At 67.5% G+C, this 54,845-nt stretch carries 53 protein-coding genes, 1 rRNA gene and 2 pseudogenes (1 of these 56 running past the window's edge); 29 read left to right on the top strand and 27 right to left on the bottom strand.

Features of this window, described 5'->3' with window-relative positions:
* Together rrf and AC1DP9_RS13610 are read left to right on the top strand one after the other, a co-directional pair.
* Positions 1-92: ribosomal RNA gene (rrf, locus tag AC1DP9_RS13605) — 5S ribosomal RNA — on the top strand; the annotation flags it as partial.
* A gap of 99 nt (positions 93-191) precedes the next feature.
* Entirely contained in the window at positions 192-494 is a 303-nt protein-coding gene (locus AC1DP9_RS13610; protein ID WP_477107786.1) for a GIY-YIG nuclease family protein, read from the top strand.
* Between the two features lie 72 nt (positions 495-566).
* Here AC1DP9_RS13610 and AC1DP9_RS13615 read toward each other — a convergent pair whose 3' ends face one another.
* Both AC1DP9_RS13615 and AC1DP9_RS13620 read right to left on the bottom strand, forming a co-directional pair.
* Positions 567-989, bottom strand: coding sequence for an organic hydroperoxide resistance protein (locus AC1DP9_RS13615; RefSeq protein WP_092296121.1), 423 nt, complete (start codon positions 987-989; stop codon positions 567-569).
* A 61-nt stretch (positions 990-1,050) separates the two neighbouring features.
* Complete coding sequence (locus AC1DP9_RS13620; RefSeq protein WP_441592678.1) at positions 1,051-1,521, bottom strand: MarR family winged helix-turn-helix transcriptional regulator; 471 nt, start codon at positions 1,519-1,521, stop codon at positions 1,051-1,053.
* A 184-nt stretch (positions 1,522-1,705) separates the two neighbouring features.
* Here AC1DP9_RS13620 and AC1DP9_RS13625 point away from each other — a divergent pair, with 184 nt between their 5' ends.
* Positions 1,706-3,175: a DegQ family serine endoprotease gene (locus AC1DP9_RS13625; RefSeq protein WP_092296115.1), complete on the top strand. Its 1,470-nt coding sequence runs from the start codon at positions 1,706-1,708 to the stop codon at positions 3,173-3,175.
* 224 nt (positions 3,176-3,399) lie between these two features.
* Entirely contained in the window at positions 3,400-3,726 is a 327-nt protein-coding gene (locus AC1DP9_RS13630) for a hypothetical protein (RefSeq protein ID WP_092296112.1), read from the top strand.
* 60 nt (positions 3,727-3,786) lie between these two features.
* On the opposite strand, the gene AC1DP9_RS13635 is transcribed toward AC1DP9_RS13630, so the two are convergent.
* From AC1DP9_RS13635 to AC1DP9_RS13655, 5 genes are all read right to left on the bottom strand, one after another.
* Complete coding sequence (locus tag AC1DP9_RS13635) at positions 3,787-5,277, bottom strand: MFS transporter (RefSeq protein WP_477107787.1); 1,491 nt, start codon at positions 5,275-5,277, stop codon at positions 3,787-3,789.
* A gap of 92 nt (positions 5,278-5,369) precedes the next feature.
* Positions 5,370-5,867: a MarR family winged helix-turn-helix transcriptional regulator gene (locus AC1DP9_RS13640; RefSeq protein ID WP_092296108.1), complete on the bottom strand. Its 498-nt coding sequence runs from the start codon at positions 5,865-5,867 to the stop codon at positions 5,370-5,372.
* An 81-nt stretch (positions 5,868-5,948) separates the two neighbouring features.
* Complete coding sequence (locus AC1DP9_RS13645) at positions 5,949-7,952, bottom strand: transglutaminase TgpA family protein (protein WP_477107665.1); 2,004 nt, start codon at positions 7,950-7,952, stop codon at positions 5,949-5,951.
* Positions 7,949-8,926 (bottom strand): DUF58 domain-containing protein, encoded by a 978-nt coding sequence (locus AC1DP9_RS13650; protein WP_477107666.1) that lies wholly within the window; start codon positions 8,924-8,926, stop codon positions 7,949-7,951. Before AC1DP9_RS13650 ends, AC1DP9_RS13645 begins: the two co-directional genes overlap by 4 nt.
* 13 nt (positions 8,927-8,939) lie before the next feature.
* The gene (locus AC1DP9_RS13655; protein ID WP_092296100.1) at positions 8,940-9,863 is read right to left on the bottom strand and encodes an AAA family ATPase; all 924 of its coding nucleotides are present in this window, start codon (positions 9,861-9,863) and stop codon (positions 8,940-8,942) included.
* Positions 9,864-10,088: 225 nt separating this feature from the next.
* On the opposite strand from AC1DP9_RS13655, the gene AC1DP9_RS13660 reads away from it, so the two are divergent.
* Positions 10,089-10,934 carry a phytanoyl-CoA dioxygenase family protein gene (locus tag AC1DP9_RS13660; RefSeq protein ID WP_477107667.1) on the top strand — a complete coding sequence of 282 codons (846 nt, stop codon included), beginning with the start codon at positions 10,089-10,091 and terminating at the stop codon, positions 10,932-10,934.
* 66 nt (positions 10,935-11,000) lie between these two features.
* Here AC1DP9_RS13660 and AC1DP9_RS13665 read toward each other — a convergent pair whose 3' ends face one another.
* The 7 genes from AC1DP9_RS13665 to AC1DP9_RS13695 form a co-directional block, all read right to left on the bottom strand.
* Entirely contained in the window at positions 11,001-11,177 is a 177-nt protein-coding gene (locus tag AC1DP9_RS13665; protein WP_177219928.1) for a hypothetical protein, read from the bottom strand.
* 162 nt (positions 11,178-11,339) lie between these two features.
* Positions 11,340-12,077 carry a GntR family transcriptional regulator gene (locus tag AC1DP9_RS13670; protein WP_477107668.1) on the bottom strand — a complete coding sequence of 246 codons (738 nt, stop codon included), beginning with the start codon at positions 12,075-12,077 and terminating at the stop codon, positions 11,340-11,342.
* A 132-nt stretch (positions 12,078-12,209) separates the two neighbouring features.
* Complete coding sequence (locus AC1DP9_RS13675) at positions 12,210-13,232, bottom strand: 2Fe-2S iron-sulfur cluster-binding protein (RefSeq protein ID WP_477107669.1); 1,023 nt, start codon at positions 13,230-13,232, stop codon at positions 12,210-12,212.
* A gap of 12 nt (positions 13,233-13,244) precedes the next feature.
* Positions 13,245-13,724: a GlcG/HbpS family heme-binding protein gene (locus AC1DP9_RS13680; protein ID WP_092296089.1), complete on the bottom strand. Its 480-nt coding sequence runs from the start codon at positions 13,722-13,724 to the stop codon at positions 13,245-13,247.
* Between the two features lie 32 nt (positions 13,725-13,756).
* Positions 13,757-15,205 (bottom strand): aldehyde dehydrogenase family protein, encoded by a 1,449-nt coding sequence (locus AC1DP9_RS13685; RefSeq protein ID WP_477107670.1) that lies wholly within the window; start codon positions 15,203-15,205, stop codon positions 13,757-13,759.
* Positions 15,206-15,270: 65 nt separating this feature from the next.
* On the bottom strand, positions 15,271-15,990 hold the full coding sequence (locus tag AC1DP9_RS13690) for an iron-containing redox enzyme family protein (RefSeq protein ID WP_092296083.1): 720 nt from the start codon (positions 15,988-15,990) through the stop codon (positions 15,271-15,273).
* A gap of 145 nt (positions 15,991-16,135) precedes the next feature.
* Positions 16,136-17,062, bottom strand: a complete 927-nt coding sequence (locus tag AC1DP9_RS13695; protein ID WP_477107671.1) for an ornithine cyclodeaminase family protein — start codon at positions 17,060-17,062, stop codon at positions 16,136-16,138.
* 331 nt (positions 17,063-17,393) lie between these two features.
* On the opposite strand from AC1DP9_RS13695, the gene AC1DP9_RS13700 reads away from it, so the two are divergent.
* The 4 genes from AC1DP9_RS13700 to AC1DP9_RS13715 all read left to right on the top strand — a co-directional run bounded on the left by AC1DP9_RS13700 (position 17,394) and on the right by AC1DP9_RS13715 (position 20,020).
* Positions 17,394-18,932 (top strand): hypothetical protein, encoded by a 1,539-nt coding sequence (locus tag AC1DP9_RS13700; protein ID WP_092296077.1) that lies wholly within the window; start codon positions 17,394-17,396, stop codon positions 18,930-18,932.
* Positions 18,933-18,975: 43 nt separating this feature from the next.
* Positions 18,976-19,329, top strand: coding sequence for a 2Fe-2S iron-sulfur cluster-binding protein (locus AC1DP9_RS13705; RefSeq protein ID WP_477107672.1), 354 nt, complete (start codon positions 18,976-18,978; stop codon positions 19,327-19,329).
* Positions 19,320-19,625: a ferredoxin gene (locus AC1DP9_RS13710; RefSeq protein WP_092296074.1), complete on the top strand. Its 306-nt coding sequence runs from the start codon at positions 19,320-19,322 to the stop codon at positions 19,623-19,625. Before AC1DP9_RS13705 ends, AC1DP9_RS13710 begins: the two co-directional genes overlap by 10 nt.
* Before the next feature lie 101 nt (positions 19,626-19,726).
* Entirely contained in the window at positions 19,727-20,020 is a 294-nt protein-coding gene (locus AC1DP9_RS13715; RefSeq protein WP_477107788.1) for a 2Fe-2S iron-sulfur cluster-binding protein, read from the top strand.
* A gap of 24 nt (positions 20,021-20,044) precedes the next feature.
* On the opposite strand, the gene AC1DP9_RS13720 is transcribed toward AC1DP9_RS13715, so the two are convergent.
* Positions 20,045-20,866 carry an IclR family transcriptional regulator gene (locus tag AC1DP9_RS13720; RefSeq protein ID WP_092296068.1) on the bottom strand — a complete coding sequence of 274 codons (822 nt, stop codon included), beginning with the start codon at positions 20,864-20,866 and terminating at the stop codon, positions 20,045-20,047.
* 172 nt (positions 20,867-21,038) lie between these two features.
* Between AC1DP9_RS13720 and AC1DP9_RS13725 the strand changes: the two genes are divergently transcribed.
* A complete protein-coding gene (locus tag AC1DP9_RS13725; protein ID WP_255370860.1) occupies positions 21,039-22,016 on the top strand; it encodes a LysR family transcriptional regulator in 978 nt (325 codons plus the stop codon).
* Positions 22,017-22,085: 69 nt separating this feature from the next.
* Here AC1DP9_RS13725 and AC1DP9_RS13730 read toward each other — a convergent pair whose 3' ends face one another.
* Complete coding sequence (locus AC1DP9_RS13730) at positions 22,086-22,364, bottom strand: hypothetical protein (RefSeq protein ID WP_477107673.1); 279 nt, start codon at positions 22,362-22,364, stop codon at positions 22,086-22,088.
* 164 nt (positions 22,365-22,528) lie between these two features.
* Complete coding sequence (locus AC1DP9_RS13735) at positions 22,529-23,080, bottom strand: YggT family protein (RefSeq protein ID WP_092296062.1); 552 nt, start codon at positions 23,078-23,080, stop codon at positions 22,529-22,531.
* Positions 23,081-23,254: 174 nt separating this feature from the next.
* On the opposite strand from AC1DP9_RS13735, the gene AC1DP9_RS13740 reads away from it, so the two are divergent.
* Together AC1DP9_RS13740 and AC1DP9_RS13745 are read left to right on the top strand one after the other, a co-directional pair.
* Positions 23,255-23,707, top strand: a complete 453-nt coding sequence (locus tag AC1DP9_RS13740) for a MarR family winged helix-turn-helix transcriptional regulator (protein ID WP_092296060.1) — start codon at positions 23,255-23,257, stop codon at positions 23,705-23,707.
* A gap of 123 nt (positions 23,708-23,830) precedes the next feature.
* Complete coding sequence (locus AC1DP9_RS13745; RefSeq protein WP_477107674.1) at positions 23,831-24,571, top strand: glycine zipper 2TM domain-containing protein; 741 nt, start codon at positions 23,831-23,833, stop codon at positions 24,569-24,571.
* Between the two features lie 7 nt (positions 24,572-24,578).
* Here the strand turns inward: AC1DP9_RS13745 and AC1DP9_RS13750 are convergent, their stop codons facing one another.
* The 3 genes from AC1DP9_RS13750 to AC1DP9_RS13760 all read right to left on the bottom strand — a co-directional run bounded on the left by AC1DP9_RS13750 (position 24,579) and on the right by AC1DP9_RS13760 (position 26,821).
* Positions 24,579-25,295, bottom strand: coding sequence for a dienelactone hydrolase family protein (locus AC1DP9_RS13750; RefSeq protein ID WP_477107675.1), 717 nt, complete (start codon positions 25,293-25,295; stop codon positions 24,579-24,581).
* A 237-nt stretch (positions 25,296-25,532) separates the two neighbouring features.
* Complete coding sequence (locus tag AC1DP9_RS13755; RefSeq protein ID WP_092296051.1) at positions 25,533-25,961, bottom strand: hypothetical protein; 429 nt, start codon at positions 25,959-25,961, stop codon at positions 25,533-25,535.
* Between the two features lie 251 nt (positions 25,962-26,212).
* Positions 26,213-26,821, bottom strand: a complete 609-nt coding sequence (locus AC1DP9_RS13760; protein WP_092296049.1) for a phospholipase D family nuclease — start codon at positions 26,819-26,821, stop codon at positions 26,213-26,215.
* A 164-nt stretch (positions 26,822-26,985) separates the two neighbouring features.
* Here AC1DP9_RS13760 and AC1DP9_RS13765 point away from each other — a divergent pair, with 164 nt between their 5' ends.
* A complete protein-coding gene (locus tag AC1DP9_RS13765) occupies positions 26,986-27,192 on the top strand; it encodes a dodecin (RefSeq protein WP_092296046.1) in 207 nt (68 codons plus the stop codon).
* Here AC1DP9_RS13765 and AC1DP9_RS13770 read toward each other — a convergent pair.
* The 3 genes and pseudogenes from AC1DP9_RS13770 to AC1DP9_RS13780 all read right to left on the bottom strand — a co-directional run.
* A complete protein-coding gene (locus tag AC1DP9_RS13770) occupies positions 27,167-27,982 on the bottom strand; it encodes a tetratricopeptide repeat protein (protein WP_477107676.1) in 816 nt (271 codons plus the stop codon). The two genes, AC1DP9_RS13765 and AC1DP9_RS13770, sit on opposite strands and share 26 nt — an antisense overlap.
* Before the next feature lie 16 nt (positions 27,983-27,998).
* Positions 27,999-30,302: a TonB-dependent receptor gene (locus AC1DP9_RS13775; protein ID WP_477107677.1), complete on the bottom strand. Its 2,304-nt coding sequence runs from the start codon at positions 30,300-30,302 to the stop codon at positions 27,999-28,001.
* A 114-nt stretch (positions 30,303-30,416) separates the two neighbouring features.
* Positions 30,417-31,898 (bottom strand): annotated as a pseudogene (locus AC1DP9_RS13780) (ShlB/FhaC/HecB family hemolysin secretion/activation protein); the annotation flags it as partial.
* On the opposite strand from AC1DP9_RS13780, the pseudogene AC1DP9_RS13785 reads away from it, so the two are divergent.
* The 8 genes and pseudogenes from AC1DP9_RS13785 to AC1DP9_RS13820 form a co-directional block, all read left to right on the top strand.
* Positions 31,898-32,137, top strand: a pseudogene (locus AC1DP9_RS13785) (helix-turn-helix domain-containing protein); the annotation flags it as partial. The pseudogenes AC1DP9_RS13780 and AC1DP9_RS13785 sit on opposite strands and share 1 nt — an antisense overlap.
* Before the next feature lie 119 nt (positions 32,138-32,256).
* Positions 32,257-33,402: an exonuclease SbcCD subunit D gene (locus AC1DP9_RS13790; protein WP_477107678.1), complete on the top strand. Its 1,146-nt coding sequence runs from the start codon at positions 32,257-32,259 to the stop codon at positions 33,400-33,402.
* Positions 33,399-36,452: an AAA family ATPase gene (locus AC1DP9_RS13795; protein WP_477107679.1), complete on the top strand. Its 3,054-nt coding sequence runs from the start codon at positions 33,399-33,401 to the stop codon at positions 36,450-36,452. Before AC1DP9_RS13790 ends, AC1DP9_RS13795 begins: the two co-directional genes overlap by 4 nt.
* Positions 36,453-36,805: 353 nt before the next feature.
* Positions 36,806-37,513, top strand: coding sequence for a 3-oxoacid CoA-transferase subunit A (locus AC1DP9_RS13800; protein WP_092296000.1), 708 nt, complete (start codon positions 36,806-36,808; stop codon positions 37,511-37,513).
* Between the two features lie 16 nt (positions 37,514-37,529).
* Entirely contained in the window at positions 37,530-38,177 is a 648-nt protein-coding gene (locus tag AC1DP9_RS13805; protein ID WP_092295997.1) for a 3-oxoacid CoA-transferase subunit B, read from the top strand.
* 28 nt (positions 38,178-38,205) lie between these two features.
* Entirely contained in the window at positions 38,206-39,408 is a 1,203-nt protein-coding gene (gene pcaF / locus AC1DP9_RS13810; protein ID WP_441592662.1) for a 3-oxoadipyl-CoA thiolase, read from the top strand.
* A 206-nt stretch (positions 39,409-39,614) separates the two neighbouring features.
* Entirely contained in the window at positions 39,615-40,346 is a 732-nt protein-coding gene (locus tag AC1DP9_RS13815; protein WP_092295991.1) for an SDR family NAD(P)-dependent oxidoreductase, read from the top strand.
* A 103-nt stretch (positions 40,347-40,449) separates the two neighbouring features.
* Positions 40,450-41,454, top strand: a complete 1,005-nt coding sequence (locus AC1DP9_RS13820) for a Bug family tripartite tricarboxylate transporter substrate binding protein (protein ID WP_092295988.1) — start codon at positions 40,450-40,452, stop codon at positions 41,452-41,454.
* Positions 41,455-42,099: 645 nt separating this feature from the next.
* Here the strand turns inward: AC1DP9_RS13820 and AC1DP9_RS13825 are convergent.
* Positions 42,100-42,315: a hypothetical protein gene (locus tag AC1DP9_RS13825; RefSeq protein ID WP_092295985.1), complete on the bottom strand. Its 216-nt coding sequence runs from the start codon at positions 42,313-42,315 to the stop codon at positions 42,100-42,102.
* 335 nt (positions 42,316-42,650) lie between these two features.
* Between AC1DP9_RS13825 and AC1DP9_RS13830 the strand changes: the two genes are divergently transcribed.
* Positions 42,651-43,253 (top strand): PadR family transcriptional regulator, encoded by a 603-nt coding sequence (locus AC1DP9_RS13830; RefSeq protein WP_477107680.1) that lies wholly within the window; start codon positions 42,651-42,653, stop codon positions 43,251-43,253.
* 9 nt (positions 43,254-43,262) lie between these two features.
* Here AC1DP9_RS13830 and AC1DP9_RS13835 read toward each other — a convergent pair whose 3' ends face one another.
* Positions 43,263-44,258: an NAD(P)H-dependent flavin oxidoreductase gene (locus AC1DP9_RS13835; RefSeq protein WP_477107681.1), complete on the bottom strand. Its 996-nt coding sequence runs from the start codon at positions 44,256-44,258 to the stop codon at positions 43,263-43,265.
* A gap of 50 nt (positions 44,259-44,308) precedes the next feature.
* Entirely contained in the window at positions 44,309-44,740 is a 432-nt protein-coding gene (locus AC1DP9_RS13840; RefSeq protein WP_092295976.1) for a nuclear transport factor 2 family protein, read from the bottom strand.
* Positions 44,741-44,875: 135 nt separating this feature from the next.
* On the opposite strand from AC1DP9_RS13840, the gene AC1DP9_RS13845 reads away from it, so the two are divergent.
* Both AC1DP9_RS13845 and galE read left to right on the top strand, forming a co-directional pair.
* Positions 44,876-45,970, top strand: a complete 1,095-nt coding sequence (locus AC1DP9_RS13845) for a tyrosine-type recombinase/integrase (protein WP_441592658.1) — start codon at positions 44,876-44,878, stop codon at positions 45,968-45,970.
* A gap of 133 nt (positions 45,971-46,103) precedes the next feature.
* The gene (gene galE / locus AC1DP9_RS13850; protein ID WP_477105316.1) at positions 46,104-47,123 is read left to right on the top strand and encodes a UDP-glucose 4-epimerase GalE; all 1,020 of its coding nucleotides are present in this window, start codon (positions 46,104-46,106) and stop codon (positions 47,121-47,123) included.
* A 103-nt stretch (positions 47,124-47,226) separates the two neighbouring features.
* On the opposite strand, the gene AC1DP9_RS13855 is transcribed toward galE, so the two are convergent.
* Positions 47,227-47,535: an H-NS histone family protein gene (locus AC1DP9_RS13855; RefSeq protein WP_092295967.1), complete on the bottom strand. Its 309-nt coding sequence runs from the start codon at positions 47,533-47,535 to the stop codon at positions 47,227-47,229.
* Between the two features lie 567 nt (positions 47,536-48,102).
* Between AC1DP9_RS13855 and AC1DP9_RS13860 the strand changes: the two genes are divergently transcribed.
* From AC1DP9_RS13860 to AC1DP9_RS13880, 5 genes are all read left to right on the top strand, one after another.
* A complete protein-coding gene (locus AC1DP9_RS13860) occupies positions 48,103-49,878 on the top strand; it encodes a methyl-accepting chemotaxis protein (protein ID WP_477107682.1) in 1,776 nt (591 codons plus the stop codon).
* A 132-nt stretch (positions 49,879-50,010) separates the two neighbouring features.
* Complete coding sequence (locus tag AC1DP9_RS13865) at positions 50,011-51,984, top strand: putative bifunctional diguanylate cyclase/phosphodiesterase (RefSeq protein ID WP_477107683.1); 1,974 nt, start codon at positions 50,011-50,013, stop codon at positions 51,982-51,984.
* A 207-nt stretch (positions 51,985-52,191) separates the two neighbouring features.
* Positions 52,192-52,584, top strand: coding sequence for a response regulator (locus AC1DP9_RS13870; protein ID WP_441592655.1), 393 nt, complete (start codon positions 52,192-52,194; stop codon positions 52,582-52,584).
* 183 nt (positions 52,585-52,767) lie between these two features.
* The gene (locus AC1DP9_RS13875) at positions 52,768-53,256 is read left to right on the top strand and encodes a chemotaxis protein CheW (RefSeq protein WP_092295955.1); all 489 of its coding nucleotides are present in this window, start codon (positions 52,768-52,770) and stop codon (positions 53,254-53,256) included.
* A 79-nt stretch (positions 53,257-53,335) separates the two neighbouring features.
* On the top strand, positions 53,336-54,845 hold the 5' portion of the coding sequence (locus tag AC1DP9_RS13880) for a methyl-accepting chemotaxis protein (protein ID WP_092295952.1). The gene runs 149 nt beyond the window's last position; 1,510 of the gene's 1,659 nt are visible here — the first part of the coding sequence; the start codon lies at positions 53,336-53,338; its stop codon lies beyond the right edge, outside the window.

Here is a 54,845-nt window from a genome sequence, read left to right on the forward strand (position 1 = left end):
AACCACCCCTTCCCATCCCGAACAGGACCGTGAAACGACTTTGCGCCGATGATAGTGCGGACTACCCGTGTGAAAGTAGGTCATCGCCAGGCTCTTATACCCAGAACCCCCAGCCCCATAAAGGCTGGGGGTTTTGCTTTGTGGGCTCCGATTGGCATTTTCGTGACGAAAACGCTTATGATCTGCGTGCCATGCCCTCTGACGAAGAAGACCTCGCTCGTGCCGAGGCAACGCCCTGGTATCTCTACCTGCTCGAATGCGAAGGCAATTCGATCTACACAGGGATTACCACTGACGTCCAGCGCCGTTATGCCCAGCACTTTGCGGGGATTGGTGCCAAATACACACGCTCCCGCAAACCTACGCGCCTGCTTGGATGGCTTCGCTACGATAACAAGTCAGAAGCGTTGAAAGCCGAGTTGGCCACCAAGCGCATGTCGGCCGTGCAAAAGCGCGCATTCTGCGCGATGCTCGAAACGGAAGACAGCGCATAAAAACAAGCATAAAAACAAAAACGCCGGCAAATTTGCCGGCGTTTTTGTTTGTGATCGCAACTACGGTCAAACTCAGACCACCGTCAGCGTCACCTCGATATTGCCGCGGGTGGCGTTCGAATACGGGCAGACCTGGTGAGCCGCTTCCACCAGCTTCTGGGCCGCTTCCTTGTCCATGCCCGGCAGCGAGATCTTCAGATCGGCCTGGATACCAAAGCCCTGCGGAATCTGGCCGATGCCGACGGCGCCTTCGATCTTGGCGTCCGGCGAGACCGTGATCTTCTGCTGGCTAGCCACGAAACGGATCGCGCCCAGGAAACAAGCCGAATAGCCAGCTGCGAACAGTTGCTCGGGATTCAGGCCATCGCCCTTGCCGCCCATTTCCTTGGGTACGGCCAGCTTCACGTCCAGTTGATTATCGGACGTCACGGCGCGGCCATCGCGGCCACCGGTTGCGGATGCGTGGGCGGTGTACAGGACTTTCTCGAGTTTCATTTGCATTCTCCTAGCGATGCCCGCTCGGGGGCGTTTTCAAAGTCATGCCGAAATCGGCAAATCAACCGTCGGACCGTGCATCCTCCAGCGTGGTCCGCATCTCATGCAGGCGCGCCGTCAATGTTTGGATCTCCTCGATCGAGCACTGCGTCGCGCACAACATCTTTTCCGGGATGCCTTCCGCCGATGCGCGCAGGCGCCGGCCGGCATCCGTCAGGCTGACCAGCACGCGTCGCTCATCCTCGTCATCGCGTGCCCGTGCCACGAACCCCGCCACCTCGAGCCGCTTGAGCAGCGGAGTCAGTGTTCCGGAGTCCAACGTCAACCGTTCTCCGAGCGCCGACACCGTCAGCTTGTCCGTCTCCCATAACACCAGCATGACCAGATACTGCGGATAAGTGAGCCCAAGCTCACCCAGGATCGGCTTGTAGATCTTGGTCATTGCCAGCGAGGTGGAATACAGCGCAAAGCAGAGCTGTTGATCCAGCCGGAGCCAGTCTTCGTTAGTGGAGGAGTTCGTTGCGTCAGCCATGGCTCTATCTTATACACAATTAAATTGTGTGCAAGATAAATTTTCTATCGTGACTATTGAGGATAGGTGACGCGGGCGAGATAGGTCGGAACTTTAAGTCTGGTTTAAGGATGGCTGCTTACGATGCTTCCATCGCGCCGCAACTCCTGCGTCCGCGCAAGAAGCCAACCAGAAAGGAAAGACCATGATTCGCCAGACTTTTGCCCGCTCCGCCGTCGGTGTCGCCGCGCTCGTTGCGCTGGCCGGCGGTTATGCCTATCTCCAGAAGGACGCCATCACCCCCGGCTACGCCGCGCCGACGCCCGTCACGGCATCTGCCTCCGGCGCGCCCGTCGCCGTCGCCACGCCAGCCGACTTCTCGGGCATCGTCGACCAGTACGGCCCCGCCGTGGTGAACATCAGCGTGACCGCGCGCGCCCAGCGAACCTCCGCGCAGGCGCCGCAGGGCATCGACCCCGACGATCCGCTGTTCCAGTTCTTCAAGCGTTTCGGCCCGCAGTTCCAGGGTCCGCAAACCAGCCAGCCGCAGCTTGTGCGCGGCCTGGGCTCCGGCTTCATCGTCAGCTCGGATGGGCTGATTCTCACCAATGCTCACGTGGTCGATAACGCCACGGAAGTCACCGTCAAGCTGACCGATCGTCGCGAATTCAAGGCCAAGGTGCTGGGCGCCGATCCGCAGACTGACATCGCCGTGATTCGCATCGATGCGAAGGACTTGCCCACCGTGCGCCTTGGCGATCCGTCGAAGATCCGCGTCGGCGAGCCCGTGCTGGCCATCGGCTCGCCCTACGGTTTCGAGAACACGGTCACCGCCGGCATCGTCAGCGCCAAGTCCCGCTCGCTGCCGGACGACACCTACGTGCCCTTCATCCAGACCGATGTGGCGGTGAACCCCGGCAATTCCGGTGGCCCGCTGTTCAACCAGCGGGGCGAAGTGATCGGCATCAACTCGCAGATCTATAGCCAGACCGGCGGCTACCAGGGCCTGTCGTTTGCGATTCCGATCAACGTGGCGACGAAGGTGCAGGAGCAACTGGTGGCGCATGGCAAGGTCACGCGCGGCCGTCTCGGCATCTCGGTGCAGGAGGTCAACCAGGCGCTGGCCCAGTCCTTCAACCTGCCCAAGCCGGCAGGCGCGCTGGTCAATGCGATCGAGCCGGACAGCCCCGCTGCCCGCTCCGGCCTGAAGGCAGGCGACGTGATCGTGCAGCTGGGCGACGACGTCATCGACCATTCGGGCGATCTGCCCGAGCACGTCGCGGACATGAAGCCCGGCACGCAGACCCAGCTCAAGGTCATCCGCAAGGGCGAGCCGCTGACGCTGACCGTCAAGGTGGGCACGGCCCAGGAAGGCGCCGTGGCGCAGAAGACGAATGGCGGCGATACCGGCGGCAAGCTTGGCCTCGCGGTGCGTCCGCTTACGCCGGCCGAGAAGCGTGACAGCGGCATCGACGGCGGGCTGGTCGTGGAGAACGTGGCCGGACCGGCCGCGCGCGTGGGCATTCAGCCGGGCGATGTCATCCTGTCGCTGAACGGCACGCCGATCAGTTCAGCAGAGCAACTTCGGGCCCTGGTGTCGAAGTCCGGCAAGCAGGTGGCGCTGCTCGTGCAACGCGACGACGCCCGGATTTTCATCCCCCTCGACCTCGGCTAACCGGGTCCGAAAAACCGGGTTTACGGTGCCCGGTTTACGTATACAGGCCGTATACCGTAAACCGGTATACGGCCCGCAAACCCTTGCCAGAGGCCGCATTCAGGGCGATAAAACATCCCAAAAACGCGTTTGAGCAGGTATGATCTCGACTGCGATGCATGAAGCGCGTGGTGGCCATGGCCGCCACGTCTGGTTCTTGCTGAATCGACAGAACAAGGAAGTCTATGCAGTTGGATTTCACCCGCGCCCCCATCTCGCCGGGTACCGACCGAACGCGGCGCTTGACGCCTGCCACCACCAAGCCGACGACCCCGCGTCGCCGCAAGAAGGAAGCCGCTCCACACTGGGAGCGCGGCTACCGTTCTCATTTCTACCGTAGCGAACGCGGCGACAAGCTCGGTGAGGTCCACCTTTCCGATCGCGGCGAACTCCCCGTGGTCTACCGCTGGGCGGCCGGCAACTACTCCGGCGCAGAGGGCTCCCTGGCCCATGCGCGTGCCCGCGTGGAAGAAACCATCGGCTTCGGCATGCGCCAGCTGTCGCTGTTCTGACGGGCGGACACGCCTCCCGCCCCTAGTCGTATCCTCAACGCGCCGTCCCCAGTCTGGGCGCTAGTCCAGCCGACGCTGCGCGAACATGCCGATAGCCGCCACCAGCGCGAGCACGGCAATCAATCGATAGAGATCCTCGCAGGCAATTAGCCGCGCCTGTTGATCGGCAATTGTCGCCAACTGCGCCAGCGCGCCCGCGTGCGCCTGCCCCGTATCGAAGCCGCGCGCCATCAGTGCCTTCTGTGCCGACTCCAACCACTGCGCCGCCTCAGCGGGACGTTGCCCGATGGCATTGGTCAAGCTGGTATGCACCGCGAACTGCCGGTTCTGCAGCAGCACGGCGCCGAGCGCCGACGCGAACGAGCTGGCAATCTGCCGCATCAGGTTCTTGCTGCGGTAGCCGTGAGCGAAGTCATCGTCGTCGGCCAGCGAGCGGAACGTCAGCCCGGCAATCGGGATGATGACCATCACGCCGAACAGCCCCTTGCCCACCAGCCCGGGCAGCAGCGCGACCGGTCCGACATCGGGTGGCATGATCGAAAACCACGCCATCGCGCCCGCCATCAGCAACAGGCCCGCCACCATGACCGGCTTCTTGTGCGTGAGGTGCCGCGCCACGCGCAGATAGCACCAGATGCCGGCGAGGCTGATGGTGGCGGCCAGCGTGTTGAGCCAGCCTGTGGTGGCCAGCGGGAAGCGCAGCGCCTGTTCGGCATAGATCGGGAACACGTAGCCGCTCAGGTTGCTGATCATGTAGTAGACGAAATACATGGCCAGCCCCGTGAGGTAGACGGGATGGCGCAGCGCACGCAGTCGCAGCACCGGCGTGGCGTGGTGCCACTGGTGCCACAGGAAGCCGGCGAGCAGCGCCAGGGCAAGCGCGGCGACCAAGGCTACGCGGGCGGGATGCGAGAAGAGGTCGAAGCGCGCCTCGGTCAGGGACGCCTGGAGCGCCACGATGGCCACGCCGAACAGCAGCAGCGGACCGAGCGCCGGGCCGCCCACATCTTCGCGGGGCTCGGCGTCGGGCAGCAGCAGCCAGGCGCCGAGCGTGGCCAGCGCCGCGAACGGCAGCACGCCATAGAACACATCCTGCCAGACCCCGCGCTCAACCAGCTCTGCCGCGAACGCCGGCCCGAGCGCCGAGGCGCCGAAGATCCCCAGCATGAAGATACGCGTGGCGCGCGGCCGGTCAGCCGGGCCGAACATCAGGTTCACGAGAATCCGGCAGCTGGTGAACAGCGCGCCGCCGCCCACGCCTTGCACGAAACGGGCGGCCACCATCTGCGCGAGGCCGGTGCTGGTGGCCGCGCCGAGCGTGCCGGCCATGAACAGCAGCAACGACCCTGTCAGGTAATAGCGATAGCCGAACCGCTGCGCCAGCCACTGCTGCTTGAGAATCATCAGCATGCTGCCCACGGCATAGGCGGCCTGCACCAGCGCAAAGCTGCGCGGGTCCGCATCGATGCCGCCGACGATATGGCTGGACGCGAACACGAACATGATGTTCTCGAGGAACTCCACGCCGGTGGCCAGCGCGAGCAACATCATCAGCAACGTCTGGCGCTGCGGTCGGCTCAACAGGCGACTCAGCGCGCCGGGCCAGCGGGCGCCGGCGCCCTTGCCCTGGGGGGCGGGCAGGTTCACGACCGCTGCGCGTCGAGTGCCGCGAGATTCTGGTGCAACTGCGCAAGGTCGCGCGTCACGTCGGCGAGCCGGTCCTTGCCCAGCGGCGCCCAGGCCTCGCCATAGGCGGCATGCACGGCAGGCGCGGCGCGCTCCAGCAACGCCCGGCCTTCCGCCGTCAGCGTCAGTTCCAGGCTGCGCCGATCCTGTGTCGAGGTCTTGCGCTGCACGAGGCCGCGTGCCTCCAGGCCGTCGATCAGGCGCGTCATCTGGGTGCGCGTGGCGTCGATGGCGACGCCAAGTTCCGACGGCATGGTCGGCTGTCCGCCATCGGCGACCAGCAGGCTCATGACCAGGTACTGGCCCATGTCGAGCGTGTGCGGCGCCAGTGCTCGCTCGATGTGATGTCGGAGCAATCTGGCGGAACGGAGCAGCAGGCGGGAGGCGAGCATGAGATCGCGCGGGGCTTCCGGATATTCCGCGCAAAACCGGGTGATACGCTGTTCGAACGGCATTTGTTACATCCGATATAGTTACGAACGTAACTATATGCGCGAGATGCGGGAATGGCAACCGGCCGATGGTGCGCGGGACGGCTAGCGCACCTGCCGCCGCACGAGCGTGAGCGCCCTGCGCATGCGCGCCATCGCTTGCAACCTGCCTGCGGCGTCCGGCGTACCGTAGCGCAGCGCGATGTAGTCGCGCGTGAATGCCTGCAAGGCGGTGGCGGCGCCCGGCAGCGCCTCGGCGGCGCGCATGGAGAAATCGGCCGGCCCTTCCGAAGCCCCGCGCGCGCAGCCATGACGCGCCAGCAAGGTGCAGAAGCGGGCATAGAGCGACTGGAGCGGATCGAGCCGCCGTTGCCGTAGCCAGAGCGGCAACAGCGCGACGAGGCTCAGCGTTGCCAGTCCGCCCGCCAGCAACGCTGGCAATTGGCCATCCATGCCAAGTTTCTGCAGCAGCCGGCCCTGTTGCGCGCGGTCGTACTGGAGCACCCAGCGCTGCCACGTATAAGTCAGTCCGTCCAACCCCAGGCGCAGGTCCCGCAACCATGCCGGCCCACGCAACGCACGCAGTGCCTCGGCCTCGTCGCCGCTCAGGGCGGCGTCCACGCCTTCTTCCACGCGGCTCGGCGCCACGGCGCTGGTCGGGTCCACGCGCACCCATCCGCGCCCGGCGATCCACACCTCGGCCCAGGCGTGGGCATCCGATTGCCGGATGATGTAGTGCCGGCCCATCGGGTTGTACTCGCCCCCCTGATAGCCCATCACGGCGCGCGCGGGCACGCCGGCGGCGCGCATCAGGAACACGAAGCTGCTGGCGTAGTGCTCGCAGAAGCCACGGCGGGTATCGAACAGGAAGCTGTCCACCTGCTGCTTGCCGAGCGGCGGCGGGGAGAGCGTGTAGGCGAAGGGCGCCGCGGCGAAGAGCCGCAACGCGGCCTGCACGCGCTGCCACGGGTCCGGATACTGCGCCATCCAGCTGGCGGCGAGTTCGCGGCTGCGCGGATTGCCGTCCGGCAGCGCGAGCGACAGCGCAAGTGTGCGCCGCGACAGGGGTTGGGGCGTTCCCGTCAGTGTCGAGTGGCCCCGGTAGCGCAGCGGCCGGTCCACCGGTGCGCGGGCGAAAAACTCATCGTCGGCGGAAACGCGGGCGTCGACGCTGCCGGACACCGCAACGCCCCGGTCGAGCAGGTACAGCCAGGCCTGCTGGCTTGGCTCCAGCGTAACGTTGTACGCGCGCACGCCCGAGGGCGGTGGCGTGGCGTCGTCGCCGTCATCGTCGCGCAGCCCGGTGGCCGGGCGCGTGGGCCGCATCGACCCATCGGCGGGCCGCCACGCCAGTCCGTCATAGTTCCAGAGCACCAGCGCGCGCCAGTACAGCGCACTGGCGGGCAAGGGATCGCCGATGATATCGGCGCGGAACGCCACCTCGGGCGAGCGGATCAGCTCGCCGACGCTGCCGGGTTTCATCGTGTCCGAAATACCGGTGCGGCCCACCGGCTCCGACTGCGGCAGCCGCCACAGCGGATGGTCGAGCCGAGGAAACAGCACGAACAGGAACAGCGCCCACGGCAGGCCGATCAGCGCCATGCGGCCAAGCAGCGGCCAGATCGCCAGCCGCCCGCGCGCTTCCGGATGGTGGAGCAGCAGCCAGTTGCGCAGGATCCATGCGCCGATCGCCATGCTGTAGATCGCCAGCCAGAACGGCTGGTCGGCGAGGTAGAGCGTCAGCAGCAGGTAGAAGGATAGTTGGGTGACCAGCGTGGCATCGGACAGCGCCCGGGTTTCCAGCAGCTTGAGGATGACGAAGGCGCCCAGCAGCGCCACGCAGAGTTCGCGCCCGAGGCTGCCGCCCGACTGCCATACGAGCGCGGCGGCGGTCACCAGCACCAGCACGGCCGACACGCCGAGCATCAGCTTCGACGGCAGCGGCGCGCGCTGGCGCCAGAGCAGCCAGCGCCAGGCCAGCAGCACCAGCAGCAGCAGGCTGACCGACACCGGCAGCGAGCGCGCCTGCGGCGCCAGTACCAACGCGAGCTGGCCCATCAGCATCCCGTGTTCCTGATGCCCGAGCGGGCGAACTTCGTGCCGGGTCATGACGCGCGCCGCTCCGGCCACACGGCCAGCGCTTCCAGGCAGGCGCGGCGATGGGCGGCACCCTGGGCGGGCGGCAACGCCACGCCGGGCAGGCGCAGGCCGATCTCGAACTCGTCGCCGGCGGCCAGCACCCACGCGCACAGCCGCGATAGCCGGGCCTCGGTGTCCATGCCCGGCGGCAGCGCATCCCAGTCGAGCCAGCAACCGGGCTGGCGCGGCGCGGTGCCGGTGCGGCTCAGCATGCGGCCCGTGCGGGCGCTGTGCTTCCAGGCGATGCGGTGCAGCGGGTCGCCGGTGCGATAGCGGCGCAACTGGTCGATGCCATCGTCCGACGCGACGGATAGCGTGCCGTCCTCGGCGTCGTCCGGGCGGGCCACCTGCGGCAGCGGCGGGGCGTTCGGCTCGGGCGCCGGATAGACGAAGGCCACCAGCGACAGGTCCGCATAGCTCCACACGCGAAACAGGCCGAACGGAAAGCGGCTGGAAAACGTGACGCGCGGCAGCTTCATGCGCCCGCGCGCGGTGGCCGGCACGCGGAGCGGCAAGGTGCCCCGGCTGTCGCCATCAATGGTCAGCGTGGCGGTTTCGGATTGCGGCGTGCGGGCCTCCAGGCCGATGCGGGCGGCTGGGTCGGCGTTGTCCACGTTCAGTGCGAAGACCGCCACATCGCCCACGAAGGCCGGCGAGGCGGCACCCGTGGACACCGCCAGTTCCAGCAGATTGCGATAGGCCATCCACATGCACGCCATGCCGATGCCGGCGAGCAGGAACGTGAGCGCGAAGCCGAGGCTGATGTTGTAATTCAGCGAGGTCAGCAGCATCGCCACGAGCAGCACGCCAAAGCCGGCCCCGCTGCGCGTGGGCAGGATATAGAGATGGCGCCGATCGAACGTCACCACGCCATTGACCGGCCCATGCTGGCGATGCAGCCAGGCGGTCAGCGGACGATGCGCGGTGGCGGAGGCTTGCCGCATGGCGGGACGGAAATCAGGGAATGGCGACGTTGGACAGCAGGCGGTCGAGCACCCCGGCGCCCTGGCCCACGCCATGGCCGGACGGCAGCAGCCGATGCCCCGCCACTGCCGCAAACACGGCCTGCACGTCCTCGGGAACCACCATCTCGCGCTGCTCCAGCAGCGCCCACGCCCGTGCGCAGGCCAGCAGCGCCAGCCCCGCACGCGGCGACAGGCCGGCGACGAAACCCGGTTCCGCGCGGGTGGCCTGCACCAGCGCCAGCACGTAGTCCACCAGCGCGGGGCTCGCGTAGACCTTGGCGGCGGCGGCCTGCAGCGCCATCACCTGCTCGGCGTCCATCACGGCAACGGGGCGCTGATCGGCGGCACCGCCGAGGTACAGCACCCGCTCGAAGGCCGGATCGGGGTAGCCGAGCGAAATCCGCATCGTGAAGCGGTCGAGTTGCGACTCGGGCAGCGCATGCGTGCCGATCTGCTCGAGCGGGTTTTGCGTGGCGATGACGAAGAACGGCGCCGGCAGCGCGTGCGTGGTGCCGTCGTGGGTCACCTGCCGCTCGGCCATGGCTTCCAGCAGTGCGCTCTGGGTTTTCGGGGGCGCGCGGTTGATCTCGTCGGCGAGCACCAGCTGGGCGAAGATCGGGCCGCGATGGAAACGGAACTCGCTGGCCTCGCGCAGGAAGACTGACACGCCGACCAGATCGGCCGGCAGCAGATCGCTCGTGAACTGCACCCGCTGGTATTGCAGGCCCAGCGTCTGGGCCAGCGCATGCGCGAGCGTGGTCTTGCCCACGCCCGGCACGTCCTCCAGCAGCAGGTGGCCGCCGGCCAGCATGCAGGCCAGGGCAAGGCGCACCTGGCGCGGCTTGCCCAGCACGATGCGGCCTAGCTGGGTTTGCGCCTCGGCGAGCGAGGCAACGATCCTGGGTCGGGCGGTCACGAGTTGCCTCCGGTGACGTGGCTGCGGGTGCAGAGTGCGGCCATTGTAGCGGCGTCGGGGTCGCATCGGACAGTGGGTTGCCGCACGCTTTCAGGGCGACAGATGTCCTGTTGTCTCATGCGAAATGGGCGGTATCGCCCGCCAGCCCGCGCCGGATCTCGCTGCTTCTGGCATCATCGATCTGTTGGCGCCTTGCCACTTTCAGAATGGTCTCATCCCTCCACGATGACTGCCTCGCAACACCGCGCCTCAGGCGCCTCGGCTTCCCTCGATTTCGACTCTTCCGCGCCCCTGGCCGACCAGGCCGGTCTGGCCAGCCTGGCGCGTGAATTCCACGCGGGCGGCTATATCGTGCTGCGCCGCTTTGCCAGCGAAGCCACGTGCGCCGCGCTGGAGGACATGACCCGCAAGCATCTGGCCGCCGCCGTGCCGCCGGTGGAGTTCGAGGCCGATCTCGGCTATCCCGGCGCGCCCACCTCGCGCAAGGCCGAAGGGGGCGGTACGGTACGCCGGCTGCGCCAGGCCTATGGCCGTGACGAGGTATTCCGCCGCTGGGCCAGCGATCCGCACGTGGTGGCCACAGTGGAGGCGCTGCTGGGCGAGCCCGCCCGCCTGACGCTGGCGCACCATAACTGCGTGATGACCAAGCATCCGCATTTCGGCAGCCAGACTGGCTGGCATCGCGATACACGCTACTGGTCGTTCGTAAAGCCCGAGCTGGTCACGGTTTGGCTGGCGTTGGGCGATGAAGACGAGCGAAACGGCGTCTTGCGTGTGATTCCGGGTTCGCATCAGGCCAAGCTGGCGCCGGAGCAGCTCGATCCGGCCGAATTTCTCATCGAGGCGCATCCCAATAGCCAGAGCCTGCTGAAAGGGGCGATGCCCCTGACGCTGCATCGCGGCGACGTGCTGATGTTCGACAGCCGCCTGTTCCACGCGGCGGGTCGGAATGACGCCGAGACGGTCAAGCTGTCGGTAGCGTTCGCTTACTTCGGTGCGAGCAACCGGCCGCTGGCCGGCACGCGGTCCGCCGAGTTCGGCAGCGTGGAGCTGCCGCCGGCCGCGTTGTAGACGTCCCTTCCCAGAAACACAAAAGCCGCCTGATGGCGGCTTTTTCATTGGCGCGCGTGGTGCGCGTCAGGCGGCGTTGCCGCGAGTCGTGCCCGAACGGAACAGGGCAAACAGATCGGCCAGACGGACGGGCAGCAGCGGGGTGGCGTGCCGAACCGCATCGCGGCGGGCAAAGTGCTTGCGGAGTTGCTCGCCGACCGGACGGCTGAGGTACGAAGCATCCGGGTATTGCATGATGGTCATTCCCTATTGTGGTTAACAACAGCCTACAGTATACACCGCGATGGTGCGGCGCGCCATTTGCTGGTGCGAACGGGGAATGCCATGCGCAGACGCCCGCGCGAGGGCGGGCGTCTGCGCACCGGAATGTGGCCGGAATGTGGTGTCGAGGTCAGGCGGCGGAGATTACGCGCCCTTGTCAGGCGTATCGACCGGCTCGTTTGCCGGGGTGCCGTTCATGTTTTCGACAGCTTTCGCCGCGCTGAACACATGGCGCGTGGCCAGCAGCGCGGCAAGGTCGGCATCGCCGGCAATCACGGCCTGGAGAATCTGGGCATGCTCGTCCCAGTTCAGGCGCGCGCGGCTCAGGTTGGCCGGCGCGAACAGCAGCCCGGTGCGCTCGCGCAGCGAACGCATCATGTCCTGCAGCACGCTGTTGGCGGCGATATTACCGAGCAGTTCGTGGAACTTGGAGTTCAGTTCGACGAAGCGCTCGGTCTGGCCGCTGTTCACGGCGTCGTTGCCTTCCTTGAGAACCTTCTCGATTTCCAGGATCAGCGCGGGGTCGCGGCGTTGTGCCGCGAGCTTGGCGTTGAGACCTTCGAGGGTGGCGCGCACCTCGACCATTTCGCGGGCGATATTGGGCGACAGACGCGCCACCGATGCCCCACGGCGCGGCTCGATCTTGACCAGCCCTTCCGCCGCCAGCGCGCGCAGCGCCTCGCGCACCGGAATGCGGGACACGCCCAGCTCCAGCGACAGCGTGTTCTCCACCAGCCGCTCGCCGGGATCGTACTGGCCGTCGAGGATGCGCTGCCGCAACGTATCGGTCACAAGCGCGAAGAGCGGGGAATGCTGGGCGCCCAGGCTGGCAGCCGGGGTGTCCGGATTCGGGCTGAAGGCACTGGTGGTGGCGTCGTTCATGGTCGGGATCGGCCGTGGAAATCGTGGATCGCGCAAGAAACTTGAGCGTTGAAGCACCGGCCCATTGGGATGCATGGGACCGGCGTGAATGCCACTATTGTATACCGTCAACCTTTGCGACCAGACATTCCACTACATCGTCGGATGCTGAAAAGTGAACCCGTCGGCATACAGGAACGGGACCTGCGCGCCGAGTCCGGTGAACAACTGCTTTGCATCGTGGATCATGTTCGGCGAGCCGCAGAGATAAATCGCATGCTCGGACAGGTCGCCCAGGTCCGCCGCCACGGCTTCGTGCACATAGCCGCGCCGGCCCTGCCAGTCCGCGTCCGCGCGGGACAGCACCGGCACGTACTGGAAATCGTAAAGCCGATCGCCCCAGGCGCGGATCTCGTTGTCGAGGTAGAGGTCCGATGCGGACCGCATGCCCCAGTAGAGCCACACCGGCGGGCAATCCGGGTCATCCATCAGGGACTCCAGCATGCTCTTGATGGGCGCGATACCGGTGCCGGTGGCTACCATCAGCAGCGGGCGGTAGTCCTCCTTGCGCAGTGCGAAGTTGCCGAGCGGCACTTCCACGTCGAGCCGGTCGCCCGGTTGCAGGCGCGGCAGTTGCCCCGCCGTGAAGCGACCGCCGGCAATGCGGCGCACGTGGAAGTCCACCTCGTTGCCGCGCGGGGCGGACGCCATCGAGAAGCTGCGGTGGCTCCCGTCGTCTAGCAGAATCTTCATGTACTGGCCCGGCGCGAAGGCCAGCGGCGCGTCGTCCGGCAGGGCCATGCGCAGGTGCAGCACGTCGGCGGCGAGCGGCGTCACCGCCTGTACGATGGCTGACGCGCGGCGTGCCGGCACGGCCGGCTCCAGGCCGCGCGCGGTGCTGATGACGAGGTCGGCCGTGGGCCGCGCCTGGCAGGCCAGGGCGAAGCCGGCGGCGTCCTCGTCCTCGGTCAGTCCCATCGGAAATTCTTCATAACTGACCGATCCTTCCACCACGCGCACGCGGCAGGTGCCGCATCCGCCGAACGTGCATTCGTGGGCCAGGCTGACGCCCGTGCGCAGCGCGGCATCGAGCACGGACTCGCCGGGCTGCGCCGTGAACGACTGCTGCGTCTCGGCAATCTCGATGCGATAGAGGGGATAGGTACCGTGGGACATGACCGCTCCTGCTTACTTCTTGATGTCGGCCTGCGCCAGCACGGTCAGGTCCTCGCCGGCCAGCAGGTCGCGCAATGCTTCCAGCGCGGCCACGCCGCACGCGGTGTCCTGCTCGCCGTTGCCGCCGGACAGGCCCACGCCGCCAACCACCTCGCCGTTGACCACCACCGGGTAACCGCCGACGAACACCGCGAACTTGCCTTCGAAGCTCCACTGGATGCCGAACGCCTCGTTGCCGGGCAGCGCCGGGCCGTTGGGCGCCGTATTGAACAGGTGCGTGGAACGCTTGTGGCCGGCCGCCGTGAATGCCTTGTTCCAGGCGATCTGCGGGCCAGTGATGCGGGCGCCGTCCATGCGTTCGAGCAGCAGCGGATAGCCGCCCTCATCGACGATGCAGATGGACTCCAGCACGCCGATTTCCTCGGCCTTCTTCACCGCCGCCGCCACCATGTGGCGGGCTTCCCGCAGTTCGAGCTTGATTGCCTTTTTCATCGTGAAATCCTTAATAGCCGGGTAGTCGCCGCTTAGCAGCCGCGATAGATGGTCTTGATCTGGGTGTAGAACTCGAGCCCCGCGCGGCCCGATTCCCGGAACGTGGAGGTGCTCGACCGCTTCAGCCCGCCGAACGGCGCGTTGACGAGGTTGCCGGTGGTGGTGCGGTTGATCTTCACCGTTCCGGACTCGATGTCATGCGCAAAATCGTGCATATAGCGCGGATTGCGCGTGGCGATGGCCGCGGACAGGCCGTACTCGGAGTCATTGGCAACGGCGATGGCCTCGGCGTAGCTGCCCACTTCGAGGATGGCGAGCACCGGGCCGAAGATTTCCTCGCGGGCGATGCGCATGGTCGGCGTGACATCGGTGAACACGGCCGGCGAGACGTAGTAACCGTGCGAGAAATCGCCATCCGTCAGCGCTTCGCCACCGCACAGCAGCGTGGCTTCAGCCTTGCCGGCGGCGATGTAGCCGAGCACGGTTTCCAGTTGCTTGCGCGTGGCGAGCGGGCCAAGATCCATGCCGGTGGCCATGCCGCTGCCGATCTTCAGCGTCTTGACCTTGGCCACGAGCTTGTCGGTGAATACCTGCTTCACCTCGCGCATCACGAGGATGCGGCTGGTGCCCGTGCAGGCCTGGCCGGACAGCGACAGCCCGCCCTTGATGGCCAGGTCCACGGCCTTGTCGAGGTCGGCGTCCTCCATCACGATCAGAGGATTCTTACCGCCCAACTCCATCTGCGTGCGCGTGGTCATCGGCACGGACTTGTGGATCTGTTCGCCCGCTGCCGTCGAGCCGGTGAAGGACACCGCCCGCACCGCGCGCGATTCGACGATGGTCGGGCCCACCTCGGCGGCGCTGCCGGTCACGAAATTGAGCACGCCCTTCGGAATGCCCGCCTTGACGAAGGCTTCGGCCAGCCGGTAACCGGAGAGCGGCGCGTCCGACGAGGGTTTGAAGACCACCGTGTTGCCGGTGATCAGCGCCGGCGCGATCTTGCGGGCAGGAATCGACACCGGGAAGTTCCACGGCGAGATTACCGTCACCACGCCCAGCGGCTCGCGCTGGCTGTAGACCAGCATGTCCGGGTCATCGTTGGGATACGTCTCACCGCCGTAGGTCTGTCCTTCCACGGCGTAGAAACGCAGCGTCTGGGCGGAGCGCATGACTTCGTCGCGCGCCAGCGACAGCGCCTTGCCTTCCTCGCGGGTCAGCTCGGCGGCGATGGCGTCGGCGTTGGCTTCCAGATGCGCGGCGGCATCGTTGAGAATTTTCGCGCGCTTGCCGATGGGGGTCTTTTTCCAGCTGTCGAAGGCGGCCGAGGCGGCGGCCACGGCGGCGGCGGCGTCACGCGCGTCCGAGGCGGCGTGCCGGCTCACGATGTCGCGCGTGTCGGCGGGGTTGAGGTTGTCGGTGGTGCGGCCGCTGGCGCTGTCGCACCATTCGCCGTCGATGTAGTTGCGGTACGTCTCGGTCATGACTGTGGCCTTTGCGAACGGGGGCGGGGCGCCCGGCACGGGGGCCGGGCAGATGCGGAGGCCGCTCAGGCGGCCACGGTCTCGCGCGTGCCGTCCACGTAGTCGTAATAGAGCGCGGTGGTGTACAGCAGTCGCATCTGGGCGCCAACCTCGCAGATCTTCAGGCAACGCTGCTGCAATTCCGGCGTATTGGCGTGCTCGAGCACGATCTGATAGCCGCGTTCGCCGTGGATCTCGTCGGAGACGATGTGCAGGTCGAAGAATTCGACTTCCTCGTCCGTGAAGCCGTACTTCTCGCGCAGCGTGGGGGTCTGCTTGCGGTAGATCGACGGCACCTGCGACTCCAGGCCCACGACCAGGCCGGCCACGGCCACCACCGGGTCTTCGCGCATGGCCACGGCGTAGCACCAGCTTTGCAGGCCGCGCGTGGTCGGCGACATGTTGTCCGCATCCACCACGCGCTCGCGGGTGGTGCCGCAGGCTTCGGCAAAGCGGATCAGCAGGTCGGTGTGGCGGTCGCCGCCAATCTCTTCCTCGTACATATTGGCCAGCAGGAAGTCCTTGGCCTCGGTCATGTGGTCCGGCGTGCGGGCATAGATATAGGCGAGGTAGTCGGCGAACGGGCCCACGTAGTGATAGTGGTTCTCGGCCCAGCGGGCGAGGTGGTCGCGCGACAGCGTGCCGCCAGCCCATGCCTTGCTGAAGGGTGCCTGGTTGGCGCTCTTGCCCTTGATTGCGTTCTCGAGGGCGGCGCGGAAATCTTCACGGTTCATCAGTTCGGCCATTTGGGGGCTCCTGTTTTGACGAGGGGTGGTTGTGAGCCGCGACGTGAGAGACGTCTTATCTGCGGCGGGTTTGAATCAGGATGAAATTTGTATACTTTCTGCAATCAAATTTGGGCGACAAAGAGCTGACCGGGCGCAGCACGCGTCAGGCTTTTCCAGCCTCCGCTTCGGTAATCCGTCGATAGGCGACACCAGCCAGGGCGATGTCCTCCAGACCGACGCCGACCGACTTGTAGATCACGATGTCGTCGGCATGGCGGCGCACCGGCTTGTCCAGCAGGACATCGGCCAGTTCCACGATCTTGCTGTCGGGCAGCACCGCCTTGTCGGCGAGCACCAGGTCGCCGGCCTCGCGCAGCGACTGCGGCCGCCACTCCACCACCACGGTGGCGGCGCGGGACAGCGCGGTGTCGTCGAGTTCGCGGGTATGCGGCAGGCTCGATCCGATGGCGGCGATGAAGGTGCCCGGCTGGATCAGTTCGCCGGAGAACAGCGGTGTGGTCGAGCGCGAGGCAGTGACGATGATGTCGGCCTGCGCGGCGGCCACGGCCGGATCGGCAAAGGTCACGGGAATGCCGCACTGCGCGGCGAGCCGGTCGGGCAGGCTCGCGTCGGCATAAGGATCGACCACCAGCACGCGGCGCAGCGGCAGCGCGGCGGACAATTGCGCCGCATGCTGCACGCCCTGCGTGCCGGCGCCGAACAGCGCAAGCGTGGCGCTCTCGGGCCGGGCCAGCCGCTGCGCGGCGAGCACCGTGCAGGCCGCCGTGCGCAGCCGCGTGATCGCGCCGGCGTCGAACGAAGCCAGCGGCCGGCCGTCAACGGTTGAAAACAGCAGGATGACAAATGAGAACTGTCCTGCGATCGTCGTATATACCTTGGCCCCCGCCACCTCCTGCTCCGGAATCACCGCGCCAAGCGTGGAAAGCTTCACACCACCCGCCTCCGTCCGGATCCGTTCCTGCATCGCGGCCTCGCCGCGTCCAAAACTCTGGAAGGCCGCCAGCATGGCCTGCTGGGCGTCCTGGGCCGTCACGTGTCGGTCGATCAGTTCGTCGGTGATATGGAGCATGGTCGATGGGGGCTCAGGGCTGTTTGTGGCTCGATTCGGTATACAGTCTACACATGGCCGGAAAAATTGCTAGCGTTGATGCATCGATATTTTCCCGGGGCGTGCCTTCCAGAGTGGTGCTTGATGCGCTGAAACCGTGCACTGATGCGGCTTTCCGCACCGCATTGGGGGATTACCCCAAGCCGTGCAGGTTTCGCTTGTTCGGAAGCATCAACGGGATATAGTATACAAATTAGATCGACGCCCAGCGCTGCACGCAGCCAAGAGGTCGACGGCAGGTCTTATTCATCCGCCCCCACAAGGGCCCCAAGATCAGGATCAGGGGAGCCTCATGCAACAAACCGTAGAAATCGGCCTGGCACATTGGGTGTATTTGCTAGGTGTCGCAGTCATCGTCTTGACGATGATCCTGCGGGCCAACGTTGTCGTGCCGTCTATCGTCGGCACCTTCCTCGTGATCCTGGCCATCACGGGCAATCCGGTCAGCGCGCTGGGGGGCATCTTCGGGGCCAGCCTCGTCGCGGCGAAGGAGCTGTTCAATATCTTCCTGGTGATCGCCTTCATGACGGCGCTGCTCAATGCGCTGAAATCGTTGCGATCCGATATCCGCATGGTGGAGCCGTTCCGCCTCGTCATGAAGAACGGGCATAGCGCCTACTTCATCCTGGCGGGCATCACCTATGTGATTTCGCTGTTCTTCTGGCCCACGCCGGCCGTGCCGCTGGTGTCGGCCATCCTGCTGCCCGCGGCCATCGCCGCCGGGCTGCCGCCGCTGGCCGGCGCCATGGCCATCGCCATCGCCGGGCAGGGCATGGCGCTCTCGTCGGACTACGTGATTGGTGTGGCGCCGGGCATCAGCGCCAAGGCGGCGGGCGCAGCGGTCAGCGCGGCCGTGGTGGCGGACCGGGCGCTGATCCTGTCGATCATCACGGGCACCATCGCGCTGACGCTGGCCTATCTGTCGATGCGCCGTCACATTGTGCCGGCCAACGGCGCGCTGCTGGACCGCTGGCAGGCCCGCGCCACGGGCGTGGACACGGCCATGGAAGCCACCGGCACCTTCGACAAGGCGGAGATTGCGCGCGGCACGTCGCACCCGGAGCCGCTCGTCACGGACGCCAATATCGAACAGAGCCTGGCGATGGTGGCCAAGCGCCGCATCAAGTGGTCGAAGTTCTTCGCGGTGCTCACGCCGGTGGCGTTTATCTGCGTGGTCTCGCTGATGGTGGCGCCCAAACTGGCCGCGGGCATGCCGGATCTCAAGGGCGGCGCGGCAGCGGCACTGGTGGGCGGCGTGGCCGCGCTGTTGATGATGCTGGCCACGCTGGCCGCCGAAGGGCCGCGCAAGATGCTCGATGTCTGCCCGGAGCACATCACCGATGGCTTCGTGTTCGCGTTCAAGGCGATGGGCTCGGTGCTGCCAATCGCCGGCTTCTTCTTCGTGGGCGCCGGCGAGACCGCCGCGCAGATCCTGGGCGTGGACGCCGGCAAGGCGCCCAGCCTGCTGTTCGAGCTGATCCAGGCGTACCAGCACATGATTCCGGACAACCACGTGTTCGTGGCATTCGGCGTGCTGTTGGTGGGCATGATCACCGGCATCGATGGCTCCGGCTTCGCCGGCCTGCCGCTGACCGGCACGCTGGCCGGCGCGCTGGGTCCGGTAGTCGGCTTCGACTCGGCCACGCTGGCCGCAGTGGGTCAGATGGGCGCGGTCTGGACCGGCGGCGGCACGCTGATCGCCTGGTCCTCCCTGATCGCCGTGGCCGGGTTTGCGCGCGTGCCGGTGCTCGATGCAGTGCGGGCGTTGCTGCTGCCCGTGCTGGCCGGGCTGTTCGTCTCCACGATCTGCGCGATGCTGCTCTGGCACTGACGCCGGGCGCTTCCTTTTTTTCGATTTCAGCGAAGTCACCAACATGCCGAAAGTCGTCTTTCACAAGCACGGGCAGGTCTTCGTGGACGAGGTCAAGCCCGAGACCAACCTCGTCGTCCGCGCCGGCATCAGGCAGTTTCCGTATCCGAACCTGCGCTACGAATGCGGCATGGGCAAGTGCTCCAAGTGCGCGTGCCGGGTCCTGGCGGGCGCCGAGCACCTGCCGCCGCCGAACTGGAAGGAAAAGAAGCAGCTGGGCGAGCGGATCGACCAGGGCTTCCGGCTTGCCTGCCAGATCTGGCTGACGCATGACATCGAACTGGAGCAGGAGGATCAGCAGCCTGAGACCCCGGCACAACCACAGGCCAACACCCAGGCCCAGACCTCATGTTCGTGATCCTGACCAGCAAGCCGGGCCAGTTCCGCACGGAGGCCGTGCCGGGCGTGGAGCCGGTGGAAACCTACGAGTACCTGTTCTATGGCCGCCCGAAGGCGATCTTCGTGATCGCCACGCTGCATGCGGCGGTGAAGGTGCCCGTGATCGACGAAACCGGCGGCCCGGATGCGCCGCCGGTGGTCAACCACGTGCCATCGAAATTCCTCGAGCGCTTCGACACGCTCGACGCTGCCCGGGCCGCGCTGCAGGCGCTGGCGCACTTCGGCAGCATGGACCTCTCTTTAAGGAAGCAATGATGCGGGCAGATATCGAGACGGCTGCCGCCGACACCACCGAGGACACTGGCGGCGGCAGCGCCGCGCCCGCCGCACCCGCTGCGGCGCCGGAGGTCCGCAAGGTGGAAATCGAATTCGTGACCAATGCCGGCAAGACGGTTACCGCGCCCGCCAACAGCAACCTGCTGCGCGTATCGCTGCGCGAGCAGGGCGGCATCCCGTTCAAGTGTGGCGGCGGGCTGTGCGGCACCTGCAAGTGCCACATCGATCGCGGGCTGGAGCATACGGACGCGGTCAAGCCCAAGGAGCGCAAGCATCTGAGCGATGACGACCTGCGCGCCGGCTTCCGCATGGCCTGCCAGACCTTCGTCAACGGCGATATCGCGGTGTCGTGGGAGCCGAAGGCGCGGGTGTAAGCCCGTCTTCGACCGAGGGCCGACCTAGGTCCGCAGGCCGACCAGCCCGGAAATCTTCTCGGAGGCCTCCAGCAGCGGTGGCAGGAATCGATCCGACATCTCCTGCGCGCTGGTGCGGTTGGCCTGCCCGCTGATATTGATGGCGGCGATGATCTGCCCGGTGCGGTTGCGGATGGGCGCGGCCAGCGAGACCAGCCCTTCCTCGAGTTCCTGATCGTTCTGCGCCCAGCCGCGCGTGCGGATGTCGGCAATCAGCGACTTCAACTGGTCGATGTCGGTCACGGTGCGGCGGGTGCGCGCTTCCAGCGCGGTGTCGCGCAGCACGCGGTCGAGCGTGTCGTCATCGAGCCCCGACAGCAGCACGCGCCCCATCGACGAGCAATAGGCCGGCAGCCGGCTGCCGATGGACAGGTTGATCGTCATGATCTTGCGTGCCGGCACGCGCAGCACGTAGACGATCTCGGTGCCATCGAGCACGGAGATCGAGCAGCTTTCATGCACCGACTGCGAGAGTGCCTCCATGATCGGCTCGGCCAGGTTCCAGAACGGCATCGAGGTCAGGTAGGCAAAGCCGAGGTCGAGGATCTTGGGCGTGAGCCGGAACTGGCGGCCATCGGCCTGCACATAGCCCAACCCCACCAGCGTGAGCAGGATACGGCGCGCGCCGGCGCGGGTCAGGCCGCTGGCCTGGGCGATTTCGGTCAGCGTCTGGGTCGGGTGGCGGGCGTCGAATGCGCGGATGACGGACAGCCCGCGTGCGAAGGACTGCACATAGCTGTCGCTCGGCTTCTCTGCGGGCGGGGTGCCCGGCGTGCGGGATGATGCGGGATCGGCAGGGCTCGCCATTGCGGAATGGGCTCGAAATTGGCTCGGAAAGGCCGAAAGGGTAGTGGAAATGCGCCCAAATCGCTAGTCCGGGGCCATCGGCCATACCCCGCCGCGACAGACCGCCACGCTGACGGACGCCCCGCTCTCCCTCATAATGTGCGATCGCAAAATGTCGCAGGTCATCGGGTCAGTGAACGAAACAATTCAGTGGAATGATTGGGAGGCGTTCTGCTGCGTCGTCGAGCAGGGCACCTTCACGGCGGCAGCGGCGGCGCTGGACTGCCCCAAATCCAGGGTGTCGGCCGCCGTGGCGCGGCTGGAAACGGCCATCGGCGCCAAGCTGCTCGAGCGCACCACGCGCCGCATGCGCCTCACCGATGCCGGGGGCGCGGTCTATCGCGACGTGGCCCCGCTGTTCGCGCGGCTGCGCGAGATCCGCCAGGAAACCCTGGCGCGCGAGGAGCGCGTGCAGGGCATGCTGCGCATCGCCACGCCGTACGAGTTCGGCGCCCAGCAACTGGGCGGTGTGATCTGCCGAACCCTTGCGGCGCATCCCGCACTCGATATCACGGTGGAGATTTCCCAGGGCTTGGTCGATCCGATCCGCGAGGGCTTCGACATCGCCTTCGTCACGGTGGAGACCGAACTGCCCGACTCCGGCACCATCGCCCGGCGCATCTGGCACGTGGAACGCGGCCTGGTGGCCGCGCCCTCGCTGGCGGCGAGCCTGCCGGCGCAGATGCATCCCGAGGATCTCTCGAACATGCCGACGCTGGCCACGCCCGGCGTCTCGGTCTGGGAGTTCGCGCGCGATGGCGAGCGCATTTCGGTGCCGATCCGCCCGCGCATGCAGACCTATAACGCCGAACTGCGCATGCAGGCCGCGCTGGCCGGGCTGGGCATCGCCCGGGTGCCGATGACGGCCGCCGAGACCGAGATCGCGCAGGGCCGGCTGGTGCGGGTGATGCCCGACTATCCGCTGCCCCCGCTGCGCGTCTTCGCGCTGCTGCCCGACCGGCGCCTGCAACCGCGCAAGGTGCGCGCGTTCATGGAAGCCATCGAATCGATGATGGGCGCGGATCTGGGCGATCTGGCCGAGCCGGCGGCGCGGATGGCGCCCGCTGGACGGGTGGAAGCCTTCGAGCGGATGGAGCAGGGGGAAGTCTAGCGGGGCGAGGGGAGCGCCCCGGGGGTGCTGCCGGGCGGCATTGCGCCGCCCTTGGTACTGCTACGCGGCTCAGGCGCCTTCGCTGAACTGGTCGCGCTGCTCGGTCACGGTGCGGGCACCTTCCGAGTACACGTCGCGCTTCTCGGTCACGCTGCGCGAGCCTTCGGTGTACACATCGCGCTTTTCGGTCACGCCACGGGCGCCGTCGGTGTACGGGTCAGCCTTGCCGACGCGGCCGATGCTGCCGTCGAGGCGGGCCAGGTCCGTGATCGATTGCGAAGCCTGGGCAGAGGCGGCGCCGGCGGCCAGGCCGAGGGCGAGGAGGGTGAGGGCGAGGGTCTTCTTCATGGTCGTGCTGTTCCTACTTATTGGCAGAGATCGCGGTGGGTCCGCGGTGGCTGTAATGTAGGCTTCGGCACGCACAGGAAAAAGGGTAAATCCTCGAAAGACTGTCCAGTCAGCTGGACAATAAGGGTTAACCCTAGGGGGTCGATCTGTGCTAGCCTTGCGGCTCAGATCACGCCACGGCTCACGCTGGCGATGACCATCAGCAGGATCTGCGCGATCACGAACAGGATCAGCGGCGAGATGTCGAAGCCGCCCAGGCGCGGTATCACGCGCTGGAGCGGGCGCAGCATCGGCGCGGTCAGGTGCCAGAGCGCCGGCGCCATCGGCGATTGCGGGTTGACCCACGACAGGATCGCCATCAGCAACGTCACCCACATCACCATGCTGATGCCCCACTTGAGCACGTTGAGCAGGCTGAGGGCGAGGATCACCGGCAGGAAGGCCAGCGGATCCGCATCCAGCACCAGCGCACGGCAGACCAGGAACAGCACGGCGGTCAGGTAGGCCGCGATCAGCGTGGCCCAGTCGATGCCGCCGAAGCCCGGAATGATGCGGCGCAGCGGCCGGACGATCCAGTCCGTGACCTGGAACACGCCCTGCGACACCGGATTGCGCGACGGCAGCCGGGTCAGTTGCATCCAGAGGCGCAGCAGCAGTGCCATGCCGAACAGCGTGAAGACGGTATCAAGCAGGAACAGGACAATTTCCGTGAACATCGGGCGGATTTCCGGGTTGGCGGTGTTAGGGTGTCGGTCTCCGCACAGATTCTGCCATAGCCCGTCCGGCGCGCATGCGGAAATGCGCGCCAGCGCACCGGAGGATGCCTGCGGGGACAAGGGGTGCTTTTATAATGAGCGCCGGATTTCCCCCTCTGCAAAACTGATTCTTCAATGCCACGCAAGCCCGCCGCGCCCCAAGCCGCCCTGACCAAGCAGGATTTCGAGGCGCTGTCCGATTTCCGATACCAGTTGCGGCGTTTCCTGCGGTTTTCCGAAGACGCCGCGCGCGCCGAAGGCGTGACGGTGCAGCAATACCTGCTGATGCTCCACATCCGCGGCTCGGCGGAGCGGAACTGGGCCTCGGTGGGCGAGCTGGCCGAGCGCCTGCAGGCCAAGCAGCATGGCGTGGTGGCGCTGGTGAACCGCTGCGAGGCGGCCGGGCTGGTCAGCCGCAAGGTGAATCCCGACGACCGCCGCGTGGTGCAGATCCACCTGCTGGCCAAGGGCGAGCGCTGCCTGAACCGGCTGGCGATGCTGCACCGGGCCGAACTCGAGTCCCTGCGCAATACCTTCCGCGTGGCCCGCATCACGGCGTTCAACGACGACGGCGCTGATCGGCTCTGATTCGTCCACGGGCGGCGTTACAGCCCGTTACCCATCACAATCTCCCGTGACACCTGCCGCCGGGCCCGGGCTCTAGACTCGCGCGCATCATCCACACGCGCATTGGCCGCAGGAGTCTCCACCATGTCTTTCCCGTTTCGTTCCACGGCGTTGGCCGTCATCGCCGCCGGCACGCTGGCCGGCTGTGTCACCGCGCCGTATGGCAATGGTTATGCCGACGGGTACGGTACCGGCTATGGAGGCGGCTACGGCAGCAACTACGGCGGTGGCTACCCGCAGCAGGCGGGGTATGGCACCAGCGGCACCAGCGGCACGCAGATCAGCGGCGGGTATCCGGCGCAGTCGTATCCCCAGTCGGGCTATCCCCAGCAGCCGGCGTACCAGCAGCCGGGCTACCCGCAGCCAGCGTACCCGCAGTCAGGCTATCCGCAGTCCGGCTATCCCCAGGCGTCCTACCCCCAGCAGCCCGGTTACGACCAGTACGGCTATCCGTCGATACAGCCGGGCGATGGTGCCGACCCGTACGCAGTGCGCTACGGCTGGGTGGAATCGATCGAGATGGTGCGGGGCCAGCCTGCCGACACCAGCGGCGTCGGCGCAGTGATCGGCGGCGTGGCGGGCGGGCTGCTCGGCCATCAGGTGGGCGGCGGGCGCGGCAATACCATCGCCACGATTGGCGGTGCGGTCGCCGGCGCCGTGGCCGGCAACGCGGTGGAGAAGCAGACCAACACTGGGCCGGCGGCCTACCGGGTGCGCGTGCGCACCAACGACAGCGGCTACCTGACCCTCACGCAGGCCAGCCCGTACAACCTGCGTTCGGGCGACCGCGTGAAGATCCAGAACGGCGTGGCCGTGCCTTACTGAGCGGGGCTCAGGACAGCGCGTTGGCCAGGAACGTCAGCGCGCGGCCATGGGCCAGCGCCGCCGAGCGTTGATGGAACGAGGCGCGCGCCCAGCAGTTGAAGCCGTGATCGGCCTGATCGTAGACGAAGACCTCGGTGCCGCGCTTGCCGGCCACGGCCTGGCGCACCTGTTCGACATGCTCGGGCAGGATGTGCTTGTCCAGCGCGCCATAGTGGAACTGCACAGGCACGTTCAGCGCGGCGGCCTCGTGCAGCTGGTTCTGGATGCCGCCGCCGTAGTACGGCACGGCTGCATCGACCAGACCGCGCGCCGCCGCCAGGTACGCCAGCAGCCCGCCGAAGCAGTAGCCCACCGCCGCCACCTTGCCGCCCGTGCCAATCTCGGCACGCAGCGCGGTGGCCGTGGCGCCGATGTCCGACACCGCGGCTTCCAGGTCCACGCTGGTGCGCAGCGCCATCGCCTGTTCCCAGTCCGGGCCGCTGTAGCCCAGCTCCACGCGCGGCGCCTTGCGCCAGAACACGTCCGGGGCCAGCACCACGTAGCCGTCCGCCGCGTACTGGTCCGCCACCGAGCGGATGTGCTCGTTCACACCGAAGATCTCCTGAATCAGCACGATGCCGGGATTGCCGGGCTGCTTGCCGCCCGGCGGCAGGCTCAGGTAGGCGTCAAAGCTGCCATCGGCGGTGTCGATGCGAATCCAGCGGCTGTCGGGCTTGGTCGTCATGATGCGAACTCTCCAGGGTTTGAGGCACTCCACAATAGAACCCGGAAGTGTGCCATTCCTGTTGCATTCATGCAGGCCGTGGCCGAAAACCGTGGGCAACTACGTGGGCAAAAACGCGGGCAAAAAAATATGCCGGCCCCGCGGGGACGGGGCCGGCATGGGGCCGCGCAGGGGATGGCGGCTCAGGGCTGCATATCTATATAGAGGGCCGGGGGGGCGATGCCCCTGCCAGCGGCCCTACCAACGCAACTGCACGTTCTTCTCGCCAGGGCTCAGGGTGGTCCGCTTGGACGTCCCCTCGAACGTGGCCACTACCTGGTACGACGCGCGCGGGCCCTTGATCAGGCAGCGCGGGCCGGTGGACGTGAACTCCGCCACCTGCTTGCCGTTCCGCATCAGCTTCACGTTGACGTCCGAGAGGTACTCGCCCCGGCCGCCTTGTGTGAAGAGCAGGCCCATGTCGTACTCGCGGGCCGCGCTGTTCATTTCCGCCTGTTCGTCCGCCGCCACGCCACCGCATACATAGGTGAACGGGCCGGCGCTGGACGTGCTCATGTCGGCGCGGGCGCCCATCGACAAGCCCAGCGACGCCACGGCCACGCCGATGACGCAAAGCGCGCGCGCCCCTCGGCGCACGGGTTTATCGGTGTTCTGATTGGTAAGCATATTTCCTCCTGCCAGGTTGGCCGGCGGCGCGCGAGGGGGCGATCGGACGATGCGAGAGGGCAGGCTCGAAACATCGCCGGAGAAGGTCTGGCGGGGGATCATGGCTGGCATGACCCCGGGCAATCGCCGTTCGCGGCATCCGGGGATACACACCTGAAGTAGACACCGGCGCGGGCGGCCGGTCTGTCAGCGTTTGGCTGATCTTGCTGCGGGAGGATGCCGAGGGGCCGGGGGAGGCCCCTGGCGTGTGATCAGTACGCGGAGGACTGCTCGAAGCGGGTGCGCCAGTTCTCGGTATAGGCGCGCACCACGGCGGCGTCGCCCCGGATCAGCATGCCGTTCTCGGCGTTACGCTGCTCGGCGGACTTGGTGAAGTTGAACGAGCCGGTGAAGACCGCCTGGTCGTCGAACACCATGACCTTGTTGTGGGCGATGGCCGGCTTGGTATCGATCACCACGGGAATCCCCGCATTCTTGAGGAAGGTGGCGCTGGTGTAGCGCTCGGAGACCTGGCTCTTGTCCACGATCACGCGCACGTCCACGCCGCGCTGGTGCGCATCGGCCACGGCCTTGGCGATCTGCGCGTTGGTGAACGAGTACGCCTGGATCAGCAGCTTGCGGCGGGTGTTGTGGATGGCATCGATCAGCATGTCCTGGCAGCTCGGGCCGTCCGGCACGAAGCAGAGCGTATAGGTGCTGCCGGCCGCGAACGCGCTCGGGCGCGCGGCGGGCGTGAGCGCATCGGCCAGACGCTCGAGCGTGGAGGTGGTGCGGGCCTGGGCCACGGCGGCGAGGCCGGTGGCGGCAACCATCAGGCTCGCCAGGGCGAGCCGCTTGCAACGGTGAAGGGAAGTAAACATCAGGTTACAGAGTGGTGGCAGAAGTTCAGCGGCCCGCAGCGTAACAGTGGAAGCGGCCCTTCCGCAACCCGCGCGGGGGGCCCTGCGGCGTCCGTGACCCTTGGGCTTGCCGGACATGCTGCCTATGATGGAAGGCACAACGCCAGATGCGACAGGAGACCACCATGACGAACCACACCTACAAGCTGGTCGAAATCGTCGGCTCATCCGCCGACGGCTGCGACGGTGCCATCCGCAACGCCATTGCCAAAGCCGGTGAAACCATCAAGAACATCGACTGGTTCGAAGTGATCGAAACGCGCGGCCATGTGCAGGACGGCAAGATCGCGCACTTCCAGGTCATGATCAAGGTGGGGTTCCGGGTGAACTGAGGCGCACCGCCTGGGCGCCCCGGGCGCCCCGTGCGCCCGGGGCACCTTGCACCGCATCCGCCAGCGCGCGTAGTGCGGGTTGCGGTGCCGCAACCAGCCAGGCCAGCATCTTGTCGACGAACGGCGCGTTGGCCGTCAGGGCCGCGCGCCGGACCCATGCGCGCGCGGGTATCTCGTGCCCGGCCAGCGCCAGCATGCGCGCGTGGTTGAAGCAGCCGCGGAAGTCCCCGCCCGCCGCGGCGCGACGGTAGTGGTCCGCCGCGCAGGCGAGGTTGCGCGCCACGTGCCAGCCATCTTCATAGAAGCCCCCGACGACGTTGAGCGACTTGGCATGGCCGCGTGCCGCCGCGCGCTCGAACCACGTGAAGGCGCCGGCGCGGCTGGCGGCCATGCCGCGCCCGAGCGCCAGCGACGTGGCGAAGTTGTACATCCCCCAATCGGAGCCGCGCAGGGCGGCGGTGTGGAACCAGTGCGTGGCGGCGCGCGCATCGGGTGCCGTGCCCCAGCCGTTCTCGTAGCAGCGGCCGACGAGGTTGGCGGCGCCGGCGTGCCCGCACAGCGCCGCCCGCTTGAACCAGTAGTGCGCGCGGGCGGCATCGGGCGGCAGGCCCCGCCCGGCGAGGAACCACTGGCCGAGCGTCATCTGCGCATCGAGCTGGCCGCTGACGGCTGCCGCGCCGAGCCAGCGTAGCGCCGGCCCGGGCGGGCCGGCCAGCACGTGGCGCAGGGTATCGGGCGCAAGCTGGCCCAACTCCAGCGCGGAGGCCACGCGGAATGGCAGCGTATCCATCCTCCGTCTCCGGCTGTCAGTAACGCAGCGTGAGCGTCAGCGTGGCGGCGCGGCCCGGCGCCATCGTGGCGTAGTGGTTGCGGTGCGCCTGCGCGTAGTAGGCCTTGTCGGTCAGGTTCTGCAGATTGAGCTGCACGCTGGCGAACTTGCTCAGCCGGTACGCGGCCATCGCGTCGAAGCGCCAGTAGGCCGGCACCCATTTCGTATTGGCCTCGTTGCCCCAGACCTTGGAGACATAGTTGGCGCCGCCCCCGAGGATCAGGCCCGGCAGCACCTCGTAGGTGGACCAGAAGCTGAAGCTGTCAGCCGGGGTGTTCGGGAACGCGTTGCCGTCGGTGGCGCCGTTCGCCGCGCCCTTGCCGCCGTTCCGGCGCAGCGTGGCCTTCTGGTGGGTGTAGCCGCCGTACACGGCCCATCTGGCCGTGACGTTGCCGGCGAAGCCGAGTTCCACGCCATCCACACGCCGCTCGCCGGCCATATGCGCCGTGCCGTCCTGCGCGATGATCCGCGTATTGTCTGTGTCGATGCGGAACACGGCGGCGGTCAGCGCCAGCTTCTCGCCCAGCACGTCCCACTTGGTGCCCAACTCGAAAGCGCGGCTTTTCTCGGGCGCGAGCTGGTCGCCGCGATTGCCGGCGGCATCGGGCGCCAGTGCGTTGATTTCGGCCCCCTGGCCGAGGAACGAGCCCGCCGGCGTGGACGACGTGCCGAAGCTCGCATACACGCTGCCCCACGTCACGGGCTTGTAGACTGCGCCAAGCTGGTAGTTGACCAGCGTGTCCTGCCGCGAGAACCGGTTGCGCACGCCGCTGGCGTTGGGCGCCTGCGTCAGCGTGGTGTCATAGCGATCGAGCCGCAGGCCGGCATTGACCAGCCATTGCGGCGTGATCTCGGCTGAGTCGAACAGGTAGGCAGACAGCGTCCGGGTGCGCACATCGGTCGGCCGGTGGTTGCGCTGGATCGCGCCTGCCCACGGATCGGCCGGATTGGGATCGAACACGGTCGTGCAGTTGTAGCCGCTGGCCGCGCCGGCGCCATTGGCGCAGCGGCGGTCGCCGGTATCGACCTTGTAGGTATCCCAGTTGGCCTTCTCCTCGGAGAACTCCACGCCCGCCACGTACTTGTGGCCGACTGAGCCGGTACGGAAGGTGCCGGACAGGTCGGTCTGGTTGGCCACCGTGTCGACGGTGCCCACGCGCGTGTTGGCGCGCCGCCAGAGCAGGTTGTAGTAGGTGTTGCCGAGGTTGGAGTCCGGCTGGGTCCAGATGAAGTCCTGCTGGGTGCGCGCGAGCCGCGTCTGGTTTCGGAGCTTGAGCGCGGGGCTGAAATCGTGCTCGATGCGCAGCGTGCCGGTGTCGTTCTGCTCCTTCTGGAAGTCACGGTTCAGCAGGCCGTAGTAGGTCTCGCGCGGCACGTCGAGCGGCCGGCCATCGCCGGTCGGGCGCATCCGGGGCCGCCCGTCCTTGCGGGCGGTGTGGGGCGCGTTGTTGTAGGGAATGCCGATGTCGGGCTGGTCGTCGGTCTGCAAGTGATACCAGGAGGCGGTGACGCGCGTGGCGGTGCCCAGGCCGATGGCGACGGACGGCGCCACGCCCCACCGGCTCACGCGCGCGGCGTCGCGCCCGGGGATGTCGCTGCTGTGGGACATCGCATTGAGCCGCACGGCGGCATGCTCGCCGATGCGCCAGTTGCCATCCACCGTCGCGCGCACGTACTCGGCATTGCCCACGCCGAGGGTGCCTTCGGCGAAGCGCTCCAGCCGGGGTGCTTTGCTCTGGATGTTGATCGTGCCGCCAGCGCCGCCCCGTCCGTCATAGGCGCCGGCCGGCCCCTTGTTGACCTGCACCGACTCCACGTTGAACATCTCGCGCGACTGCGCGCCGATGTCCCGGAAGCCATCGAGGAAGGTGCTGGCCTGCGCGTCATAGCCACGGATGAACGGCCGGTCGCCGATGGGATTGCCGCCTTCGCCCGCGCCGAACGTGATGCCCGGCACGGTGCGCAGCACCTCGGTCAGGCTGGTGGCGGCCGTCGTGCGGATGACCTCCTGCGGAATCACGCTGACCGAGCGCGCGGTGTCGCGCAGCGCTTCGGGGTCCTTGGGCGATCCGGTGGACGCGGCGCGGAAGCCGTCGTGGCGGTCTTCGTTGACGGTGACCGGTGGCAGCTCCACCTGCGCCAGCGCCGCCACGGGTGCGGCGGCGAGGGCCACGCCCACGGCCTGCGTCAGCCGGGGCAACGACGCCCCGGCACGGCCTTCTGATGCTTCGTCGGATTGGGACAATGTGGCCGATCCGGCCACGACGCGTGAGACCTGCATGACAACCCCCTGGTACGTGCTGATGTGTGCAAATGCGAGCCATTCTCATTTGCGGGTGACGCGGGGGTCAAGGATCGAACTGCACCAAACCGCCTCAGCGGCGGGTGCGGTGACTCAATCGAACTGGTACGACCACAGCAGGTTGAAGCGCGGCGAGCGATGGCTCGCATTGGTGGGTTTGTCGCCCACCGGCTGGGCCACCGAGACGTCCATCGTGTAGTAGCGCCGGTCCGAAAAACGTAGGCCGATGGCCAGCGACTGCAGCGTCCGGTGCGAGAGCGACACGCTGTTCGAAACCACGCGCGCCATGTCCGCCACCAGGAACGGCTGGAGCGTCTTCAGGTAGGTGAAATCCACCGTGAACAGCCGGTTGAGTTCCGCCGAGGCGCCCCAGCCCTTGTCCCCGGCCACCTCGCCCGCCGGATAGCCGAGGCCGAAGAAGCGCCCGCCGAAGCTGATCTGCTCGCTCGACGCCAGCCGCTGGTCGCTGAACTGCCCGGCCGCCGAGAGCGCGATGCCGAAGCCGAACGGCAGGTCGTTGGCCTGCGAGACCAGCAGCCGGGTGCGCAGGAAGTTCAGATCATTCTGATTGTTTTCCCGATTCGCGCCGAGCGCGTCGAAGCCCTTGTAGAGGCCGAGCGTGGCGCTGCGCGTGACACCCTCCGCGCGCTGGACGTAGCCCATCTCCAGGCTCGCCACGCGCACGCAGGTGGACAGCTCCACCTGCCGGCCCGCGCCCGGCTGCACGGCCTGGGTGTAGCGCTCGAACTGGCTGTTCGCGTACATCCCGCCGGTCAGCGTCAGCGCGTGGCGGTTATTGAGGATGAGCGGATAGCTCAGCGTGCCGCCCAGCCGCTTCGAGTCGTTGACGTAGCGCGATTCGAAGCCGATCGGCGCCAGCGCGGCGTTCTCCGGCACGCCACGGTAGTGGGAGGCGGTGAGCTTGGCCAGCATGAGGCTGTTGGTGGTGGCCGTGGCGATGGCCCGCACGCCGGGGGACATCCACTCCACGCCGGTGCCGAACGTGAACGGCTTGCGCTTGACCTCGAGCACCATCTCGCAGGCGCCGTCCGTGGTGGTGGGCGGCTGCACGGTGGCCGCCACCTGCATGCCGGGCTGCTGCGCCAGCACGTTCACGTAGTGCTCGAAGCGCTCCTGGCGCAGCGGCCGGTCCTGCTTGAGCTGCTCGGCGATCTTGCGCAGCCGCGCTTCGGCGGGACCGGGCTTGCCCCGCACCGTGACGTTGGCAACGTAGCCCTCCACCACGGTGACCAGCACATCGCCATGCTCGAAGGACTGCGCCGGCACGAAGGCGAACGAGAGCGGGTAGCCGGCGTCCTTGTAGCGCTGCGTGACGGACTCCGCGGCCTGGAGCAGTTCGGCGACGGTGATCTCGCGGTTGGCGAGCGGCGCGAATTTCGCGGCGATCTGGTCGAAGGGCAGCGTCCTGGCGCCCTCGATGCGGAAGTGGCGCGGCGTCAGGCGCGAGGCCAGCAGGTTCTGCAGGGCGGCGTCGGGCCGCTCCACCTGCACCGTGACGTTGCTGTCGGCCGGCTTGCTCGGCGCTAAGCGCGGCAGGGTCTGGGTCGGGTCGCCATTGGGACGAGGAACGCATCCGCCCGCTGTTCCGCGCGCTGCGCCCGGGTGCCTTCGACGGCGCCGAGCGCGCCGACCCGCGTGGCGACGCCGAGGAGCGCCGCCGCATCATCGCGGCGCTGGACGCCAACGGCTGGCGCCGGCAGGACACCGCCGCCTGCCTCGGCATCAGCCGCAAGGTGCTGTGGGAGAAGATGCGCAAGTACCAGATCGCCGACAGCGAAGCGGAGCCGGCCTGAGGCAGCGACCACACAGGGGAGGGGATACAGGGGGATGCGGCGCCGGGGGCCGCAACGTTATGATGCGGGACCGCGCGGCCCGGCCGTGCTTCTCGCGCCACGGCGCCGAAGGATTCAGATTGCGTTTTCTCCACACCGCCGACTGGCATCTTGGTCGGCTGTTCCACGCCCGCAGCCTGCTCGAAGACCAGGCCCATGTGCTCGACCAGTTCGTCGCGCTGGTCCGTGACGTACGGCCAGACGCCGTGCTGATCGCGGGCGATGTCTACGACCGCGCCGTGCCACCGCCCGAGGCCGTGGCGCTGCTGGACGACGTGCTGGCGCGCATCGTCGTGGACGCGGGCGTGCCCGTGGTGATGATCGCCGGCAATCACGACAGCGCGCACCGGCTCGGCTTCGGCGCCCGCCTGATGGCCGCGCAGGGGCTGCACGTGGCGGGGCGCACCGGGCCGCAGGCCAGTTGCGTGACGCTGCACGACGCCGATGGCGAAGTGCGCATCTATGCGCTGCCCTACGCGGAGCCGGCCGCCGTGCGAGATGCGCTCGGGCTGGACCTGCCCAGCCACGAAGCGGCGCTTCAGGCACAGTTGGCGGCCATCCGCGCCACCCATCCGCCCGGTGTGCGCGCCGTGGCGGTGGCCCACGCCTTCGTGGTGGGCGGGACGGTGAGCGAGTCGGAGCGGCCGCTTTCCGTCGGCGGCAGCGGGGCGGTGGCGGCGGAGGTGTTCGCCGGCTTCGATTTCGTCGCGCTCGGTCACCTGCACCGGCCCCAGACCATCGGCGAGCGGGTGCACTACTCGGGCTCGCTGCTCAAGTACTCGCTGTCGGAAACCGAGCACATGAAGTCGGTGTCGCTGGTGGAGATCGACGGCGCCGGGCAGGTGACGATCGAGCCGATCGCCCTCCAGCCGCTACGCGACCTGCGCGTGCTCCAGGGCGAACTGGCCACGCTGCTGGCGCAGGGCATGGACGACCCGCGCCGCGACGACTATATCTATGCAGTGCTGTCCGATACCGGCGCGCTGCTGGACCCGATGGCGCGGCTGCGCCAGGTCTACCCGAATGCGCTGGCGATGGAGCGCACGGTGCTGGCGCGCACCGGGCAGGCCAGCGCGGCGGGGCGGCAGTTGCGGGAACTCGATACGGGCACGCTGTTCGCCAACTTCTTCCGCGAGGTAGCGGACGCGGATCTTGACGGCGATCAGCGCCGGACGCTGGACGACCTGCTGGCCGACATGGCCGCGGCGGAAAGGGAATCGGCATGAAACCGCTGCACCTGACGCTCCAGGCATTCGGCCCGTTCGCGGCCACGGAGACCATCGACTTCACAAAGCTGGGCGATCAGGCGTTCTTCCTGATCCACGGCCCCACGGGCGCCGGCAAGACCACGCTGCTCGACGCGATCTGCTTCGCGCTGTACGGCGACACCTCGGGCGGCGAGCGCAACCCGCAGGACATGCGCAGCGCCAACGCCGATCCGGCGCTGCGTACCGAAGTCACGCTGGAATTCTGCCTGGGCGCCACGCGCTACCGGGTGACGCGCTCGCCCACGCAGGACCGGCCGAGCCAGCGCGCGGCCGGCGGCTTCGTCAAGGAGGCCGCCAAGGCGCAGCTCGACGTGATGATGGACGACGGCTGGCGGAACAAGGCGAGCCAGCCGAACCGCGTGGGCGATGCCGTGCGCGACCTGCTCGGCTTCGACAGCGCGCAGTTCCGGCAGGTGATCGTGCTGCCGCAGGGGCGCTTCCGCGAACTGCTGACGGCCGACTCGCGCGCGCGGCAGGCGATTCTGGAGCGGCTGTTCCGTACCGAGCTGTATCGCCGCGTGGAGGAGCACCTCAAGGATCAGGCGGCAGGCATCCGGCGCGAGGCCGACGAGATCGGGCTGCGCCGCCGCACGCTGCTGGAGCAGTACACGCTGCCGTCGACGGAGGCGCTCGCGGAGCGCATCGCCACGCAGCAGGAGGCGCTGCTGGGCTTGCAGCAGCGTGAAGCGCTGGCGCGCGCCGCGAGCGAAGCGGCGCAGGCGTCGCTGCGCAAGGGCGAGATGGAACAGGCGCAGCGCACGGCGTGGCAGGAGGCCGAGGCCACGCACGCGCGCCTGAGCGCCCGTACGCCGGCCATGGATCTGGAGCGCGCCCGGCTGCGGGCGGCCCAGCGCGCGGCGCACGTGACCCCGGTGGCGCRCAATGCCGAGGTGGCACGCCGCGAGCAGGGTGCCTCCCGCGAGGCGCTGGCCCGGGCCGAGGCCGCCGCCGCGCGCGACCGGCAAGAGGCGGACGCCGCCACCGTCGCCCTGCGTGCCGAACTGGCCCGCGCCGAGGAACGGCAGGCGGCGCAGCGGAGCGCGAGGACGCTGGAAGACCTGCTGCCGCGTGCGCGGCAGCTTGGCCTGCTGCAACACGCGCTGGCGCAGACCAATGCCACCCTGACCCACGCGCAGGCGGCGCACGCCAAGGCTGTGGCGGCGCTGGATGCCGGCACCAAGCGCCAGCAGGCGCTGGACGAGGCGCTGGCGCAGGCGCGCGCCACGGCGGCCCCGCTCGACGCCACGCGGCTCCAGCGCGACAACGCGCGCGAGCGCCTGGCGCGCATCGGCAAATATCGACAGGTGGAAGTTGCCCTGCCGCCGCTGCGCGCGGCGCAGACGGCTGCCCAGACGCAATGGACCCGGGCCAGCGCCGCACGCGACACCGCGCGGGCCGCGCTGGCGCAGTCGGAAGCCGCCTGGCGCGTGGGACAGGCCGCGCGGCTGGCTGCCGGGCTGCATCGTGGCGATGCCTGCCCGGTGTGCGGCGGCACCGATCACCCGGCGCTGGCGCAGCAGGTGCTGGCGCTGGTGACCGATGACGACCTCGACGCGAGCCGCGCCGCGCTCCAGCGTGCCGACGAGGCGCTCGCCGAGGCCACGGCGGCACGCCAGAAGGCCGATGCGGACGTCGCGCAGGCCCAGCAGCGACTGGCCGATATCGCTGAATCGAGCGACGATGGTTCGGAAGACGGCGCGCGCCGGCTGGAGGCCGACGTGGCCGCGCTGTCCGCCGCCGTGACGCAGGCGGAAGCGGCGGCGCAGCGTGCGCAGGAACTGGAAGCGGCGGCCACGCAGGGCCGGGCGGCGCTCGCCACCAGCGAGGCTGCCGCCAGCGCCGCCGATGCGCAGGCGCGCGCCGCCGCGCAGGATCAGGCCAAGCGCGAGGGCGAATGGCAAGCCGCCAGCGCGCAGGTGCCAGCCGAATCGCGCGATCCCGATGTGATCGCCACATCGCTCGAAGCGGCCCGCCGCCATGCCGGCGCGCTGGAAGCGGCGTTGGAAGTGGCACAGGCTGCGGACCGGCAGGCAGCGGCGACGCTCTCCGGCAGCCAGGCCGCGCTGGCATCGGCCCAGCAGCACGTGGCCCAGGCCGACGCGCGTACGGTCCAGTGCGACACCGAGTTGGCCGATGCGCTGGCGCAGGCCGGATTCGCCGATGTCACGGCCTATGCCGCCGCCACGCTCGCGCCGGACGCCATCGCCACACTCGACGAAGCCGTGCGCCGTTTCGATATCGATCTGGCCACCGCTGCCGAGCACCGCGCGCGCACCGCCGCCATCGCCCAGGCCATCGCCGCGCCGGACCTGCCCGCGCTGCTGGCTGCGCGTGACACGGCGGCCGTGCAGTTGGAGGATGCCATCCGCCAGCGCACCGAACTCGCCGCCGCGCGCGACGCGCTGCTGCAATGCCAGGCGCTGCTCGATGCGCTGGCCGAGGACAGCCGCGATGTGGAGGCGCGCTACGCCGTGCTGGGCCGGCTCTCGGAGGTGGCCAACGGCAACAATCCGCGCCGCATGACGTTCCAGCGCTTCGTGCTGGCGACCCTGCTGGACGAGGTGCTCGAGGCGGCGTCGCTGCGGCTGATGCGCATGAGCCGGGGCCGCTACGCCTTGCAGCGCGTGCGCGAGCAGGGCGACCAGCGCGTGGCGGGCGGGCTCGATCTCGAAGTGTTCGACCATGACACCGGCAGCGCGCGGCCCGCCAATACGCTGTCCGGCGGGGAGGGGTTCCTCGCCTCGCTGTCGCTGGCGCTGGGGCTGGCCGATGTGGTGCAGTCGCGCGCCGGCGGCATCCAGCTCGACACGCTGTTCGTGGACGAAGGTTTCGGCACGCTGGACCCGGAGAGCCTCGATTTTGCGATCCGCACGCTGCTGGACCTCCAGCAGGCGGGCCGGCTGGTCGGCATCATTTCGCACGTGACGGAGCTGCGCGAGCGCATCGATGTGCGGCTGGAGGTACGCCCCGGTGTGAGCGGCAGTCAGGCCGTGCTGCGTCTACCCTGAAGGGATGGCGGCCACCCCTCGCGGGCGGGTGCGATTATCGCCCGCCACGGGACCGGCCGCCTTGACCCTGTTTCCGCGCCGGGTGTAACCTTTGTTCAGTCTGCGAATTGGAGTTCGAATAGCGAACTTTCAGCAGGATTCGCAGGTTTCAGATGCACTCATGGCCGCACACAGACGGCCGCCAAGACAACACCAAGATTGTTGGACCCGGTCTGCGCCCGCCACCATGCCCCAGGCATGGGACAGACGGCGCGGACGCCCCGTCCTGCATGACGCCGGAGACAGTTTTGCGTGCCGCCCCCTTGCGGCTGGTCCCGGCCCTCGCTGCCGGACTTTTCCGTACTGGAACGCAAGTGATCAACAAGCTATATGACTCGGTGGAAGCGGCAGTGGCCGGTATCCACGACGGCGCCACGATCCTGATTGGCGGCTTCGGCATGGCCGGCATGCCGGCCGAGCTGATCGACGCGCTGATCGCACAAGGCGCACGCGACCTCACCATCGTCAACAACAACGCCGGCAACGGCGACACCGGCCTGGCCGCGCTGCTCAAGACCAAGCGCGTGCGCAAGATCATTTGCTCGTTCCCGCGTCAGGTGGATTCGTACGTGTTCGACTCGCTCTACCACGCCGGCGAGATCGAGCTGGAACTGGTGCCGCAGGGCAACCTGGCCGAGCGCATCCGCGCCGCCGGCGCCGGCATCGGCGGGTTCTTCACCCGCACCGCCTACGGCACCCCGCTGGCTGAAGGCAAGGAAACCCGCATCATCGACGGCAAGGGCTATGTGTTCGAGTCGCCGATCCACGCCGACTTCGCGCTGATCAAGGCCGACACGGCGGACCGCTGGGGCAACCTCACCTACCGCAAGACCGCCCGCAACTTCGGGCCTATCATGGCCATGGCCGCCAAATGCGCGATCGTGCAGGTGAGCCACATCGCGGAACTGGGCGAGCTGGACCCCGAGCACATTGTCACGCCGGGCCTGTTCGTCAAGCGCGTGGTCAAGATCGAAGGCGCCGCCCAGGCCGCCAAAGCCGCCAACGCCGATCAAGCCGCCTGAAGCCAAGGAGATCACAATGAACCGCCTGACCCGCGACCAGATGGCCGCCCGCGTGGCCCAAGACATTCCCGACGGTGCCGTGGTGAACCTCGGCATCGGCCTGCCCACCCTGGTGGGCAACCACCTGCCGGCCGACCGTGAAATCCTGCTCCAGAGCGAAAACGGCCTGCTCGGCATGGGCCCCGCGCCCGCGGCCGGCCAGGAAGACGGCGACCTGATCAACGCCGGCAAGCAGCCGGTGACGATCAAGGCCGGCGGCTCCTACTTCCACCATGCCGACTCGTTCGCGATGATGCGTGGCGGTCACCTCGACTTCTGTGTGCTGGGCGCGTTCCAGGTCTCGCAGACCGGCGACCTGGCCAACTGGCACACCGGCGCGCCGGGCGCCATCCCCGCCGTGGGCGGTGCGATGGACCTGGCCATCGGTGCCAAGCAGGTGTTCGTGATGATGGAACACCTGACCAAGCAGGGCGAAAGCAAGGTCGTGCGCGAGTGCACCTACCCGCTGACGGGCATCGGCTGCGTCACGCGGATCTACACCGACCTGGCGACCATCGACGTGACGCCGGACGGTCTGGTCGCCCGCGACCTCGTCGACGGCCTGAGCTTCGACGAACTCCAGCGCCTGACCGGCGTACCGCTGCTGCAGCCCGTGGCCGCCTGACCCATACCAAAGACGAGTGAGACAGAACATGACTGACGCTTTCATCTGCGACGCCATCCGTACCCCCATCGGCCGTTATGCCGGCAGCCTGTCCGCGGTGCGCCCGGACGACCTCGGCGCCGTGCCGCTGCGCGCCCTGATGGCGCGTAACCCGAACCTGGACTGGTCCGCCATCGATGACGTGATCTACGGCAACGCCAACCAGGCTGGCGAGGACAACCGCAACGTGGCGCGCATGTCGTCGTTGCTGGCGGGCCTGCCTGAGGCCGTGCCCGGCGCCACCATCAACCGCCTGTGCGGCTCCGGCATGGACGCCACCGGCACGGCCGCGCGCGCCATCAAGTCCGGCGAAGCCACGCTGATGATCGCCGGCGGCGTGGAAAGCATGAGCCGCGCCCCGTTCGTGATGGGCAAGGCCACCTCGGCCTTCTCGCGCGATGCGCAGATCTTCGACACCACCATCGGCTGGCGCTTCATCAACCCGGCGATGCGTGCCGCCTACGGCGTGGACTCGATGCCCGAGACCGCCGAGAACGTCGCCACCGACTACAAGATCAGCCGCGAAGACCAGGATCTGATGGCGCTGCGCAGCCAGGAGAAGGCTTCCCGCGCCCAGGCCGACGGCACGCTGGCCCAGGAAATCACGGCGGTCACCATTCCGCAGAAGAAGGGCGACGCCATCGTGGTGGAGCGCGACGAACATCCGCGTGCCACCAGCATGGAAGCGCTGGCCAAGCTCCGCGGCGTGGTCCGCGCCGACGGCACGGTCACCGCCGGTAACGCCTCGGGCGTGAACGACGGCGCCTGCGCCCTGCTGCTGGCCAGCGAAGCCGGCCTGAAGCAGCACGGCCTGACCCCGCGTGCCCGCATCGTCGGCATGGCGACCGCCGGCGTGGCGCCGCGCGTGATGGGCATCGGCCCGGCCCCGGCTACCCAGAAGCTGATGAAGCAGCTGGGCATGTCGCTGGACCAGATCGACGTGATCGAACTGAATGAGGCGTTTGCTGCACAAGGGCTGGCCGTGCTGCGCCAGCTCGGCATCGCCGACGATGACAAGCGCGTGAACCCCAACGGCGGCGCCATCGCGCTGGGCCACCCGCTCGGCATGAGCGGCGCCCGCCTGGTGACCACGGCGATGTACCAGCTGCATCGCACCGGCGGCCGCTACGCGCTGTGCACGATGTGCATCGGCGTGGGCCAGGGCATCGCCATGGTGATCGAACGCGTCTGACCGTTGCTGAACGTGTCCTGACGGGCTTGAGGGGCGCCGGGCGCCCCTCAAGTTTCGTCCGCTTCCTGCCGTTTACCCGGATGGGAAGTTTCAGTGGTGTCTCTTCCCCAACGAGGTAGAGCAATGCGGCCGGGCCGACGGGCTCGCCGGCTGGCCGCATCTTTTTCTGACGGACCCGGCTGAAGTTGCCGGTACGGAGTACCGAGATGTCCCTTCCCGTTGCCACGCTTATCACCGGCGCCAGTTCCGGTATCGGCCGCGCCATTGCCGAAATGCTGCTCGCCGATGGCGTGACCCAGGTGGTCAATGTCGATTACGCGGAACCCGCGTGGTCGCACCCCAACATGACGTTCTTCCAGGCCGACCTGACCAACGCCGACGCCACGCGCGCGGCGGCGGCGCAGGTGACGTCGCGCTTCGCCGTGACGCGGCTGGTGAACAACGCCGGCGCCACCCGCCCCGGTACCGCCGACACGGCCACCACGGCCGACCTAGACTACGTAGTGGGCCTGACGCTGCAGGCCACCATGCTGCTCACCCAGGCCTGCCTGCCCGCGATGCGTGCAGCCGGCTTTGGCCGCATCGTCAACATGGCCTCGCGCGCGGCGCTGGGCAAGCCCGACCGCGTGGTGTATTCCGCGGTCAAGGCCGGGCTGGTTGGCATGACCCGAACGCTGGCGATGGAGCTGGGCGGCGACGGCATCACCGTCAACGCCGTGGCACCGGGTCCCATCGCCACCGAGCTGTTCCGCCGGAGCAATCCGGAGGGCAGCGAACAAACACGGCGCATCCTGGCAAGCATCGCCGTGAAACGAATGGGAACGCCGGAAGACGTGGCGCGTGCCTCGCTCTTCTTCCTCTCGCCCGAGAATGGTTTCGTGACCGGACAGGTGCTGTACGTCTGCGGCGGAACCACGCTGGGCGTGGCGCCCGTATAAGAAAGATGCCCGCCCTGGCACGGGGCGGAAATAGCGATTCAAAGCTTGGCGCCGGCGGCACCTATCCCAGCCGTTGGCGAGCATTTCATTCCTGGAGCACAAGATGAGCATGACCAATCAACCTTCGAAGGCGCGCAGACGCCTGCTGGCCGCTGGTGTGGCACTGGCCGCCGGCATTGCCGCCGTGGGCGGCGCGCAGGCACAGGGCACCTATCCGACCAAGCCGATCACGATGATCGTGCCGTTCTCGGCCGGTGGCACCACCGACATCCTGGCGCGTATCGTCAGCCTGCAGCTGGGCAAGGCCCTGGGCCAGCCCGTGGTGGTGGACAACCGTCCTGGCGCGGGCGGCAACATCGGCGCTTCGCTGGCCGCCAAGGCCCCGGGCGACGGCTACACGCTGTTCATGGGCACCATCGGCACGCACGCCATCAACCAGTCGCTGTACTCCAAGCTGCCGTACGATCCGGTGAAGGATTTCGCGCCGATCACGCGCGTGGCCATGGTGCCGAACATCGTCGTGGTGAACCCGAAGGTGCCGGTGCACAACGTGAAGGAACTGATCGCCTACGTGAAGGCCAACCCGGACAAGCTGTCGTACGGCTCGTCGGGCAGCGGCTCGTCGATGCACCTCTCGGGTGAGCTGTTCAACTCGATGACCAACCTGCACATCCAGCACATTCCGTACAAGGGCAGCGCCCCGGCCGTGAACGACCTGCTGGGCAACCAGATCGGCCTGATGTTCGACAACATGCCGTCGTCGTACCCGCACGTAAAGGCTGGCAAGCTGCGCGCCATCGCCGTGACCTCGGGCAAGCGCTCGCCGGCCCTGCCGGACGTGCCGACGGTGGCCGAAGCCGGCGTGCCCGGCTACGAAGCCACGTCGTGGTTCGCGCTGTACGCCACGGGCGGCACGCCGCAGCCGATCGTCGACCGCCTGAACGCCGAAGTGGTGAAGATCCTCGCCATGCCGGAAGTGAAGAAGCAGATGGCCGAACAAGGCGCCGAGCCGAACCCGGAAAAGCCGGCCCAGCTCGCCGCCTTCATGAAGTCCGAGTCCGCCAAGTGGGCCAAGGTCGTGAAGGCCTCCGGCGCGACGGTGGACTGATCGTTGCAGCACTGAAGCACGCAGTACGCAGTAAGCAGTACTGGGAACCGGCCCGATGGGCCGGTTTTTTTTATGGGCGACGTTTGACCTGACGCAGTTCGGCCGGCTGCGGGATTCCTGGAATGTGCATCTTTGATCCCACGCAGTGAAGGACGAGATGAAGGCCGAAGCGATTGAGTGGCTTGACGACGCGCCGCCGGACGTCGCGCGGAAGTTCGGCACCGTGCGCTACCACGGCGCGGTCTGGGCCCGATGGCGGACTGACGGCGCGCCAGCGTACTGCCCGTCGCGTCAAACTCGACACGCTGTTGAAGGCGGTCTACGAGGGGAGGCCAATCCGGGCCTAGAAAGACCAACGGCTGCCAGTGGCAGCCGTCGTAGGCGGGGTTCTCTTTCCGCTTGCGCGGATTTCCCACTCCAGGTGGGACCTGGTTGCCCAGGCGGCGCTACGTTTTTGCACCCGCTTGAACGTAGTTTATGGCGGCATTGTAGGCCCGCCGGTGAGACCCGGTCAAACCACGCGGCAACTACCCGCGAGGCCATTTGATACGCCGCAAGAAAAAGCCCGCGAACCAGTCGCGGGCAGAAATCCCAGGTCCCGGAGGGACAGGAGGAGACAACCGACACGGGCCGGTGTGCGGGAAATCAGGCCAGGCTGTACTTGACCACTTGTTCCTCGACACCGACAAAGCGCACGAGCTGGCGCAGCCCGCTTGCGTATTCCTTGATGTGATGCCCTTCCGGCGTGTCGGGCAGCCGGTAGTAGATCGGGGCCGAACCGGCGCGGGCGCGGGCCGCGAGGACAGGCGCGGCGGCCTCGCCAGCGGCGGAGCCTTCGGTGAATTCCGGTCTTGCGTTCATAGACAACTCCCGGGAGACGCATGACGCGGAACGTTGGGCCGGCAAAGGGGCGCGCGCATGCGGGTGGCAATGTCTGGAATGTATTGCAAGCGGTCGGGAAATGCCATTTCGTTTTTTTTAGATCTGTTTCGAGACAATTGACTAAATTGTCATAAATAGACGCCGGCGCGCATTGCCGATGCCTGGGGCGCAACAAGCGCGTCCCATGGGTTAACGGCATGACGCCGCGTGACTTGCGCGTTACCATACCGGGCAGCTTCGCCGCGACCTCACCCGCTCATCGCGGGGCAGGGTCGCAACCTTCATGCCAGGCCCCCGCACCCAGATCCCGCCTCATGTCTACCCAGCACGCCCTGTTGATTTCGCTGATCGAAAAGCCGTCCTCCGGCTACGACCTCGCGCGCCGGTTCGACAAGTCCATCGGCTATTTCTGGCACGCCACGCATCAGCAGATCTATCGGGAACTGGGCCGCATGGCCGATCACGGCTGGATTGCGGCCGATGAGCAGGGCAATGGCGCGAGCAATGGCACCAACGGCGGCGAGCCCGCCGAGGCCGATGGCGTGGAGAAGAAGAGTCGCAAGAAGGTGTATCGCGTGTTGCCGGCTGGTCGCGACGAACTGGCGCGCTGGGTGCTCGCCCCCGGGCTGGGGATCGATCAGCGTGAGGAAATTCTGGTGAAGCTACGTGCAGATGCTGCAATCGGGCCACTGGGACTGGCCGACGAGATGGCACGGCTGATCGCGCTGCATGAGGCGCGGCTTGAGACGTTTCTCAAGATCGAGCAGAAGGACTTCGCGGCCGGGCAGGCCGACCGCACGCGGCAGATCCATCATGCGCTGCTCAGGCGCGGCATCCGCTATGAGGAAGACTGGGTGAAGTGGGCCAAGGATCTGCTGCCGCTGCTGGCGACTCCCGCCGCCAGCGACAACACGTAACTGCTACCGTCAGGCCACGTCGAGCGCGGAGGCCGCGCTGGCCGGGGCGGCTTCGGCCAGACCGAGGCGACGGCGAGCGAGTGCATACTCCTCCACAAATCGACGCACCAGTTCACCGGCCGGCACCACGCGCTTGATCGCGCCCACGCCCTGGCCGGCGCCCCAGATGTCCTTCCACGCCTTGACGCTCGCCGAGCCGAAATTCATCTTCGAGGCATCGGAGGTCGGCAGGGCTTCCGGGTCCAACCCCGCGCGCACGATGCTGTTGCGCAGGTAATTGCCGTGTACGCCCGTGAACAAGTTGGAATAGACGATATCGTCCGCGGAGCTGTCGACGATCATCTGCTTGTAGGCGTCCTGCGCGTTCGCTTCCTGGGTGGCGATGAAGGCCGAGCCGATATAGGCAAGGTCCGCCCCGGCGGCCTGCGCGGCCAGCACGGCGTTGCCACTGGCGATGGCGCCGGACAGCAGCAGCGGGCCATCGAACCATTCCCGGATTTCATGCAGCAGCGCGAACGGCGACAGTGTGCCGGCATGGCCGCCCGCGCCGGCCGCCACGGCGACCAGCCCGTCCGCGCCCTTCTCGATCGCCTTGCGCGCGAAGGTGTTGTTGATGACGTCATGCAGCACGATGCCGCCGTAGGAATGCACGGCGTCATTGACTTCCTTGCGCGCGCCGAGCGAGGTGATGACGATGGGCACCTTGTAGCGCACGCACAGTTCCAGGTCGTGCTCCAGGCGGTCGTTGGACTTGTGCACGATCTGGTTCACCGCGAACGGGGCGGACGGACGGTCCGGGTGCTTGGCGTCGTGCTCGGCCAGTTCCGTGGTGATGCGGTCCAGCCATACCTCGAGCTTCTCGGCCGGGCGTGCGTTCAGCGCCGGGAACGAGCCGACCACGCCGGCTTTGCACTGGGCGATCACGAGGTCGGGATTGGAAATGATGAACAGCGGCGAGCAGACGGCCGGCAGCGACAGGTTCTGGAGCAGGGCGGGAAGGGCCATGATGGGATTCCTCTGATCTCTAATAGATGGGGCGTGGAAATACGAGTCGCTCAGGCGCCCCGCAAGATGTGTTTCTGGGCGCCGAGGCGGGCGCCCATGGCCTCGCCCAGCGCCTGCAATGCGCTCAGCGGGCGCACCATGACTTCGAATTCGACGATCTTTCCGGTGGCATCGAAACGGATCATGTCGATGCCCTTCAGCGCCTTGCCGGCCACATTGGCACTGAATTCGAGCACCACGCTCGCCTGGTCGTCGCCGACGAAGCTGCGGTGGTAGCGGAAGTCCTCGAAGACCTCGTTCACCGTGGTCAGCACCAGCTGGATGGCGGCGCGGCCCGGGTAGGGCGTGTGCGCCACGGGTGAACGAAACACCACTTCGTCGGCAACGATGCTATCGAGCGCGTCCATATTGTGGGTGGCGATCATCGTGTGCCACGTATCCAGCGATTGCGCCGCGGCGGGCGCGAGTGAGAGGTTTCGCATCGGGTCTCCTCCGATCACGTCGAAAGTCGTAGTGGAATCTGTTCTATGCAACTGGTTGCATAGTGAGTGGCAAGGTATCACGACGCGGAGGCGTTTTGCAAGCGGCAGGCAGCTTCGTGTGCCGGGTTGTCTACAATGCACGCATCGCCGTTTTTCGCGGCGCGTCATCCAGGAGCACTCTTGACCACGCTTTCCGGGGCCGACCCGCAGCCCGATGCCCTGTTCGATGCCGACCTCGACGCCTGGCGCCGTCAACCCGAGCGCGCCTTCGACGGCTGGCTGGCCAGCCACGGTTTCCGGCACGGCACCGCCGTCGTCTATCGGGCGATGTGGGGCAAGCTGCTGCGCTGGTCCGGCGAGCAGGGTTTGCCGCCGCTGACGTGGTCGGCGGGGCAGATCGGCGCGTTTCTCGATGCCCAGGACCTGCACAAGCGCCATCGTTATCGTTATGCGCGGCTGATCGAGCGCGTGTTCCACCATCTCTCGCTGCTGCAACAGAACTTGCACAATCCCGCGAGTCAGGCGGTGAAGAATCATCTGACGGAGGGGGATAACGACCCCACGGCCTTCCTGCTGCCGGGCGAGCGCGATCTGCTGGTGGCGCGCGTGCTGTCGCCCGATGGGCTCGAGCGGCCGGACCTGTCGCGCGGCATTTCGCCTACGCAGTGGAAGCGCGCGCGCGACGTGGCGCTGATCGCCGTGCTGCTGGGTGGCGGCCTGAAGGTGGCAGAGGTGCGCGCGCTGCGCGTGGAAACCATCGACGGCTTGGAGGAAGGGGCTGGCGATGGTGGAGAGGGCGCCGCGCTGGCCCTGCGCATGGTGCGCCCGGACAACGGCCGCGCCTATACCGTGCCGCTGTTCCCGTTCGCCGAGGTGCCGCTGCGCCACTGGCTGGCGCTGCGCGCGGCCGCCGGCACGCTCGGCGAACTGGTCTTCCCGGCGATGGCCAATGGCCGGCCGATGCATGCGGCTTCGATCTACCGTCGCGTGGAGCTTCTATTAGAAGAGGCCGGCGTGCTGGCCGGGCGGCGCGAGCGGGCGTCGCCGCAGACGCTGCGCAATACGTGCGGTGCGATGCACTTCGATGCCGGTACTGCACCGGCCAAGGTGGCCCAGGTGCTCGGCATGCGCGATCTGGAGTCCGGCTGGCGGCTGCACGCCGCCTATGAGGCGTGGCAGGCACGTGCCGGCCTGCCGCCGACCCGGTCCGCCGCGCCTCAGCCGTCTTGACGATGGCGCTGTGACGCAGCCGTGATATGTTGGGCGTAACCCGCGCCGGCTATGATGAGCGCCCCGCGCAAATGCGCCCGATCCGGCGCGTGGCATCGCCCCCGAATTCCTATTTCTGACCCTGATCCGTTCCATGGCTGAGACCTTACTGCTGACCGGTGCCACCGGCTATATTGCTTCCCACACTTGGGTGGCACTGCACGAAGCAGGCTACAACGTTGTCGGTATCGATAATCTCTGTAACAGCAACCGTGCAGTTGTCGAACGCCTGGCGCAGATTACCGGCGCGACGCCCAATTTCGTCGAAGGCGACGTGCGTGACCGCGCGCTGCTGGACAAGCTGTTCGCCGAACACAAGATTTCCGGTGCGATCCATTTTGCCGCGTTGAAGGCGGTGGGCGAGTCGGTGAGCCAGCCGATCGAGTATTACAGCAACAATCTCAACGGATTGTTGACGCTTTGCGCCGCGATGCAGTCGGCCAACGTGAAACAACTGGTATTCAGTTCGTCGGCCACGGTTTACGGGAATCCGCATGCCGTGCCGATCCTCGAGGATTTTCCGCTGTCCGCGACCAATCCGTACGGCCAGACCAAGCTGATGGGCGAGCAGATTCTGCGCGATATCGAGATTTCGGATGCGAGTTGGCGAATCGGATATCTCCGGTATTTCAATCCGGTTGGTGCCCATGACAGCGGGCTGATTGGCGAGGACCCGGGCGGCATTCCCAACAACCTGATGCCGTATGTGGCCCAGGTGGCGGGTGGCCGCCGGCAGAAACTGAGCGTCTATGGCGGCGACTACCCCACCGTGGATGGCACCGGCGTGCGCGACTATATCCACGTCTGCGACCTGGCCGACGGCCATGTGGCTGCGCTGAAATACTTGCGCGAGCAGCCGCGCGGCATGACCGTGAACCTTGGCACCGGCCGTGGCTACAGCGTCCTGGAGGTGGTGAAGGCTTACGAACGTGCGAGCGGCCGGCCTGTTCCTTATGAAATCGTGGCGCGGCGGCCCGGCGATATCGCTTCCTGCTATGCCGATCCGGCGCTTGCCCAGGAGCTGCTTGGCTGGCGCGCCCAGCATGACATCGACCGCATGTGCGAGGACTCGTGGCGCTGGCAGTCAATGAATCCGAACGGGTTTACCGGCTGAGCGATGACGGGGCGCGTACCCGTTTCTGCGGCAGCGGGATAACCGACGCGCAACAAAAAACCGGGCCTTGGCCCGGTTTTTTGTTGGTGCGGTGACGCGGCGATCAGCGGATCAGGAAATCTTCCACCGTTTTGCCGTTGGCCAGGGCCTGGGTCAGCCAGCCCGGGCGCTTGCCGCGGCCGGTCCAGGTATTGCCGGCGCTGTCGCGATAGCGCACCGGCACCTTGCGCGCGGCCTTCTTGCTGGCCACGGCCTTGCCGCTGCCAAATCCGAGATCGTCGGCGGTCAGGCCATATTGTTCGATTTTTTCGCGAATATCGGCAATCACAGTCGCCTGCTCGCGCGACTTGATCTCTTCCGCCTGCTTCTGCAGTTCGCTGATTTTCTGAACGATTTCCTGATAGGTCGCCATTTCCAAGCCTCTATTTATAGATGGGTCCGCGAATTGTCGAGGGCATTATAACCGCTGCACCCCGCCCTGCAAATCCCTTTTCCGCGCCGGGGGTCAATTTGCGAAAAGTCTCAAATCACTTAATCCCCTGAACTTTTATCAGGGAGGGCTGTCGCCGCCGGCATTTGCCGCGGCAATCGAGTAACGCCAGCGCGAATACCCGGGTGGTCAGGATAACCATCGATACGGCACGGCAGCGCGCGGCCCGTAGATGCAAAACGGCGCGATATTCGGAGGGCGCTGAACTGGCGTGCCGACGCGTTTCGGATTCTGCCGCATTTGAGACGATTCGCCTGTTTGAGTCGGCCGTTTTGTGCAGTGCATCCGGGGCATATGTGCGGTGTATGCCACCGCATTTTGCGCATTTGCCTCGGGTGCCTTATCCGCACAGTGAATTCGATTTGCCGGGTGCCTCAAGGATGGTTGAGACCGCGCCGTTATCGTGTCTTGAGCAGGCTGCCAGGGGTGTCCGCCTGCCGGACCGGTGCCGGGAGGGCGCCGGGTTTCCTCCTATTCATTCAGCGAATCATGTCCTTTCACAACGATATTCAGATCAAGACCCTTTTGCGGGGCGCCATGGTCGTGCTCACCGCCATCCTGCTGCTGGTGGGCGGGGCCGGGCTGCATGGCATCTCGCAAACCAATGATGCGCTGAAGGAAACCTATTCGAACCAGCTTGCCTCGGCGCTTGCGCTGAGCGAGGCGATGCTGGGCACCACCCGCGTGCGCCTGGCGCTGGACCGTGGCGTCATGCCCGGCAGCGAAAGCGACGACATGAAGAAGAACGTGGACCGCTCCATGATCTTCGTCGAGTCGTCCAACGCCGGCTGGAAGCGCTATTTGGCGCTGCCCCAGGGCGATGAGGAAAAGGCGCTCGCCACCCCGCTGGGCGTCGCGCGCCAGGCTTTCTTCGAGAAGGGCGTGACGCCGCTCCAGCAGGCGCTGGTCGCCGGTAACCGCGAAGAGTCCCTGCGCCTGGCCCGCGACGTGCTGCCCGACCTCCAGCGCACGATGGCCACGGCCCACGAGAAGCTCGAGAAATTCCAGATGAACGTGGCCAAGGGCAGCTTCGAAGGCGCCCAGGCCCGTTTTGAGAGCATTCGCCTGTTGTCGATCGTCCTGATTGTGGCCGGAACCGTCGTTGCCATCCTGGCGGCCGTGATGCTGCAACGTGCGATCGTGCGCCCGGTGGAGGAAGCGCTCGACGTGTTCGAGCGCATGGCGCGCGGTGACCTGACCTCGCGCATCGTCAGCATGTCGAAGAACGAGATCGGCCGGATGATGCAGGCGCTGGCGAAGATGCAGGAGAGCCTGTCGGGCATCGTCGCCGAAGTGCGCGGCGGTACCGATTCGATTGCCTCGGCCACGCAGCAGATTGCCGCCGGCAACACCGACCTGTCGCAGCGCACCGAGGAACAGGCGTCGTCGCTGGAGCAGACCGCGGCGAGCATGGAGGAACTGACCACGGTGGTGCGCCAGAACGCCGACAACGCGCGCCAGGCTGGCGTGCTGGCTGGCGAGGCGTCGCAGATCGCCATGAAGGGCGGCGACGTGGTGGGCCGCGTGGTGGATACGATGAACGAGATCAACGGCGCCTCGCGCAAGGTGGTCGAGATCATCGGCGTGATTGAAGGCATCGCCTTCCAGACCAACATCCTGGCGCTGAATGCCGCCGTGGAAGCGGCGCGGGCCGGTGAACAGGGCCGTGGCTTTGCCGTGGTGGCCGGCGAGGTGCGCAGCCTGGCGCAGCGCAGCGCCAACGCCGCCAAGGAAATCGAGACGCTGATCGGCGAATCGGGCCAGCGCGTGGAAAGCGGTACGCGTCTGGTGGCCGAGGCCGGCCAGACCATGGGCGAGATCGTACAGGCCGTGCGTCGCGTGACGGACATCATGAACGAGATCGGCGCGGCGTCGCAGGAGCAGACCACCGGCATCGAGCAGGTGAATCAGGCGGTGAACCAGATGGACCAGGTGACGCAGCAGAACGCGGCGCTGGTCGAGGAAGCGGCGGCTGCCGCCGGTGCGCTCGAGGAGCAGGCGCAGAAGCTCAAGAACGTGGTGTCGGTGTTCACGCTGGGTGGCGAGGACGGCCGTCGCGCCGCCGCGCCGGCCCCGGTGCATGCCGCGCCGAAGCTGGCCATGTCGTCGCCCGCGTCGGGCCCGGCACGCGCTGCCGCCCGCCCCGCCAGCGCACGGCCGCCGGTGGTGCGCAAGTCGCGCGAGCCGCAGCTGGTGCGCCCGCAGTTGTCGGCGTCGGGGGCGGCCCCTGCCTCGCGCGGGGACGACGACTGGGCCGCGTTCTGATCGCCCAATCATCGTTTGAAGTAAGCGCTTGACTGTTCCCATGGCGGAGACACGATGCCGTGATACGGGCCGCCCGATGGCCCGCATCGAGGGTATGCCGGCATCCGTGCCCGCCACAAACGCGCCGCCCCCATGACTGCCACGACTTACAGCCTCCTGATGCTTGCGTCCGTGCTCGGCCTTGCCGCCGCGCGCGCGCGCCGCACGGCATCGGGCGACCGCACGCCGGGCCGCAAGGCCGCGCGCAGCCTGACGTGGTCGGCGGCATTGATGTCGCAGGCCACGCTCGGCATGCCGGTCTGGGTGGCCATCGCCTCCGGCACGCTCACCGCCGCCAATGACGGCGTGAAGATGGCCGCCACGTTCGTGGCGACGCTGGCGGCGACGGCCATCGTCGCGCAAGTGATTCCGCCCATCTTCCATTGGTTCCGCCAAGGCCGACGCGGCTGGGGTGTGGCGCTGGCGATGGCGTCCGGCGCCGGCCTGGTGGCCGTGGCTGGCGCGCGCCTGGGAGGCGTGTGCGGTGGCACGGGCTTGAGCGCCCGCGCCTGCGTGGAAGCGACCGGGCTGCCCGCACCGGGCTGGCTGGCCGGCGGGTTGGCGCTGCTCTGCGCCGCGATGTTCGCCGTGCACCGCGCGCAGTCGCGCGGCTGGCTGCCGGCTGGCGTGGAGCCGGTTCTGGCGGGCGATGGCATCGACGAACTGCCTGCCGGCATGGTCTCGCGCCAGGAGCAGCGGGCAGGGCGGCGCGGCCTGTCGCGCATTCCCGGCCTGACCGTGCGGCCCGCCGCGCGTGGACAGGCACCGGTCGGCGAGTACAGCGTGACGACCGACCTCCCGGACCGCAACGCGTTCGCGCGGTGGCTCGACCAGACCATCGCCCATGCGCGGCTCTCCGACACCGGCTGCGCGGTGCTGCTGATCCATATCGCCGATTTCCGCGAGGTGGACGAAGTATTCGAGGTGCGCGCCGACGACATCCTCGCCCAGGACGCCGGTGCGCTGGCGCAGGCCGCGCTGGAGCCGCACGACTTCCTGGCCCGACTGGCGCGCGACGAATTCGCCGTGGGCGTGCCGGAACTGGTGCAGCACAGCCGGGCGCATGAACTGGGCTCGCGCGTGCTCGGCTCGCTGGCGGAGTTCGTGGCGGCGCGGGGCTTGCAGATGCAGATCGGCGTGAATATCGGCATCGCCATCTATCCGCGCGACGCGCAGACCTCCGAGGCGCTGATGCAGGCCGCCCGCGTGAGCCTGGCGGAGGCGCGCGAGAGCGGCTCCAACCAGGTGCGCGTGTTCAATTCCGCCGCCGGCGAGCGCGCGCGCCGCATGCGCGTGATCCGGCGCGACCTCTGGCTGGCCATCCAGGACGACGGCCTGCGGCTGATGTACCAGCCCAAGTTCGATGTGAAGACCCGCCGCGTGGTGGGCGCCGAGGCGTTGTGCCGCTGGCGCCATCCCACGCTGGGCGCGGTCAATCCGGCCGAATTCATCATGGTGGCCGAGCAGTCGGGCCAGATCGACAAGCTCGACGACTGGGTGATCGCCACGGTCTGCGCGCAGGTGCGCCAGTGGCACGATGCCGGGCTGCCCATCGTGCCGGTGGCGATCAATGTGTCCGGGTTGCGCTTCGCGAGCCGGAATTTCCCGCAGTACCTGCTGGAACAGATCCACCAGCACGACATTCCGCCTTCGGCCATCACGCTGGAGATTACCGAGACGGCGGCGATGAAGGACATCGGCAAGTCGCTGGAGACGCTGGCGGAACTGCAGGCGCTGGGCATTCAGGTGGCGCTGGACGACTTCGGCAGCGGCTATTCAAGCCTGGGTTACCTGAAGCGGCTGCGCGTAGGCACGCTCAAGATCGACCGGACGCTGATCGGCGGGCTCGATACGGACCCGCAGGGCCGCGCGATCGTCGGCTCCATGGTGGCGCTGGCGCACGAACTGCGCATGAAGGTGGTGGCGGAGGGCGTGGAGTCGAACTCGCAACTGGACATCCTGCACGGCATGGGCTGCGACGAAGTGCAGGGCTTCCTGATGGCGCTGCCGCTGGAGCCGTCGGCGTTCGCCGACACCCTGCACGGCGCTGAACCGCTGCGCGCCTGACCTCGCGCCGGGATCCCCGGATTAGAAGCTTTCCTCTAATCGACGCGTTGTTGCCTCAAATCCGGGCACGAACGGGTCGATATGCTGAAGACAGGCAGTGGCACGCGTACCGCGTGCACACAGCTGGCCCGTCCGTCGCCAGCAGCCTGGGCGCGCGCGCCTCTTGCACGCACGCAGGCGGACCAACTTTTACCCCGGAGTCCTCCCATGTCCCTCCCGAGCATTCTCGTCGTCGACGATTCGCCTTCCCTTCGCCGCATGATCGGCGCCTGCCTGCGGGCTGGCGGCTACACGGTGACGGAGGCCGCCGACGGCAAGGAGGCCCACGAGGTGGCGCTGGAAGGGCGCTTCGGGATGCTGGTGACCGATCAGGTGATGCCCGGCATGGACGGCCTGGCGCTGATCCGCGCGCTGCGGGCGCTGCCGGACTATGCCGGCGTGCCGATCCTGATGCTTTCCACCGAGCACGACGACCGCATCCGCGATCAGGCCCGCGAGGCTGGCGCGTCCGGTTTCCTGGCCAAGCCGTTCGATCCGGAAGAACTGATGGCGTCGGTGGAAGCCTTGCTGGACCTGCCGACCCCTCCCACGGAGGGGTAATGTCGCGGGCCATGTCGCCCTTCATTCACCCCGTTTGCTGCCGTAAATACTGGAGGGCCATAGCAGGTGTCCGGCGCGCGCCGGCTGCCTCTGGCCGCATATTGTGGGTCGCAAATCGCGGGTCGCCACAAGCCAAGGGGCACGGAACCCCGGCCTCGACCCATCCAGCCAGCGGGGGCAACCATGAATACGAGCATCAACAAGGCAGACGGCGCGGGTGAAGAATTCCTCGCGTTCCGCCTCGGTCGCGAAGAGTACGGCATCGACATCCTGAAGGTGCAGGAGATTCGCGGCTACGAATCGGTGACGCAGATCGCCAACGCGCCCGCCTATCTGAAGGGCGTGATCAACCTGCGCGGCATCATCGTTCCCATCATCGACCTGCGCATCAAGTTCAATCAGGCCGAGGTCAGCTACGACCAGTACACCGTGGTGATCATCGTTGATCTCCATCAACGCACCACCGGCATCGTGGTTGACGGCGTGTCAGACGTGCTGACGCTGGCGCCGGCGCAGATCAAGCCCGCCCCGGCACTCTCCGGCGGCGTGGACACCGAATACATCCGCGGGCTGGGCTCGCTCGAAGGCCGCATGCTGATCCTGGCGGACATCGAGAAGTTGATGAACATCGACGACCTCGCCGCCATCGACGCCGCGGCCAGCAGCCACTGATCCCCACTTCACACCGGCCCACGGCGCGTACGCCTGACAAAGCGCGCTGGCGCCCACGGCTTTCACGCAGCAACGAGACATGCGCAACAACCAGCCTGTAACCCAACGCGAGCACCTGCTCTCGCCGAACGACTACCTGATTTCGCGAACCGATCTCAAGGGACGGATCACGTTCGCGAACCGGGCGTTCATCGAGACCAGCGGCTTCACGGCGGAGGAGCTGCTTGGCGCGGCGCACAACCTCGTGCGCCATCCCGACATGCCGCCGGAAGCGTTCGCCGATCTCTGGCGCGCCCTGGAGGCCGGCCAGTCCTGGACCGGCGTGGTCAAGAACCGCCGCAAGGACGGCGACCACTACTGGGTGCTGGCCACCGTCACGCCCACGCGCGTGGCAGATCGTGTGGTGGGCTACACCTCGGTCCGGGCGATGGCCAGCCGGGAGCAGATCGACGCCACCGCCGCGCTGTACCAGCGCTTCCGGGAGAACCGGGCGCGCGGGCTGGCGATTCGCGATGGCGCCGTGGTGCGCACGGGCCTCGCCGGGCTGCTGGGCCGCCTGACGCGCGTGGACCTCAAGCGCCGCATCCTCTGGGCCCAGCTGGCCGGACTGGTCTGGTTCCTGGCGGCTGCGGGCGGCGCGCACTGGCTCGCGCCGGAGGCCGCTGCGCAACTGTGGCCGTGGCTGTGGGGCGCCTTCGGGCTGGCCGTGCTGTCCTCGTTCGCGGCGGGCTCGATGCTGGTGACGCGGGTGGAGCGCCCGGTCGGCGAGATGCTCGACTTCGCCCTGCGCATGGGCGCGGGCGACCTGACCACTGGCTTCGACCACGAATCGAACGATGAAATCGGCGCGCTGGCGCGGGCCATGCGCACGATGCAGCGCAGCCTGCTGTCCGTGGTGCACGACATCCACGAAGGCATGGCGAGCATTTCCACGGCCACGCACGAGGTGGCGGCCGGCAACAACGACCTGTCGCAGCGTACCGAGCAGCAGGCGGCCTCGCTCGAAGAGACCGCCTCGAGCATGGAGCAGCTGACCAGCACGGTCCGCCAGAACGCGGACAACGCCCGCCAGGCGACCGGACTGGCCGCCAATGCCTCGGACACTGCCGTGCGCGGCGGTGACGCCGTGGGCCGCGTGGTGCAGACGATGGACGAGATCAACGAAGCCTCGCGCAAGATCGTCGACATCATCGGCGTGATCGAAGGCATTGCCTTCCAGACCAACATCCTGGCCCTGAATGCCGCCGTGGAAGCGGCGCGGGCCGGGGAGCAGGGTCGGGGGTTTGCCGTGGTGGCGGGCGAGGTGCGCAGCCTGGCGCAGCGCAGCGCCAACGCGGCCAAGGAAATCAAGGGCCTGATCGGCGACACCGTGGCGCGCGTGGAGAACGGCGCGGCGCAGGTGAGCGACGCAGGCGCGACCATGGACGAGATCGTGCAGGCCGTGCGCCGCGTGACCGACATCATGGGCGAGATCAGTTCGGCATCGGCGGAGCAGAGTTCTGGCATCGAACAGGTGAACCAGGCCGTGGCGCAGATGGACGAGGTGACGCAGCAGAACGCTGCGCTGGTGGAGCAGGCCGCTGCCGCGG

It is taken from the genome of Cupriavidus sp. 01L43, assembly GCF_056399925.1.

What these genes read in the sequence shown, in the direction of transcription:
- AC1DP9_RS13755 (WP_092296051.1), bottom strand. Translation starts at nt 25,961, where the DNA reads ATGCTTACCAATCAGAACACCGATAAACCCGTGCGCCGAGGGGCGCGC.
- AC1DP9_RS13750 (WP_477107675.1), bottom strand. Translation starts at nt 25,295, where the DNA reads ATGACGACCAAGCCCGACAGCCGCTGGATTCGCATCGACACCGCCGAT.
- AC1DP9_RS13825 (WP_092295985.1), bottom strand. Translation starts at nt 42,315, where the DNA reads ATGAACGCAAGACCGGAATTCACCGAAGGCTCCGCCGCTGGCGAGGCC.
- AC1DP9_RS13840 (WP_092295976.1), bottom strand. Translation starts at nt 44,740, where the DNA reads ATGCGAAACCTCTCACTCGCGCCCGCCGCGGCGCAATCGCTGGATACG.
- AC1DP9_RS13705 (WP_477107672.1), top strand. Translation starts at nt 18,976, where the DNA reads ATGCCGAAAGTCGTCTTTCACAAGCACGGGCAGGTCTTCGTGGACGAG.
- AC1DP9_RS13675 (WP_477107669.1), bottom strand. Translation starts at nt 13,232, where the DNA reads ATGTCCCACGGTACCTATCCCCTCTATCGCATCGAGATTGCCGAGACG.
- AC1DP9_RS13710 (WP_092296074.1), top strand. Translation starts at nt 19,320, where the DNA reads ATGTTCGTGATCCTGACCAGCAAGCCGGGCCAGTTCCGCACGGAGGCC.
- AC1DP9_RS13820 (WP_092295988.1), top strand. Translation starts at nt 40,450, where the DNA reads ATGAGCATGACCAATCAACCTTCGAAGGCGCGCAGACGCCTGCTGGCC.
- AC1DP9_RS13630 (WP_092296112.1), top strand. Translation starts at nt 3,400, where the DNA reads ATGCAGTTGGATTTCACCCGCGCCCCCATCTCGCCGGGTACCGACCGA.
- AC1DP9_RS13680 (WP_092296089.1), bottom strand. Translation starts at nt 13,724, where the DNA reads ATGAAAAAGGCAATCAAGCTCGAACTGCGGGAAGCCCGCCACATGGTG.
- AC1DP9_RS13865 (WP_477107683.1), top strand. Translation starts at nt 50,011, where the DNA reads ATGACTGCCACGACTTACAGCCTCCTGATGCTTGCGTCCGTGCTCGGC.
- AC1DP9_RS13660 (WP_477107667.1), top strand. Translation starts at nt 10,089, where the DNA reads ATGACTGCCTCGCAACACCGCGCCTCAGGCGCCTCGGCTTCCCTCGAT.
- AC1DP9_RS13875 (WP_092295955.1), top strand. Translation starts at nt 52,768, where the DNA reads ATGAATACGAGCATCAACAAGGCAGACGGCGCGGGTGAAGAATTCCTC.
- AC1DP9_RS13615 (WP_092296121.1), bottom strand. Translation starts at nt 989, where the DNA reads ATGAAACTCGAGAAAGTCCTGTACACCGCCCACGCATCCGCAACCGGT.
- AC1DP9_RS13670 (WP_477107668.1), bottom strand. Translation starts at nt 12,077, where the DNA reads ATGAACGACGCCACCACCAGTGCCTTCAGCCCGAATCCGGACACCCCG.
- AC1DP9_RS13765 (WP_092296046.1), top strand. Translation starts at nt 26,986, where the DNA reads ATGACGAACCACACCTACAAGCTGGTCGAAATCGTCGGCTCATCCGCC.
- AC1DP9_RS13730 (WP_477107673.1), bottom strand. Translation starts at nt 22,364, where the DNA reads ATGAAGAAGACCCTCGCCCTCACCCTCCTCGCCCTCGGCCTGGCCGCC.
- AC1DP9_RS13860 (WP_477107682.1), top strand. Translation starts at nt 48,103, where the DNA reads ATGTCCTTTCACAACGATATTCAGATCAAGACCCTTTTGCGGGGCGCC.
- AC1DP9_RS13770 (WP_477107676.1), bottom strand. Translation starts at nt 27,982, where the DNA reads ATGGATACGCTGCCATTCCGCGTGGCCTCCGCGCTGGAGTTGGGCCAG.
- AC1DP9_RS13845 (WP_441592658.1), top strand. Translation starts at nt 44,876, where the DNA reads ATGCACGCATCGCCGTTTTTCGCGGCGCGTCATCCAGGAGCACTCTTG.
- AC1DP9_RS13690 (WP_092296083.1), bottom strand. Translation starts at nt 15,990, where the DNA reads ATGGCCGAACTGATGAACCGTGAAGATTTCCGCGCCGCCCTCGAGAAC.
- AC1DP9_RS13610 (WP_477107786.1), top strand. Translation starts at nt 192, where the DNA reads ATGCCCTCTGACGAAGAAGACCTCGCTCGTGCCGAGGCAACGCCCTGG.
- AC1DP9_RS13650 (WP_477107666.1), bottom strand. Translation starts at nt 8,926, where the DNA reads ATGCGGCAAGCCTCCGCCACCGCGCATCGTCCGCTGACCGCCTGGCTG.
- AC1DP9_RS13735 (WP_092296062.1), bottom strand. Translation starts at nt 23,080, where the DNA reads ATGTTCACGGAAATTGTCCTGTTCCTGCTTGATACCGTCTTCACGCTG.
- AC1DP9_RS13695 (WP_477107671.1), bottom strand. Translation starts at nt 17,062, where the DNA reads ATGCTCCATATCACCGACGAACTGATCGACCGACACGTGACGGCCCAG.
- galE (WP_477105316.1), top strand. Translation starts at nt 46,104, where the DNA reads ATGGCTGAGACCTTACTGCTGACCGGTGCCACCGGCTATATTGCTTCC.
- AC1DP9_RS13640 (WP_092296108.1), bottom strand. Translation starts at nt 5,867, where the DNA reads ATGCCGTTCGAACAGCGTATCACCCGGTTTTGCGCGGAATATCCGGAA.
- AC1DP9_RS13815 (WP_092295991.1), top strand. Translation starts at nt 39,615, where the DNA reads ATGTCCCTTCCCGTTGCCACGCTTATCACCGGCGCCAGTTCCGGTATC.
- AC1DP9_RS13685 (WP_477107670.1), bottom strand. Translation starts at nt 15,205, where the DNA reads ATGACCGAGACGTACCGCAACTACATCGACGGCGAATGGTGCGACAGC.
- AC1DP9_RS13745 (WP_477107674.1), top strand. Translation starts at nt 23,831, where the DNA reads ATGTCTTTCCCGTTTCGTTCCACGGCGTTGGCCGTCATCGCCGCCGGC.
- AC1DP9_RS13635 (WP_477107787.1), bottom strand. Translation starts at nt 5,277, where the DNA reads ATGATGTTGCTCGCGCTGGCCACCGGCGTGGAGTTCCTCGAGAACATC.
- AC1DP9_RS13740 (WP_092296060.1), top strand. Translation starts at nt 23,255, where the DNA reads ATGCCACGCAAGCCCGCCGCGCCCCAAGCCGCCCTGACCAAGCAGGAT.
- AC1DP9_RS13700 (WP_092296077.1), top strand. Translation starts at nt 17,394, where the DNA reads ATGCAACAAACCGTAGAAATCGGCCTGGCACATTGGGTGTATTTGCTA.
- AC1DP9_RS13620 (WP_441592678.1), bottom strand. Translation starts at nt 1,521, where the DNA reads ATGGCTGACGCAACGAACTCCTCCACTAACGAAGACTGGCTCCGGCTG.
- AC1DP9_RS13625 (WP_092296115.1), top strand. Translation starts at nt 1,706, where the DNA reads ATGATTCGCCAGACTTTTGCCCGCTCCGCCGTCGGTGTCGCCGCGCTC.
- AC1DP9_RS13855 (WP_092295967.1), bottom strand. Translation starts at nt 47,535, where the DNA reads ATGGCGACCTATCAGGAAATCGTTCAGAAAATCAGCGAACTGCAGAAG.
- AC1DP9_RS13805 (WP_092295997.1), top strand. Translation starts at nt 37,530, where the DNA reads ATGAACCGCCTGACCCGCGACCAGATGGCCGCCCGCGTGGCCCAAGAC.
- AC1DP9_RS13665 (WP_177219928.1), bottom strand. Translation starts at nt 11,177, where the DNA reads ATGACCATCATGCAATACCCGGATGCTTCGTACCTCAGCCGTCCGGTC.
- AC1DP9_RS13720 (WP_092296068.1), bottom strand. Translation starts at nt 20,866, where the DNA reads ATGGCGAGCCCTGCCGATCCCGCATCATCCCGCACGCCGGGCACCCCG.
- AC1DP9_RS13835 (WP_477107681.1), bottom strand. Translation starts at nt 44,258, where the DNA reads ATGGCCCTTCCCGCCCTGCTCCAGAACCTGTCGCTGCCGGCCGTCTGC.
- AC1DP9_RS13870 (WP_441592655.1), top strand. Translation starts at nt 52,192, where the DNA reads ATGTCCCTCCCGAGCATTCTCGTCGTCGACGATTCGCCTTCCCTTCGC.
- AC1DP9_RS13645 (WP_477107665.1), bottom strand. Translation starts at nt 7,952, where the DNA reads ATGACCCGGCACGAAGTTCGCCCGCTCGGGCATCAGGAACACGGGATG.
- pcaF (WP_441592662.1), top strand. Translation starts at nt 38,206, where the DNA reads ATGACTGACGCTTTCATCTGCGACGCCATCCGTACCCCCATCGGCCGT.
- AC1DP9_RS13830 (WP_477107680.1), top strand. Translation starts at nt 42,651, where the DNA reads ATGTCTACCCAGCACGCCCTGTTGATTTCGCTGATCGAAAAGCCGTCC.
- AC1DP9_RS13775 (WP_477107677.1), bottom strand. Translation starts at nt 30,302, where the DNA reads ATGCAGGTCTCACGCGTCGTGGCCGGATCGGCCACATTGTCCCAATCC.
- AC1DP9_RS13760 (WP_092296049.1), bottom strand. Translation starts at nt 26,821, where the DNA reads ATGTTTACTTCCCTTCACCGTTGCAAGCGGCTCGCCCTGGCGAGCCTG.